Source organism: Segatella baroniae B14, from assembly GCF_022024235.1.
Classification (GTDB): Bacteria; Bacteroidota; Bacteroidia; order Bacteroidales; family Bacteroidaceae; genus Prevotella; species Prevotella bryantii.
The window spans coordinates 207,844-265,514 of record NZ_CP091800.1; the positions used below are offsets into that span (position 1 = coordinate 207,844).

Consider the following 57,671-nt stretch of genomic DNA (forward strand, 5'->3'; position numbering starts at 1 on the left):
CAAGACTTGTCTTCACTATTCAGCAATGGTGCGATGAAAAAGAACGTCATCCTATAGCTTTACTTTGTGATGAAGCTCACCTCTATGTCCAGCAAAATGATGCAGGAGATTCTGTCGCAGAGATAGGACTAAAGAGTTTTGAACGTATAGCCAAGGAGGGACGCAAATATGGTGTAGGGCTTGTTATCATAAGTCAGCGTCCTTCAGAGGTCAATCGTACAGAGCTTAGTCAGTGCAACAATTTTGTGAGTTTAAGGTTGACTAATGTTGAAGATTAGAACGTGATAAGACGTATGCTGCCGGATAATCTTAGTAATATTGCTGATAATCTGTCCCTATTGGACGTAGGAGAGGCAATTGTTGTTGGCGATGCGATTCTCCTTCCTTCCAGAATAAAGATAGATGAGCCCAGTATATACCCATCGAGTACAACATTACCTTTCTGGGAAATTTGGAGCAATAAGAGCACCAAACAAAATTTAAATATTGCCATTGATAACATGATTAAACAGTGCAAAATATGATATTTCAGTTAATAGCATTCATAATAATTCTATATAGTTTTAAGAATTTTAAAAAGGCTTTTTTGTTGTTCTTGCTGTATGATTTGTTTCTGAATACCAACATTAACTTCCTGTCCATACCAGGTGTTCCTATCCTTACTGTCGAGGATGTCCTTATCATGGTATTTGCAGCAGAGTTCTTTATAAAGTATGGTACGAACAAGGGGGGACCTTACGCCCTGACAGGAAATAATTTTCCATTTAAGACACCATTCATAATATTGACTATTTCGTGGACGATTTCTACAGTCTTTGCATTAGTTGGATTTGCTGGAGCTGTATCTGCATATGTAAAGCAAATCTTAGAATATGTCATAATGACGTACCTAATGTGGAGAATCATCAATGATAAAAAAGATTTGATCTTCCTGTTGCGCGGGTTTACAATCCTGTTTTTATTTTGTGGAGTGTATGAGTTATATGAAATTGCCACTCAATCCAACCCCCTAGCAGACTACGAGACAAGTTTAGTCCAAGATGAGACGAGAGCGATTGACTTTGGTAACTATGAAGAAGATGAGGGAAGAGGATTCAGAGCAAAATCTGTCTTTGATCACCCTATCGGATCCGGCATCAATTTTGGACTTTATATTATAATCTCCTTGTTCTTTTTGATGAAAGCTAAGATAAATATTAAGATAAACAAGTTGCTTGTAATGGCAACATGTCTTTTGTCACTGGCGTGCATCATCATGACAAAGTCCCGTGGACCGTATCTCTTCCTCATGATAGGAGTCTTTTCTTTTATCAATTTGAAAAGTGGTAAGTTCTATCGGTATGTTTTTTTAATGGTATTGGCATTGATTGCCATATTACCCTATTTTAGCGACCAGTTGGACATCTTTAAGAGTTTGTTTTCTGCCGACGCGCAAGAGAAAGTGGGTGGTAGCGACGCTAACATGCGCTTTGAACAGTTGGTGGTGGCCATGAGCATTATGTCCATGTCGCCATTTTATGGATTAGGTTTTAAGTTCCTTAATGAGATGTCAACGGCTATTACGATGGGATTACTTGGCGGTGAAAGCATATGGTTCCAGGTGCTGCCACAATTCGGTATTCTAGGTATATTGGCATACCTTTTTATGATCTATTGGACTGTTGTCAAACTGCCGAAAAGATACAAGAGTGCTTCTATCTTTTTCATAGGTATGGCATATTGGCTTGTAGCTTCCATGACCAGTGTTCCTGGAATGCAAATCTATCTATATTATCTCGCACTCATCCTTGTTATGAAGTATCAGATGGGATGTTTTAATGAATCAGGTCGCGCTAAGTCTGTAGAAATAAAGTAATGAGGAACTTCCTTGTTTTTGTGTTCTGTGCTTTTATCCTTTCGTCACAAGCAAAGTCTATGATTAGCGTTGATGATCTCTATCCAAAGAATGGAGATTTGGGTACTGCCATCTCAACAGCAATAGACAATGCGAGTAAAAAGGATGACGAGGTTGAAGTTGTATTTTCAAAAGGTAAAACATATACGTTCTATCGTTCCATAGTCGTGAGGAACCATACTACGATTAACGGTAATGGATGCACCATCAGGTTCAATACTCAACCACAAACACACGCTATGTATATATACAACTCCTTCATCACTAACAGGAAATGCGTGTCGACAGATGGAACTATCAATCACTTCACGCGTACGTTGTATGCGACAAAGGATATAACAGTCAAAAATATCAACTTTGAATGCGAAGGGGACAACGAGTTCTGGTTTAATGTAAACAGTGAGCGGGGAATTATTGGCTTATATGGTGTTGATGGTTTAAAGATTGAGAATTGTTCGTTCAATCAGCTTCAACGCAACACTCCGTTATGGATTGGGAATATAAAGAATGCAGAAATCAGTAAGTGCAAGTTTATCGAGAACTTCTCAAATAAAGGGCAAGAATCGTCATGTGGCGCAATTTGGACAAACATAGGATCTTATCTTGATACCGTCAGTATTCACGACAATGAGTTTACCAATTATAGGGATGAGTCAATTTCTATCTTTAGCGACGGCAACGAATCAAACAGATATGTTGACAAGGTAGATATATACAAGAATGTATTCAACTCAAGATATTATGCGATAACGGTCTATTCAGGTGGTGTATCAGGTTCCGTAAGCATTCATGACAACACTTTCAATGATTTCGACTGTAAAACGAATCCTTTGGCCATAGAAGGAGAAGGTGGCATCCGTAAGTTGGAAGTAAGGAGCAATAGATTCTTAAGAGCAAACGAGAGTTCTGTTATGGATTTCGTAGCCAAGCCAACGATAGACTCACTATTGTTCGATAGTAACGAAGTTAAAAATGGTAATATTGCTTATAGCTATCTTCCAACTATTACTAAGTATTGTTCAATTCAAAGCAACTATTTGGCTAATGCTTCAACTATATTAAGTATATCCTGTAAGATGCCAATATATGTTGAGAAGAATATCTTTGCTGTCATCAGTGCGAAGAACAAATGTCTATTCAATATTAACAATGGACAGGAGCAGGACTATATACGCAACAATACATTTGATATTCGGAAATCAGATGGTGTGATGTTACTATCACAATATGGATATAGCGAATGTCAAAACAGACTAACATTTACGAGTAACATCGTAAAATTCAGACAAACCTCTACTCCGTTCTTTCACAATGATGAAAAAGGAAAGAAGATTACTGTTAATATCAGCAACAACAAGATTACAGGTATAAAGGGGAAACTATTAACAAGCAGAATAATATCAAAGCAATGAACCCATACCTTTACGATTATCTAGCCAGTATGAAGAAGATACTTCTTTTAGTGCCTCACTACAATATAGGGCTTATCATCAAAATGGTGGTAGTATGGATAATGTCTATTCGTCCGAACTTCAAGGAAGCAGCCCGAATTTACGGAGAGAGAAAGAATGAAATCATTCTCCAATGGTTGGAGAAACGATATGGGTATCTAGTACCAGAAGCCATTACCCCCTACATTCAGATGAGCCTGAACGTATCTTCGTCTTTTGGTGGCAGGGTACAGATGGCTTACCCGACATAGTGAGGTTATGTATCAACAGCATTAAGCAAAATTCCAATGGTCGAGAAGTTGTGATGATAACGAAAGACAACATTAGACAGTGGGCTGACGTTCCTCATTATATATTTGACCAGGTGTCTTCCGGAGCTATTACCATAACACACCTCAGTGATATTCTTAGGGTATGCTTGCTTTATCAACATGGAGGGTACTGGATTGATGCTACAGTGTTTATGAATGCGCCATTAAATGATATAGACTTCAACCCCTATTTCGGTAGCATCAAAATTCATGATAGACACACGGGGACCATATCTGCATACCGATTCAAAGTTAATGAAGAAGAACTTCACATTAGGTGCAGGCGAATCTAAGTATTTCTATCTTTCACCTATTTATAGTCATCATGTGGATTCTTATACTATAGGTAAAGAATATTATCATTCAAGTCATGTTAATAAATGGCTTGATGGTTTTAGACATAAACTCATAGTAATTGATGCCCATTATAATGACAAAGAATATGTCCACTACGAAACGACTTTAGACGATTACTTATTATCAAGTCTTGTCGTAAAAGATGATATTACTCAACATCTAATGGCATTAGTAAAAGGTATAGTTAGGAATAATGATCAGTATTATCCTATTCAGAAGAGTTTGGACACAATAGCTAGATATATAGAAAAAAAGTAATAAAGAAAATGGAAGATAATAATCCCATCGTCAGCATCGTGATTGTTTGCATGAACAATCTGAAAAACTTGTATCCGTGTCTGGAAAGCATAAGGAAGTACACGCACGTTAGCTATGAATGTTTCGTAGTGGCTTATCTTTTTTCCAAAGAAAACTTGGAGAAGGTTCGCAACGACTTCCCTTGGGTCAAATTTATCGAGAGTAATGAGATTCGCGGATTCTCAGAGAACAACAATCTAGCTTTGCGTCAGGCTAGAGGAAAGTATTGTTTTGTGCAGAATGATGATACTGAGTTTCGAATGCCATGTATTGACAAGCTTGTAGAAACAATAGAGAAACTTCCTAAAAAGGTGGCGATAGTAAGCCCAAAAGGTTTACTTGGTAATGGTGATATACAATATTGCGGTAGAGCTAACCATAGTCGATGGCATTACTTTCTCGAAGCGTTTGGCCTCTGGAGTGAGAAGCGAGCAAATAAACATAACCCCACACATGGTGTATTTAAGAGCTATGATATCATCGGTGCATACTTCCTTATCAAAACCCATTTGTTCCGAGAAATAGGATGGTTTGATGAACGTTATTTCTTCACCCCAGAGGATTTAGCTGTAAGCGCAGAACTCCGTAAACGAGGCTATGAGTGCTGGGTAGATGCTGATGCCGAGATAATCCACTACGAAGGTATGACTGGTAAAAGCATGAGTCCTATACAAACAGCTGCAGGGCCTGCTGGCTTTGTCGGTGCAATGATGTGGAGTGGCGGCAACACATACCTTGGCTATTGTCTCTTCACTTTACTCAATCTCCCATACACAATCGGACAATTCGTCTATCACTCACTCCGCTCCAATCATCACGGAACCCCAAATCGCTATAACCTTTTAGCAAAGAAAGAACGTAATATCCTTTCCATTTGTTTCACGAGAAAGACACCGAAAGAAGTGTTTTTGAAGTTTTATAATAAAGTAAAGACGCAGAATTAGATTTTTTAAATGAGCAGTCTTGACAAATTAGCATCAATACACCCTAAAGAGAATGCTGGTGCGTCTTCTTCCAATAGGTTTGAATATCAGATTAATTGGGGACTTCATAGACTTCTTCAATTAGAAGAAGAGGAAGAATTGATGAAAGACAAGAATGATGAAGTCTATGTGATGATTCTGGACTATCATGATGATATTGTTGTTTGCAATTCTGATTCGGACAAAGAATATATAGATTTCTATCAAATAAAGACAAGGAAGAATAGTAATTGGACAAGAACAAATTTATGTGTCAAGGAAGGGGAAAGAAATAATGGCAGTGATGAGTCGGATTTACCAGTTTAGTAAAAAGAGCACAATGAACAAATCGAAGATATCCAAAATAATATAACATCGAAAATCAGTATAGTAGCCAAGCTTCTACAACATACGATGAATTTTGATAACACCCGCAAATTGTATTTTGTTACAGCTGCGCATATTAGGTTTAACGACAATAAACCAGTTTGCAAGTTTTCTGAAATACATACTTCAATTTGTAGTGTTAAGTGTAAATAAAATAATTAGATTCTTTTCGTTTAAAAAATGATATGAAAATATTGATAGTTAATCCGATATTATATTCGGGTAATAACAACTTTATTCCAAAAGTTGAAACAATTAAGGATACAATGATTTATTCAATGTGTCTCGGTTTTAAGAGTCTTGGGCATCAGGTCACACTTTTGGCTTTGGAATGTAATAAACCAACCAAAGAAGAATCGTATGATTTTGAAATACTATTCTTTAAAAAGAATTTTGATAGATTTTTGAATGCAGCACTTCCTCTATCTTTTTCTCTGAATAATTATATTCGCAAGAATGCTAAAAATTTTGATTTAATTATTTCGAGTGAGATTTTTGCTTTCCATTCTTTGTGTGCTGCTAGATATGCACCAAAGAAAACTGTAATCTGGCAAGAATTGACGGATCATCAGCGGAAATTATTCAGACTGCCTTCTCTCTTTTGGCACAATATCATTGTTAAGAGTTTTATGCGTGATGTTTTCGCTGTAGTTCCACGTTCAACGAAAGCTTACGATTTTATTCATCACTATCTGCCGCAGACTTCGAAGATAATAGTTGACCATGGTATTGATGTCTGTAAATTCAAATTTTCAAAGGAGAAGAAACGGCAAATAATCAGTTCTTCTCAACTTATTTATAGAAAAAATGTTGATGGCATAATTCAAAAATTTGCGAAGTTACATGCTCTTAAAGGTTTTGAAGATATAGAATTGATCATCGCTGGCAGGGGCGATGAAGAAGAATCTCTTAAGGCTCTTGTTCAAAAGTTGAAGTTAAATAAATATGTTAGTTTTGTAGGATTTTTATCACAAGATAAACTTAATGAGTACATTAGATGTTCTTTATGCTTCTTAGTTAATACTCGCCAAGACCTGAATATGGTTTCTATTCCTGAGAGTATAGTTTCTGGAACTCCTATTTTGACCAATTTGATACCTGCTTCGGCTGGTTATATTCAGCAAGCGAAATTGGGTATAGCTAAAAATCAATGGAATGAATATGATATGAAGGAAATTATTGAAAATAATTCATTCTACGTTGACAACTGTTTAAAATATAGGAATAATCTGTCTTCACAGCATTCTGCACAATTATTGATTGATATATTTAAGCAAAGTAGATATGGTACAAAGTTATAATAATATAAAACGTATTTTTCATCGTGTTATGGAAGAGTTGAAAGCTTCTATTGATATAGCTAAGGACATTTCCATCAAGGCTGCTTTGATAACTTTTCGCTCTAAGATAGATATTCAGATAATGAATAGGAATGGTTATAAAGAGTCTGAGGCTGTAAAGAATCGTCTGATGAAAAAACATCAAATCATGATTGATTTCCTAGAGGATAAGTTCAAAGACTATTGGAAGAATTATAAGGTGCAGGAGTCAATGCCTGATTGCGATGAAAAACTGAGAAACAAAATTTGGATTTGTTGGTGGCAAGGAATAGAGAACGCTCCTGAAATTGTCAAAGCCTGTGTCAACTCTATCAAGAGGAACGCTGGCGAATATGGAGTAATAGTAATAACTGATGAGAATTGCAAAGACTATATACAGTTTCCAGATTGGTTAGTGCAGAAGTATAAGGCTGGTGTGTTCTCAAGAACACATTTTTCAGATCTGCTCCGCATGAGTATACTCGCCAAATATGGCGGCATTTGGATCGATTCCACTTTCTTCTGTACCGGAAGAAGTTTTGAGGACTACATGAAGCTACCGCTCTGGTCCATCAAACGTCCCGATTATCTACACGCTTCTATTGCGAGCGGCTATTTTGCAGGTTACTCGTTGGGATGTGGATATGAGAACAGATGGATGTTTGCTGTAATTAGAGACTTCCTATTCAATTATTGGAAAGAGTGTGATAAACTCATCGATTACCTGTTGGTGGATTATGCTGTTGCGCTAGCGCAGAAGCATAATGTGAAAATAGCTGATGCTTTTTCAAAGATTCTTCCCAATAACAAGTATTGTGATGAGTTGTATAAGGTTCTAGGACAGCCATATGATGAAAATCTCTGGAAACATATTTGCAAGGACACCGTGCTTTATAAGCTAACATGGAAGCAGAGCTTTGCAAAGGAGATAGACGGCAAGCCTACATTCTATGGAATGATGATGGATGGTAAACTAAATCGGATCGATTGAAGGTATGGATATTATGATGAAATATGAAACTGTTTTATCTAAAGACTATTCCAACATGGTAAAGGGTATGGCAATTCTTATGATGATTATGCATCATATATAGGGATTTCCAGAGAAAATACCTGGACTTCTTTTGTCGAATATAGAAGTACAGATTGGCTCAGCAGCTAAAATCTGTGTTTCTATATTTATGTTCCTTAGTGGCTATGGGTTGTATTATACTTTTGAGAAGAAGGGAACCATTCGGGTTTGGTATAGGGTCTGGAATGTATATAAGCGCTTTTGGCAGGTGTTCTTGATTTTTGTGCCTGTCGGCTTTCTGTTTCTTTCCAAGCCGTTTGCCGTACAAGAGTTCCTGGCTAATCTGTTTTGCTTAAAATTTAGCTATAACCAGAAATGGTGGTTTCTTGGCACATATATTGAATTTTTGCTGTTCTTGTCAGTCATACTGATGGCTAATCAAAAGAAATATTTTCCTTATCTGATAGTTGGGTTATCGGTCTTGCTGCGTGGATTGTCAGGGCTTATTAACCTCAATACGGGGGGGTAAGTTTGCACATTTATTACTTCTGCTACTATTTTCCATCGTTCTTTTTAGGTTTGCTTTTTTGCAAGTATTCTCTGTATGAGAGATTTCGAGCTGTTGTGGCTAAAGAGTCTATATGCTTGGTGATATGCTTGGTGCTTACGGGGACGGCGTTCGTTGTTCGCTCAAAATGGGGCATTACGGAAATGACCATCGTACTGACTCCCTTGTTCATTTACCTCTTCGTGTTTTTCTTTAAAAAAATAGGTCGGGCTAACCAAGTGTTCTTGTTCTTAAGCAAACATTCTATGAACATGTGGTTAATCCACTCTTTCTTTTGTTATTACTACTTTCAGAAAGAGATGCTCATGGTGAGTAATAATGCTATTGTAGATTATGTGCACCTTATAGTGGTGTCGCTGGTGAGTTCGGTGATGGTGGGTTGGATTTGGAGAGGAATATATAAAGGTGTAATGTTCATTTCCAATAAATAAAATGTTGAATGACGATGAATATAATTCTCTTTATTAATTTTTGAGAACATAATTGTTAACTGAAATGAAGATTTTACTAGCAAATAAGTTTTATTACCGTCGTGGCGGTGACTGCATCTATATGCTCAACCTGGAGCAGTTGCTCAAAGCACATGGGCATGAGGTAGCAGTATTTGCGATGGATTATCCGGAGAATGTGGAGAGTCCATGGCAGAAATACTTCCCGTCGAACATGTCGAAACTGAAAGCGTTTACAAGACCTTTCGGAGATGGAGAAACAAAGAAAAAGTTTACGCAACTGCTGAATGACTTCAAGCCAGATGTGGTGCATCTGAACAATATCCATACGCAATTGTCACCAGTCGTTGCGGAGATTGCCCATCAGAAAGGTATCAGAGTCATATGGACGCTGCATGATTATAAACTGCTGTGTCCCCGGTATGACTGCATGAGGGCTGGCGACAACTGTGAGCTGTGCTTTCAGGATGGAAACAAATGGAACTGCGTGAAGTATTCCTGCATGAAAGGTGGGAAAATAGGATCATTCATTGGCTATCGCGAGGCAGTGAAATGGAACAGAGTACGGTTAGAGAATGATACCGATGCCTTTGTGTGCCCGAGCCAGTTTATGGCAGACAAAATGGTGCAAGGAGGATTCGATAAGTCGAAGATCACGACTCTGTGCAACTTCATCGACATAGAGAAATGCAAGCGGACGGACAGCTATCATAAGGGTGACTACTATGCTTATGTAGGCCGGTTAAGCCACGAGAAAGGTGTGAAGACACTGATAGAGGCGGCAAACCTGCTCCCCTACCGCCTTGTGGTCATCGGGGGTGGTCCACTGATGGCAGAGTTGAAGACTGTCGCTCATGGCAACGTTGAATTTGTGGGCTTCAAACAGTGGGACGACATCAAGCGATTGGTCGGGGGTGCCCGTTTCTCTGTCATCCCGTCAGAGTGGTACGAGAACAACCCGCTGTCGGTCATTGAGGCTGAATGTCTTGGTACTCCTGTGCTGGGTGCAAGAATCGGTGGTATACCTGAACTGATCCGTGAGGGTAAGACGGGCATGACATTCACAAGTAAGGATGCCAAAAACCTGAAAGACAAGATACAGCAGATTTGGGATGCCACATTTAATTATCAGCAGATTGCCGAAGAGTCCATGCAGCGGTATAATGCGGAGGAGTACTACAAGAATATCATGGGGATATATCAAGGTTAATAGCCACAGACGGCACGGACGACACGGACTTTCTTGAGAATATAGTCTGTGTAGTCCGTGGCAAATAGATAAAAAAGAAGAATAATCATTAATTATGAGTAACAATAGAATTCCGCGTCCAACAGACGCAAGTATAATTTTGACGTACCGCTGCCCGATGCGGTGCGTGATGTGCAACATTTGGAAGAACCCAACAAATCGTAAAGAGGAGTTGAAGGCAGAGGATCTGAAGTGTCTGCCTGACCTGAAGTTCATCAACCTGACGGGTGGTGAGCCTTTCATCCGTGAAGACTTAGCGGATATCGTGGAGGAGTGCTATAAGCACACCAATCGTATCGTCATCTCTACTTCGGGCTGGTTCGAAGATCGTGTGGTAGCGCTCGCTAAGAAGTTCCCAAACATCGGTATCCGTATCTCCATTGAGGGTCTAAGCCAGAAGAATGACGAGTTGCGTGGACATGCCGGGGGTTTCGACAAGGGACTACGCACGTTGCTGACCCTTAAACACATGGGATTGAAGGACATCGGTTTCGGATGTACTGTGAGCAACAACAACTCCAAGGATATGCTGTCGCTCTATCAATTGTCGCTGTCAATGGGCATGGAGTTCGCTACAGCTGCATTCCACAATTCTTTCTATTTCCATAAGTACGACAATCTGATTACCAATAAGGATGAGGTTTGCAACAACTTCAAACAGCTCATTGAGTGGCAGTTGAAGGAGAAGCACCCGAAGAGCTGGTTCCGTGCTTGGTTCAACATGGGACTCATCAACTACATTGAGGGAGGCAAGCGCATGTTGCCTTGCGAGGCAGGTTCTGCCAACTTCTTCATCGATCCATGGGGTGAGGTGCTGCCTTGCAATGGTATGGAGACGAAGTATTTCGAAGGCTCCATGGGTAATATCCATGAGAAACCGTTCATGGAGATCTGGGAGAGTGAGCAGGCTCAGAAAGTACGTGAGGCTGTGCGCAGTTGCCCGAAAAACTGCTGGATGGTCGGTACTGCCAGCCCGGTGATGCACAAGTATGTGAAATATCCGGCTAAGTGGGCATTGAAGAACAAGTGGCGCTCCATCTGTGGCAAGGAGGCATGCCTCGACTTCTCACAGTGTCCAGTAGGACAGGATCCACGGCAGGGTGACTTGAGAGTGCTGCACCCAAATGTCGAAGAGATACAGCCTGCGGGAGAGCCGATGAAAGGTGCAGGGCACACTGAGGAAAATAAATAATCAAACAGTAGTCTGTGGTTTAGCCACGGACGAGACAATGATTTTTAGCCACAGACGACACGGACGATAGCATAATAATAGTCTGTGAAGTCTGTGTTTTCCGTGGCTTAATAAAGATAATTATGACAAAGATAGTTGTTACAGGTACACGTGGCATCCCTAATGTGATGGGTGGTGTGGAGACACATTGTGAGGAGCTCTTTCCACGCATTGCGAAGATGGGATTCGACGTGACGGTCATCCGGCGGTCCACTTATGTGCATGACGGACTGACGGAATGGAAGGGTGTGAAGCTCGTGGATGTCGACACACCGAAGAAGAAAGCTTTTGAGGCCATCATCCATACATGGCGCGCCATCTGGAAGGCGAAGCGTCTGCATGCCGGCATTGTACATATCCAGGCCATCGGTCCGGCGATGCTCACACCGCTGGCACGTCTGCTCGGCATGAAAGTAGTGTTCACCCACCATGGTCCTGACTACGACCGTGACAAATGGGGCTTCGCCGCCAAGACGATGCTGAAATTCGGAGAGCGCATGGGCTGCATGTTTGCCAATGATGTAGTGGTGATATCAGACGTCATCCGTAACATCGTCAAGGACAAGTATGGCAGAACGAAGGGTGTACACCTTATCTATAATGGTGTGCCGGTGCCGGAGATCTGCGACTATCCCGAATATTTCGATAATTTAGGCATTGAGAAAGGTAAGTATGTCCTTGGCATGTGCCGTTTTGTTCCGGAGAAGCACCTGCACGATTTAGTGCATGCTTTTGTGAAATGGCAGGAGAAGCACCCTGAGCGGAAAGACATCAAACTGGTACTTGCCGGTGATACCGACTTCGAGGATGATTATTCGCGCGGTTTGAAAAAAACGGCGAAGGAGAATGGTGTCGTGCTGACGGGATTCATCAAAGGTCGCAAACTGCACGCTCTGCTCACCAACTGCCTCTGTTACAGTCTGCCGTCGTCGCACGAGGGTCTTCCGATTTCTCTGTTGGAGGCCATGAGCTATCGTGTACCGGTTATTGTCAGTGACATCCCTGCCAACTTAGAAGTGGGACTGCCTGAGAAAGACTATTTCCCCATGGGGGATGTGGAAGCCCTCACCGCCAAGCTCGATGCTGTCCTCGCTGAGCCCGCCCATCATGTGGAATATGACATGAGCAAATACGACTGGGATAAGATCGCGGAACAGTTTGCAGAGATCTATCGCTTGCTGGAGAAATGATTTTTTTGCCACGGACGACACGGACGAATGATAAATAATTTTTTTGATAAAACAGAAGAATATCAAACGTTCCTGTATCAAATCAAAGCAATAGTAGGTCCATTAATTAGTAATTTAAAAGGCTCCATGATTTTCTACGTGAGCAAGTTCTACGTAATAGGAAAGGTTAATTGACTAAAATGGTTAAACAAAATAAATAACACATAGTGAACAATAAAACAAAGAACAGATTAATCAATTTTGATATAGCAAAGGCTATATGTATGATCTTAGTTGTTATAGGTCATTACATTCCTGAAAACGCTCCAAGTTGGTATGTGATGAACAGAGAATTCATATATACATTTCATATGCCCTTGTTTATGTTTGCAAGTGGGTTCATATATATTGCCTTCAAGAAAGATGAAAGTTATGGCCACTTTCTAATGAAGAAGGTGAAGCGTTTGATGATACCTTATATTGTTACATCACTTATAATTGTAACCATCAAATTGCTAACTGAAAAGAACGCATATGTAGAGAATCCTGTAACAGTATTGTCATATATCAAGGTCTTATACAGTCCAGTGGCAGGTTATTTCTTGTGGTTCATATGGGCACTATGGTGGATGTTTGTCATTGCGCCTATATTCAGATCGAAACGATTACGAATTACAGGCTTCGCCATTGCCTTATTACTTCATTACATGCCTATATCTATTACAACTTTATTCTGCTTGGAACAAGCACGAATAATGATGGTATATTTTTTTCTTGGTATCGTTGCATATGATTATAGAGAAGTATATATCGGCTACACAAAGAAATTGGCCATTCCTGTAATTTTACTATTTGCAGGAGGAGAGTATGTTTTTCTTGAACATCTATCCGTATTGGGGGGGGCAATAGAGAACATGATACCATACTTAGGAATTGCAACAGTAATGTATATTTCAACGTTGTTGGAACATCATCAAACATTGGTCTTTAGTAAAGTGCTCTGTTCAATTGCTCCTTCTACTTACATTATTTATCTATTCCATACAACTTTTGAAGGATTTACCAAAGCAGTTATTCATAAGATACCTGCATTTTGTGATACTTCAAGCGAGGTAATGTTTACTTTAGGAGCAGTTGTTGTTGTTTTTATCGGTATAGTCGGTCCTATCGCCTTACATAAATATGTTTTATCTCGATTCAAAATCACACGATTCATGTTTGGGCTAAAATGATACTAATTTTGTATCTAAAAAATCAAAGAGATTATTAATTAATAAAATGAACCTTGTTTTTTTGTCTGATAACACAAAATCCTTACCTTTGTAGAGAAATAATAAGAAAAGAAGATGAGTGAGTCTATCCAGATACGTAATTTCGGTCCAATCATGTCAGCAGATTTGCAAGATATTAAGAAGTTCACGATTATTATAGGTTCTTCTGGATCGAGTAAGAGCACAATCATTAAGTTACTCTCATTATTTCGTTGGCTATATAAAAGACTCAATATCCGTGCATATCATACGTTCCATTATTAAGAATAGACATTAAGGAACAGAAATGACATACGAAGAAATCTGGCAGAAGATAAAGAGGATGGGGCAGCGTGACCGTAAGCTGCTGGCTTACGAGATGACACTCAAGGGTCTCAGCGTGGGATATGTTCATCCCCACTACTACTTTGATGCCAAAGGCGTGCATACAATCCTCTTCTATCCCAAGGGTAGCCAGCATGAGACAGATGATAAGGACGGAAAGTATTTCAGCGCATTGAAGGAGATTATCGAGAACGACAAAGAGATACATGTGCGTGTAAAAAGGTATGCATGGTTGCCACGTTTTATCAATGATTGGCGAGAAGGTGAAATTGTAAAATCTTATATCTGTTCACGCTATAATGGTGAATGGGTTAACAGATGGTATAGGATACTGCCCGGCAAGAGCCTTGCGGGTGAACGCCCCCGCTCTCTGTTTTTGTCGAGTCAGAATGGATATCAGCTTGTATACAAGATGACGGCTTGCCACACGGATAATAATGTGCAGGAGATGACGTTCTTAAAGATGGAGACCAGCAAATAATCTCCAAAATCTCTGGCAAACAGTACAGATATTGCCTGCTAAAAAAGTGAGAGCCTTAGTCGAGGAAAGGAATGCCCGACTACGAGAGATTGGGCACGGGCCATCGAAGAACTAAGGCGTAAAGGAATGAGCCCGGTACAATACCGAGCTCACTACTATAGAGAGTTGAATAATTAATGTTTAATTTAATGTCCAACTTTTCGGGGTCACATCACACATAAGTATCCTCCCCTTTCTCGTTTTTAAGTGCCCATACACCTTGGATATGTGTACATGCACTAACTTTCGTCGATGCAAAGATAGCTTAATTTCTCGAATGAAACAAGCAAATCGAGGGTAAAGTTATTTTAGAATATTTAAATTGCCAGAGGTGATATTATGATATTACAAAGACCTAGGCACCATGCTCAACAAGCTTATTGGAGTATGTTAGGTCTGCGTTTTAGGCAGAATATAACTCAAAGACGTGGAGTAACACTTTTTGATTGAGGGGGGCTTATTTTTTCAAAAAAAGTCCGCAATACCTGTTTATCGGCACTGCGAACATATGATTTATCGCTTTTCAGATTTTAGCGGACAGCAATAATATATAATACGCTTTTCTGGTCATTGTATTACGCTTGTTCGTATCTATTTAAATAATCACGTAATCTCATAGCCTGTTGCTGAGTAATATTTACAAAACTAACATATTGCTTTAAGGTATTTACACCATCTTCGTCTATAATACGCCCAATTGATACATTTAGCAAAATAGAAGGTAACGATGTAACACCCTCCATATCAATAGATAGCTTATCATTTTTTTGGATAGCTTCTTTAATAGAACTATAGAGAACTTCACCTGCAGCAGGAAGATTCTGCCTAGATTCTAAAATATCAATCATTTTTATCATACACATAAGCACTTTTTTTACCAATCAAATTCTTCTATTATCACTTCATCCTCAGATTTACTCAAATCTACTTCGAAGTAAATCAAAGTTCCAGGATAATTAATGTCGGTATCATAAAACTGAATACCGGTATTTTCTTCTTTTAGCAATGAAGCCATACCACTAAATATTCTAGCGGTATCTGCTCCATTCAAAATATTAGCTAAACCAAATCCCCTATTTCTTTGTGTTGAGCCAACCGTAAATTTATCTTTAACGGCTATCTTTAAGGCTTCTTTATCATTTTTGATAGAAGGTAAGAATGATCTAACTGATTTTGTAATGCCAATTCCGAAATCGGAAATGGCCACATGAAGTTTATAGTCTTCTTCAATATACTTTATGATTGAAAATGCATTATTACCAGCTTTAGCATGATCAAAGACATTATAAAAAGCCTCTGTCATTATTGTACTTATAAAACTTAAATCCTTCTTTTTGAAGTATGTATTTCTAAAGTAATCTTCTACTTTTTTTGCATAAAGATCCATCTCTTTTTCTACAATTCTCCATAGATTAAAAATATCTTTAGAAGTCTTAGCTTCTACGTGATTTTTTCCACCTTTCCAATACTCAGAGAAATTAAGGTCCTTGTAAATATATTCATAAACAGGACGGTTTTGATCTATATTAATACAAGTCAAATACCCGTTAGTCGATAAATAATGTATGAGATTTGCTAATGTTACAAGATGAAAAGGTAAAATGTTTTCAACATTAATAGAATTGGCAAAAAAGAATGTTACTTTTGTACCATTACCATTTTTGCTTAACTGTCCATAATAAGTACAGATTTCATGACGCCAATAGCTTTCATCTGTATTATTAAATTCTATTTTTATTTCTTTTGACATTCTATAACCTATAGATATAAAATCTAGTTTGCAAATTTAATGCTATTTTTTTAATTTAAGTCATTAATAATCTTGTTTTTTAACTCATATATCAAAATTGAGACACTTTTATATGACCATTCTTGCAAAGCACTATTACTCCATCTTAATAAAGCCCTTAAAGTCTTCGGCTGCAGCGATAGCTCTATCTTGAGCTTGCAGACCGAGATATTTCCTGAAATTCCTTTCGGAGCTATGGCCCGTTACGGTCATAATCGAACTAATCGGAATACCTGCTGTGTAAGAATTTGTCGCAAAACTCCTTCGGGCGGTATGCGATGATAACATATCACAAAATCGTATTGGTGTTTTTTTAGAAGTCTTCGTACAGGGCTGATGATCAAAATGCGGATACCAGGTCCAGCCCATTATTTCACCTAGTTTCCGCAGATTTTTATTGAAAGTTATTTTACTTGTTTGAGGTAAACTACCACCATATTTATCCAATATCGCCTTCACTCGCACATCAAGAGGTATATAGACGATAGTTCCTGTTTTCACTTGTCTGAGCTTGATAAAATTATGCCCATTCAGATTAAATATCATATCACGGCTGATGCGCATAAAGTCGGATATACGTTGACCTGTCAAGCACCCTACAATGAAGACATCCCGAGTTTGCTCTAAACTTGTATGACTCCGTTCGCTCGAAGAGTCAATAGAATTTAAGTCTACCATTCGAAGACTTTCTATCTGTTCCGGAGTCAGAAAGATTTTATCCACCTCCTCTTGAGCCGGGATAAAATCAGGATGTTGCCAATCTATCTTTTTCGTTTTCTTATCGAAATAAGCTGATTTCATGATGACATGAAGTGAAGCCATTCTCGTGCTAATCGTGTTAGGCTTAAGACCTCTATCCTGGAGATATTTCACAAAGTTGCGTTGAAATGTCATATCTACCTGTTCTATCGTAACTTTATGATGAAAGAGGTGTTGATAATCGTACAGACACTTTAATGTGGCCTGCATATTATCGATATACCCCTGAGATACAGGTACGGCCCGATGTCGCTTAAGTCGCTTACCCGATTTCAAATCAGCAATATACTCTTGCATATACTGCATGAGCAAGGTTTGCTTACGATAATGTATACCCAGGCTTTTCGCCTTCTCTTCACCAAGGATAGAAATCTTAATTTCTTGTATCTTGTTAGCAGCCGTATTTGCATCGAAATGCTGTTCTAATTCTATTTTTATCAGAGAGAGAATCGTCGAGAACTGGCCATAAGTGATGCCGATACTAGACATAAAAGCCGAGGAAGAATAGTTGAGTTGTCGAATATTCTCCCATTCAGTAACCTTAATCTTGAAACCTAAAGCATATTTCCGGTTAACTCCAGGCTCTCGTACATGTGCGTAAATGCTACCACAGTCTTCAAATCCACGCTTTTGCGATTTAACAAAGATATAGTCCAAATCCAGATTTTATTTAGAAATAGTTGAATGTGGTGAAAAGTTATGTTTTTCATCTACTATTAGTGCAAATATAACAAAAAAATCCGAATAGGAAGTATTCCTTGGGCTATCTAAAATAATTATTTAGCAGGCTTCATCTATTACTGGCTATATCTAAGCAGCTATGTTCTATGATAAATGTAGACAATTCTTTTCTAGGTGCAATATATTTATCAAATGCCTCTTGCGCATAAGGAGCTATCCAACTCTGACTGCCATCGGGCGGATTAATGCCGCAGTCTATACTATCTTCTAAATCTCTAATCGTTAATTGGGATTGACGATAACAGCAAATACGGGTCAGGCATATCCCTGACCCGTATTTTATTTTACCCATTATCGCAAAAAAGTATGAGATTTGTGTCAACGTAGCATTCTGGGATGATGTTAGTATAATTCCTAGCCATTATGTTATTAGAATTTATTTAAGTTTTCAATATTAAAGAATGCATCAACACCATCATCGTATATGGCCTGTAAATCATCCTCTGTAGCAGTACAAACCTCTGCATATTTGCCTTTTTCCAATGTAAAGAAAAGGGCGAACTCATCGATGTTTCTTTCTAGAAAATGATTCAATACATATGGACTGTGTGTGGCAATCATCAAAGAATTACTACGGCCATTCAAAGTCTTTTCAATCAACCAATCTGACACTTGTGCTTGAGTTGGTGGAAATAAATTATTTTCAGGTTCCTCTAAATATACAACATTATGGTCTGTAAGCAGGTAATGGCCATAAATATCATCAAATTCATTTGCTGTCTTCTTGTCATCAAATTTTAATAAGTTACCAGCAACAATCTTGTTATATGGTAATCTGACTGTAATCTTAGACTTTTCACTCTCATCTGTAAATGAGGTTTCTCGTCCTATTGTACGTCCTTTCTCTTTAAATAATTTTTTATAAATGTTTTTAAGGAGATCAACATCTTCCCAATCGCCAGCTATACGTTTTGCTTTTTCAGATTCATATTGAGTAGTATATTCATAATTAAGCAAAACGAAAAGAGGAATAAGCGACTGAAGACCACTTGAAGTATTAGTAAAATCCATAGGCAACCCTTCTTTACCAACTATTACCTCATCTTTCTTCTTATCAGGATTAAAACGATAAGAAACGCTTAAATTAAGAATTTGAAGATCTGCAATGGAACTTTTGCGTGCATTCTCCCAATCTGTCATAAAATTACGGATATTATTACGTTCCATACTTACTTCAAACCAATTAGGAATTGCACCTACAAGGTTGCGTTCGGAAGGAATGTAACTAATCTTTGGGCGACGATATTCCCATTGTTTTTTACCCCATGAAAAATCAAATTTATTAGAATTAAAATCATATGAAAACTTCATAAACTCCGATTCATACGAAATGTAGGCATCCTTACGAAGATATCCTTGCATTTTATGAAAAACTATCAAGTCATTTACGAAATGATCGTCAGAAGAGAAATAAGAAGAAGACTGGGTAAGTTCTATTCGCTTTTCAACCCATGAACAGTAACTCGCAATCTTCAGAAGAGTACTTTTTCCCTGAGACTGTGGACCAATAATTACATTAATGCGCTTTAAATGTACATCTGCATTAGATAATGGACCTATATTTTTAATTAAAAGATGAATCATTGGGATAATTGTTTTGTTTATGCAAAGATAGCAAAAAAAGTACTAAGTTAGTCGCTATTATATTAAAAATGATACATAACTAGCTTAAGCATCCAAGAAACTTCATACAAACTATAAAAGTATGGTGCAAAATTACTCCTTGTTGATTTATTAAATACCAGGTCAAAACCATAATGCTCCAGATAAAATCGGAAGATATTCCACGAATCTGTGGCATGGGCATCCGATTGAGCTGCATCATTCCAACCTAATTCGTCGAGATACAAATGAGTATCATCATCCCATTGGGTAGGATGCCAGAAATTGCTCTTCAGTTTTGTTCGTATCATTTTCCTCTTCCTTTCGAATATTCTTGTTTATCTGGCTTAGTCATATCTCCCGTTTTTTATATTGGCTCGCACTCATCCAACTTATCAATCATCTTAATAAGCGGCTTACCATCAATCAAGAAATGTTCAAGCACGTCATTACCACTTTCGAATCGGGTAATCTTTGCAGTAAACGCATCGTCGGATAACCACACACCATCATCATCTACCATAAAGTAATAAAACTTATCTTGATAACTAATCATGAGGTCATATCCTTGTACAGCAAAATCATAAAACAAGGTTTCCTCCTTGTCTGTCTTGTATCCATGATGAGCATCTCCATTATACTTATATTCAGGAGGATACACGCCATTGTAGCGATTTCCGTAAAGATCGGTCATAATGTAATTTTTGTCCATAAACTTACTTTTATGATCAGCGGTATGAATTTTCATTTGGACAAAGATAGTAGAATAAATTGGGAAATACAAACGACAAATGCTGAAAAATGTAACATTAACTTTCACAATTCACCTTGCGCGTGATCAAACCAATCTTATAAAAAGCAAAGGCCACCTGAAAAATCAGACGACCTCGTAACTCTTTCAACATCTTGGTTGATGAGCGAAACAAAGGAATATCTCCAAAATACCCACTTACCGCCAGGTAAAATCCAAAATTACTCGGCGGTAAGTGGGTATTTTTCGCAAGTTCACAATAGAAGTGCAATTTTCTAAGGTGTAGTGGTATGAAAACTTAATACCTGAAAACACCGAGGGGTTTGGGGGCGAGCAGCCCCCATGATAGCATGAACTTGGAATTTCAACAAGCAATGCATAAAAAAGAAAAAAGGGAGACCGAAATCTCCCCAAGAATAACTAATTTTGCATTGCTATGTACAAACAGTTAAACTCGAAGCAAAGATTCACAATTTTTATCTTACTACAAAACGGAATGAATAAAAAGCAGATTGCAACTGCAATAAAAGTTACTCAAGTTAGATATAACTATGAAACAGCTCAAAAGAATGCAGAATACCACAAACGGCGTACCCCTGGCAATCGCGCAATCAAAGCCGAAATAAAGACTGAAGCCATCAGACTCCTCAAAGAAGAGCTATGGTCTTCCGAGCAGATTTCAGGACATCTTGCTAAATATGAGATATTTATCTCTCATGAAAGCATTTACCGTATCATTCGGAATGACAAACGGAATGGTGGAAGATTGTACAAGAATTGCCGTCATAGGCTGAAGCATCGAACTAGACCAGTTGGAGGTAAGAGACAAACTATTCCAAATAGAGTAAGCATTAGTGAAAGGCCTGTAGAAACTGACGGGAAATGCTTCGGAGACTTTGAAATGGATACTATTGTGGGAAAAGGTAATCATGGAGCGATTGTTACTCTTACAGAACGCAGTACCAATCTGCTGCTTATGCGAAAATAGAAGCATGGCAAGAACGCTGATAAACTGGCTGAAGCTGTCATACATTTACTTTGGCCATATAAGGATGTAATCAAAACTATCACTACCGACAATGGTTTGGAATTTGCTTCACATGAGAAGCTAACCAAGAGTATTGGAGCGCCTGTCTATTTTACTGATCCATACTCCTCATGGCAGAAGGGAGCTATTGAAAATATAAATGGATTAATCAGACAGTACATACCAAAATCAACAACGTTTGAACGCATAAGCCAACAGCAAATTACAAAGATTATGGAAAAAATTAACAATAGACCAAGAGCAAAACTCAACTTTTCAACACCAAAAGAGTGCTTTATGAAGAATATAAACTAAATTTGCACTTGCTTGTTGAATTCGCGATATTACTTATTGAAACCGTCACTTTAAAAGTCTTTAAATAATTGCCCATAATAACTAAATGGCTTACCCATATAAAAAAGAGCTTTGTTACGAGAGTTAATATCATCGGATGTACTCTTCGTTTTTTGGGGTGTATTCATGTGGTCAAGAAAATGCGATGCTTTACGTAATTCTAACATCTTGTGTCTATCCAGACCTTTAAGTTGCTTCTCTGACCATGGATTCTTATCTAATATTTTATACGCGGATGCCCAACTATGTATATTGGGACATGTCTTGTAATTCCATAAATTTACCCTACCGACACTCATTCCAATCAATCTATTCTCAATCGATGAGTAAATAGTGTTAGAAGAATAATTCGCATCATGTTTTTTGTAATAGTTAAGTAGTTCCCACACAATTTGATGTTGTTTGTCTAACTGCTTCTCGTATGACTTATGGCGAATTCGTAATTGTCCTTTCCAATTAATATCAAAGCCAACAAAAGTTATCCATGGGTGAACTTCTTTTTCTGGAGCCCCCCATTTATAAGGACCACGTGATTTCCCATTCCAAAAGTCTTTGTAATCTTCATACTTAATAACCTCGCTCTTATGAGGGTATAACTTCGCCATTCTAATAGCTTCGTTATAGCTATTTAATGTTTTGGCAACTTGAGATTCGGAAGTACCTATTAAGACCATATCATCACAGAATCTCAGATATTGTACATTCGAATTTCCAATAGATCTTACGACATGTTGATCGACATAGTGCATAACTATATTTGCTATGACACCTGATAATGCACCACCTTGAGGAACACCACACTTGGCATTTTTTCGTTTTTCCAATTCAGTAACCCACTTTATCACTACAGGATAGCCAGGATATTTCTTTTTTATCTTATTCCATACATGTGAGTCTTGCTTTCTATTTAGCAGAAACACATCTTTACGAAAGTCAAAGCATCCAATATAAGAAAACATCCATGCTTTAATGATTCTATATTCTGACATACTAATTTTCCCATCTTCCCTAACTTTTGTCATTAGCATCAGGAAACGATCCTTAATTACACTATGGTTAATGGTATCATAGAACTTTTGCATGTCACATTCAGCAACAAACAAGATTCTATCAATATGTTTTTTTCGGTAATCTACGATCTGACATATAGAATTCATATGTTGAAACATATACCTATCACCATTTTTGGGAGGTCTGAACGCATAGGAACATGGAAGAAAATATTCATCTAACAGACGTGTGATTATACCATTATAAAGGGATAAACAAATCTTCCATTTTAATTTAAACTTGCAAATAGGTCTACATTCCACAATTCCTTTTGGATCTATTTTTTTGAATAATACAGAAACTATAGGCGATGGAATTTTTTGAATAGGATTAAGAGCTAATGACCGTATTTCCACGACATATTTCATTAATCTCTTGTACCAATCAGGATGGTTAAGTTTTCCTTTCTCTTTATTATAAGTAGCTGTTAACTTAAATGTATTTCTATAAACGGAATCCTTATTAAGTCTATTCTTCTTGCCAATATGACACCACTCTTTTCTTGGAGGGAAAAGACTATAAATAAAAGCCTCGTCGACTGTAAACTCTGATTGCCTTCTTTCGAGTTTATCAAATGAGACGAAGTCTTCCTGTTGCATGATATCAGCTCTTTTGTCAGCTAATCTACATCTTAGTCTAATTAGTTTGCTTACGATAATATCGTTTTCAAAATATGAACTTAGCATAGGGATAGGAGAATATAAGATAGACGTAAAAAAATATTCAGAAGATTAGGGTTCTTCGGTACAACACGTCAGCGAAGTGCCTCTTTATTTCCCGTGTCAAAACTTACTGCCAGAAGAATCTGGTAGTCTTATCTATCCGACTTAACCCCTTTTTCCCTTGCTAAGTATATGATTGTTTGAAAACCAACTTTACCACTGTTTTTAAGGTAAGCATCAAAAATGAGACGCTCACTCTTTTGCTCGTCATGATATACTCCATCAAGCCTGCAGAACTTAAGAAACAGTTCTCGTCCTTTCACTGGATGAATACTAGAGGATATAGCAAATGCAACTTTTACCCAATTTTCATAACTATCTGTTATTGAAATATTTTTCTTTAACAGTTTCTTGTATAATTCCATCAGCTTGTGACGGTAATAACTATTTTCTGGATATTTTCTATTTTCTCCAATTAGATTATTCCAGCCAAGTGGCTTGATTGGAACCTGTTTATGTTCGCTTACAGGCTTTGTATGTTTATCTTGACCATCTACTATTATATCACCATCTGAAACAAAGAAAGCTTCAGCCACTTCTTTTATAATAAGATGAGGATCCCAACTCATAAAACATAACCTAGATATGTCTGAACCACTCTTGTCTAATTCAATACCATATTGCGCCAATAAATACATATATAGCTTTTTGAATGCAATTCTGTGCTTGTATTGTATATCAGCACTATCAAGAGAACCACCAAACTCCAATCTAACAAGCCCCTTGTACCCATCGCCAGAAGGTGATTTCCAAAAAGATGCTATGTAAGTATCAGACAATAAATTTGAATATATCCTAGCTGTTTCCAAATTATCTATGTGATCAATATCTATAACAAGAAGTTCCGTGTAATTAGTACATCCCTCAATATTCCGCTTGTTTTGAAATGTTCCACAGAAAGTTACTGCAGGAAGTGAACTCTTCAGACTTTTTGCAGCTAAAGAATCTGTAGCTTTTAGCATTCTAATTCTTAAAATTTCCGATTTAAACGCATCAGATGATATACCATTTAACACCCTCTCTACATTTACTATGTGGGTGGGATTTCCTTTCATAGACTGAAAGTAAGATATATCTACTTGGGCAAAATATTCTAAGGGAGAATATGTCATATTATAAATTACTGAATGTATTTCTTATATAGTCTGATAAAAACATCGTCCAAAACAACGAGCATCACAAATCGATAGAAATAATTATGCTTATAGTAATTTTTATCAGCCAAATCACTAAGGTCTGGTAAATTCTGTTGGTATGACAATGTGTTATGTGCTATACGATTTCTTTGCTTATAGACTACTTGTTCGTACATGTCTACAAGAGAACCTTTCAATAACTCTGTCTCTGATGGTGTAACATTAATACTTTGAAAATCATTAATATAGTTATTTTGAAAATTGAGATAATCTCTAACTCTCCATTTGGTAAAAATGGATTGGGCCAAAGTAATATGTATTTCCTTTAGTCGATCTCTAAATGCCCAAGTACCTTTAGATTCTTCAATATGCCGAAGAAATTTTGACTCCGAATATGGTTTGTTAAGGATACCTGCACGCATTTTCTCTTTTTCTTCTAGTGATAAAATCTTACCCCTATTTTTTTCAGACTTAAGAATATTATTGATTTTGTCTAATCGTTTCTTTTTCTCATCTTCTTGCCAAGTCTCTCGTTCCGAATTCATCTTTTTTTCGGGGATATCATAATCATCCCAGATAGCTTTTAGTGAGAATGTTCTTTTCTTTCTTTTAATAGCATCAATTAAATCCTTATATACATTATTTTTATCAGTATAGGACGAACACTCTCCATAATTCTTGGAACGAAGAAATTCATACCGATACTGATAGTCATCCGTAGCTATCTGCCAACAGATACATTTCATTTTCTGCTCCAAAGCGCCTGTCATATTTATAAAGACAGACTGAAGGTAATACTCGCTCATAGGGTAACTACCAATACCGAAAGGGAGCGAATTACAAGCATTAATTCCCTTTATCAATATAGTATAAATGGGTTCCAATATGAAATCTGTATGAATATCAGTATACATATTTTGAATATATTTCAATGGATTCTTTTAATCGATCTCTGACATTACCTAATCTGTTAGGACTCTTACTATATCCAGTATCTTCTTTTTTCCTTTGGATAGCTTTAGAAATTTCACGAGTTAAAGAAGTAACATTTTCATTTAAAGCCTTTCCTTTAAATACGACCTGATATATTAATCCAAAGAACCAATAGTCTACATCAATCCAAGATTTGAATGAGTTATTTTTATCCAGTTCAAAATCTTTTTTTAATTTTTTTACCTCACTATTCAATTTCACATAACGCTCTTTCCAACATGAATTAGGGAATACTTTAGTAAACTTGAAGCCGTCAAATTTCTCGATATGCTCTTCTTGTTCGAGTCCTAATATAAAGGATACGTAATCAGCATAGTATGCTTCACGTGATGAATAAGCAGAATACCATTTCAAAACTTGTTTTATGTCACCATCACAGATAACGTACTGAGATAATATGGCTAAATATCTAACAAAGTCTATTCTCGTATTAACCATCTTCTCCTGAATAGTCAATCCACATAAAACATCTACTTCAGGATTTATCAGTCCTTCAAAGAAATATTTGAAATCCACATTTGTATAATACAATGATCTTCTACTCTCTAGCACAGATAATCTCTTACCAAAGAAATTCATGTTTCGAAATAGTCTAGTATAACCGTTTTGAATTTCTTTTCCTACTTGAGAGTTAGGTACTATGTAGGAGAATCCTAAAAAGGTATTAGTCAGAAAATTGCTCATGGAATCTTCTTCATCTGTTGAGTCTAAACCATCTATCTTGATTTTTACATAACGTTCATCAGATGACACTCTTTCTCGGATCTTCTCAATAGTATTATTGTGAATATTATCCACTAACAGATTCTCGAAAGTCCATTTTACAGGCCCTCTTGATTCTGAATCTGAATCTACACTATCATCATCAGAAGCTAAGCTTGCTGCTGCTTCAAACTTATTCAAATCAGGTGCATAGCCTATATTAGCTAAAATAAGTGATGTTAATCTCTGCTGACCGTCTAATATTAGGTTTGTATCGTTATCATCACCATTTGAATAAAGACCTATTGTTACTGGTTGAACGAATTGACCTTTTTGAAAGGACTTTATTAATCGTTTGATATCTCTTACATCCCAAACAAAACTTCTTTGATACTCTGGAAGCACTATCTTTTTTGAAAGCATCATGCTAATCCAGTGCTTTAGGGAATATTCCCCATAATATGTTCTTGATTTCATTTTAATCTAATCATTATAATGTATTTGTAGGCACAAGATTCTTGTAGGCATAATTCCTTTTTATAAATTTATACATACTTCTCAAATCTAAGTTTAAAACGGCAACTCAGTATTGTCTAGATTAAACTCATTAAAGTCTCCACTCTTCAGGACCAGATTATCGAAGATGCCAGCCTGCTTCGCAGTTGCGCTATCACTCTTACTTTTGTAAATAGGGACTTCATCTGGAATATACTCAATTCCAATCTTCTTAGTTTCTTGATTGACCAATGCATCATGATTAAAAGAATAGATTTCCAACCTGTCTTCATATACGAGATGTAGGTGATTCAAATAATTCTTTGAGCGAGGATATACTCTCCAACGGACTACTTCGCCAGGAATTACGGTTACATTTCCGTCTTCGTAACCTTTTTTTAATGCAGACTTGAATAGAGAAACTTCTATAGGCATTTTTATAGACCAATTACTCTTATTCTTATTGTTTCCTCGATGTTTACTCGATATAGTGTATATCACCTCCCTTTCTTCAGTGATTTTAATTGTGTTTTGGTAATCAAGTTTATAATTAATCATGAATTCTTCGTAAATATCTATTTTTTTCGAAATACGTGTTTCTACGCAATCATAATCGTTCCTAGAAACAGTCATACCTAAATGGCTGTGATTTCTCTCATTTTGCTGTAATGATTTTCAGCATAAACATAACATCATTCTTCTGTTGACAACTTCAACACATCTTTTGTATGGTAAACCTTCATTTATAACTTAAAATCAAGCCACTCGATACAACGGTCAATAGTATCGTCAACATCTATACAAATTATTCTCGTATGATTTATTCTTCGAATGGTATCTGTAGTTCATTCAGTCTTTCAGCACACACTTGTTTACTGAACTCTATCTGATGATAAGATATTCGTTTTAGAATATCCTTGAAAACTGGGGAAGCTGAAATATGCTCAATAGCAAAATTGACCATATCTTTATCAAGTTTTTCTATTTTATCTAATGTACTTTTCTTTATTATGCCATCAGACAAATCTTTCTCTACATCAGCAACGTCCTTACTATGCAGTAAATATTTGAATAGCTCTATAGCTTGTTTGTCGGGATCAGTAGCCTCTGGCAGTAGTTTCATCGAATCAACAAAAGAGCAAATCTTTGCAGTGTAATTAACAAAATTATCATGCCATTCTGCTATATATTGTTTCTGAACAGTATTCATCTTATTTTCTTAAGTCTAGAAATTACAAAATCACGGTATTAAATAGCAAGTATATTACAAGATTCAATATCCTCGCTTCATCATTTTTAACTGCCTACGACAGCTTATCTTTATCCATAAGGGCAAATAAGCACAGTTTGCTGATAGGAAGGTCTTTGGACTTATCTAGAATGTTCAGAATTTCAGACTCAGAGAGTTTCGAGAACTGCTCGAAAGAAATCTGGTTGCTCCTATACAGGGCAGACCAATGACATCATAGTGCCGTCATAACTTTTCTAGTTTTCATGAAACAAGTCCCTGGTATACACCTTTTCTTTTGAATCATCCAAGCAAGCATCATATCGGTTAGCGATAATAGCATTACTCTGTGCCTTAAACTCTTCTAAGTTATTCACCACCTTACTGCCAAAGAATAAAGATCCTTCCTCCAGTGTTGGCTCATAGATGATAACTAGCACCTTTGGCCTTGACACGCTTCATGATGCCCTGAATAGCAATCTGACGGAAATTATCACTAAACATCTTAATAATAGAATCCCAAGGTAGACCATGAAACATTAAATTATTATAAATAGCAAATCCTACAGGCTGATACTTAGACAAAGAAAAAATCTTATTAGCATGATAAGTTATTTTCTGTCCTTGCTGCGATGTTACAGTAGCTGCACTGTCTGCGGCAAAAGCTATACCTGTTCTATTTAATACTCATACAATTGCGGTCATACAGATTGTTTTGATATAAATTTTAAAATGGTATATTTTAATCGTCTCTACTTTGTATTAAACCCTAGAAAAGCATTTACGCGTTCCCGGAAAAAATCTCTGACTCACACCTTTGTATTTATGCTATGTAAAATACGTTTTTAGCAAAGTATTGTTCTGATTGCATTAAGTAATCCATTGTCCTCGTTACTTTCAATCTTAATCGATGACTTGCATCCAGCATTAATACCTGCTTCTACATCCCGATCACTGTCACCTATCATAATAGACTGTGACAAATCTATATTGAAGTCTTTTGCTGCATTCAATAATAGACCAGGCTTAGGCTTTCTGCAGTCACAGTCAATCTTATATTCGGGGCGTTCACCTTCAAATCCCTTATCTGGATGGTGAGGACAAATATAGATGCCATCAACATATGCACCTTTTTTACCCAAAAGCGTGGCCATCTTTTTATGAATCTCATTGAGTTCCTCCCATGATACTTCGCCACGAGCTATCACTGGCTGATTTGTAACAACTATAGCCAAATAACCACTTTCGTTAATTTGACGGATAGCTTCAGCAACGCCATCGATTAATTCAAAGTCGTCAATATTACGTAAGAATCCAACATACTTATTGATGGTACCATCTCTATCCAAGAAGATAGCTTTTTGCTTGTTTTTTAGATTCTTGGCTTCTACAACACCATTTTGATAGTCTGCTTCTACCTGGTGGAAACGCTCTGGTGTACCCATATCCTTCACATATTCAGGACTATCATAACAGTACATTTCGCCTGTTCCACAGAGAGGCTTCAAGATTTGACGGTCAAGATCTACTTTATCTTCCAAATCAACCTTCTCAGCAAACTGATCAAGGATTTTTGGATCCATGATATGTAATCCAGCATTTACACGGTTATCATACCATTGTGGATGCTCATCCTCTTTGGCCAACCACTTTTCCACCTTGCCATCAGCATCTGCAATAATCAAGCCACTATCATACGGATGTGAGTTAGGATGCGTGAAAAGGGTAACCAAACCACCATGCTTCTTATGAAAATCAAGCATACGATTGAAGTCGACATGGAAGGCAGCATCAGCATTCAACAATAAGAAGGGTTCCTCACCAATCTTGTCTCGTAAACGAAATAATGCTCCCGCGTTACCTAAAGGTTGTTCTTCCACGAAATAATCAATTTGAACCCCCAGTTGACTACCGTCACCGAAATATTTAATAATTTGATCAGCTAAATAACCTACCGTCAGAATAATATCCTTAAAACCCTGTGCAGCGAGCATACGTATCTCTCGCTCCAAGATAGGCATACCATCTATGGGAATCAAAGGTTTAGGTATGCCAGGTAACAACTGAGCAATACGTGTACCACGGCCACCTGCCATTAATATCGTCTTCATCTTATCTTGTTTTCTAATACTAAATTATGCACCAAAGAAATGATCTTCCAACATCAAGCATAATGCATGATAAACTGGAAGATGCAACTCTTGGATCATATACGTTTCAGTCTCTGGTACATGGATACATGCATCAGCAAACTTCTCCAATTTATTTTCTTTCTGACCAGTAAGGCCAATTACCTTCATACCTTTTGCCTTAGCCACAGTAGCCGCAAAGAGTACATTCTTGCTATTACCAGAAGTCGAAATGCCAAGAAGAACATCTTCTGCATTACCAAAACCGTTAACTTGCTGTGCAAAGCAAAGAAGCGGCTCACAGTCATTCATATAAGCTGTAGTTAAACCAGGATGTCCATCTAAAGCGATGGCAGGCATAGCTCCCTGCAAATTTTCAGCAAGGATAGTACCTAGTTCTTTATCAACTTCTTTTAGAGCTTCAGCTTGTTTGTCTGAAAGTTTTCGAGGATTTTTAAATCCCTTCATCAACTCACCAACGATGTGCTCTGCATCTGCAGCAGAACCACCATTGCCACACACCAACAGTTTACCACGATTCGCATACGATTCTTCCATGATATCGTATGCTTTGATAATATCTTCCTTGCAAGCTGCAAGAACAGGATAGCGTTCGATTAATAAATCGACATGTTTATTGAGTCTTTGTTCCATGAATATAATGATGTTTGTGTTATTTTTTATAGCTCAAGCTCTGCACATTATCTGTTGGATAAATCTTCCAACCATGTGCACCGCCATCAGTAAAAGAGAAAGGCATGGTGAAACCTTCCAATTCTCCTAATGCTTCAACAACTTCTTTCTTCTTGGTTGGCTCTACTATAAACATAATGAAGCCACCGCCACCAGCACCACTAACTTTACCAGCTTTAGCACCATGTTCAAAGGCAACTTTCATTGCTTTGTCAATCATACTGTTGGTAATATGAGCACTTTGTTTCTTCTTGTTTTCCCAAGCATCGCGTAGAATATCAGCCAAGGCATCGATATCGCCTTTCAACAAGGCCATCTTCATATCGTTGGCACTCTGCTTGATTTTGTGCATCGCTTCGATAGCATCCTCATTTTTCTCTTTGGTATTTTTCATCTGCTCACTGATAATAGCATCAGAAGAACGAGACTTACCTGTAAAGTAGAGAACCATTGATGCTTCCAACTCATCGATAATCCAACGCTTTACCTTCAATGGGTTAACAATAACCATGTCATCCTTTAAGAACTCCATGAAGTTAAAGCCACCAAAAGCTGCAGCGTACTGATCCTGTTTACCACCACGGAAGCCAAGATCGATACGTTCAATTTCATACGCTAAACGAGCGATTTCGTAATCACCCAAAGGTAATGACAGCCACTCTACGAATGCTTTCAGAATACATACTACCATACCTGATGATGTTCCAAGGCCAGAGCCTGCAGGCGCATCATTGTAAGTTGTAATCTTAAAAGCACGAGGCTCCATATTGAAGTCTTTGACAATGCGGTTATAGACACCCTTGATGAGAGGTGCTTTGTCATCAATTTCAAGATGTCCGGATACAGCATGGCTTTCATGTGTATCGGCATCATAAGCCTCAATGGTAATTTTGTCATCCTGTGTTTCCTCTATTGTACAGAAACAATAGAGATTAATTGTAGCGTTTAATACAAGTCCTCCATACAAGTCACTATATGGGGATACATCACTACCGCCTCCGGCTAGGCCAAGACGGAGAGGGGTTTTACTTCTTATAATCATACTAATAATAAATTTTCTCTTGTAGTTATCTCGTACAGATAGTTGAAATTTAAATTATCGAGATATATCTCAATAATACTAAGTTATATTAGTAGTTAGTACTTCGTATCATATCCATTCGGATTCTTCTTCTGCCAGTTCCAGCTATCACGGCACATATCCTCGATACCATGCTTGGCTTCCCAACCTAATTCCGCCTTTGCTTTGGCTGGATTACAATAGCAGGTCGCGATATCACCAGGTCTTCTTTCTTTAAAAACATAAGGAACTTTTACACCATTCACCTTCATAAAAGCATTCACAACATCAAGGACAGAATAACCATGACCTGTACCAAGATTATAAATAGCTAAGCCTTTATTCTCCGTAATTGCTTTTAAGGCTGCAACATGGCCTGATGCCAAGTCACATACATGAATATAATCACGAACACCAGTGCCATCAGGCGTATCATAGTCATTACCGAAGATACCCAATTCCTTACGCATGCCTACTGCTGTCTGGGTAATATATGGCATCAAGTTGTTTGGTATACCATTAGGATTTTCTCCTATAGTTCCACTTTCGTGAGCACCGATAGGGTTGAAGTAACGAAGAAGAACAACATTCCATTCTGGATCTGCTTTCTGAACATCCATCAGCACCTGTTCCAACATCGACTTGGTCCAGCCGTAAGGATTAGTACATACTCCCTTAGGGCATTCCTCTGTAATAGGGATAATAGCAGGATCACCATAAACAGTAGCAGAACTTGAAAAAATGATATTCTTACAACCATGCTTACGCATTACATCTACAAGTACGAATACGCCATTCATGTTATTTTCATAATACTCCAATGGTTTAGCTACAGATTCACCAACAGCCTTCAAACCTGCAAAGTTAATAACGGCATCAATCTTGTTTTCGGAGAACACTTTATCCATAGCCTCGCGATCCCGAACGTCTGCTTCCACAAATGGAATTTCCTTACCAATAATTTTAGCTACACGACGCAATGCCTCTGGCTGTGAATTTACAAAGTTATCTACAACCACAACTGAGTGCCCAGCTTTATCCAATTCGATAATCGTGTGTGAACCAATATAGCCCGCACCACCAGTTAGCAAAATATTCATACGCAATGATTTAAATTTAGTTGAAGTCAATCTTTTTATTCTACCGTCACACTCTTTGCCAAGTTTCGAGGCATATCCACGTTTAGACCTTTCTTCACTGCTACGTGATAAGATAGCAACTGCAAAGGAATAACGCTAAGCAACGGAGCAAAAGGACCAATTGTCTGTGGAATCTCTATTACCTCATCAGCAATCTCCCTTACATCCATATCACCTTCTGTAACCACAGCGAGGATTCTACCATTACGAGCTTTTACCTCTTTCATATTAGAGATTATCTTCTGATAGAGCTGGTGATGAGTTGCTATAAAAACGATAGGCATATCTTCGTCTACCAATGCAATAGGTCCATGTTTCATTTCTGCTGCTGGGTAACCTTCTGCATGGATATATGAGATTTCCTTCAATTTTAATGCACCTTCTAGAGCAACAGGATAATTGAATCCACGGCCTAAGTACAAGAAATTCTTGGCATAGGTATAACGATTTGAAAGTTTGTCTATCTTATCATTCTGCTCCAAAACTTTCTGTATCTTCTCAGGGATAGTAGCCAATTCTGCTATATACTCTGAATATTCCTTATCCGTTACTGTGCCTAGTGCATGGCCAAGCGCAATTGAAAGCATTGATAATACAACCACCTGACCAGTAAATGCCTTTGTAGAAGCTACACCAATCTCAGGACCTACATGAATATAAACACCCGTATCGCTTTCACGTGCAATAGAAGACCCTACACCATTGACAATACCAAATACAAGAGCTCCGTTCTCTTTAGCCAATTGAATAGCAGCTAAAGTATCAGCCGTTTCACCACTTTGACTGATAGCAATAATGACATCATCCTTATCAATCACCGGTTCACGATAGCGGAACTCACTGGCATATTCCACCTCAACACGGATACGACACATTTTTTCAATCAACTGCTTACCAATAAGGCCAGCATGCCATGAAGTACCACAGGCGACAATGATGACATGACGAGCACGAATAAGTTGAGATTTAAAGTTATTAAGAGCTGATAAATTAATCTTGTTATTCTCAGGATGCTCTTGGTCTACGAATAAGCGGCCACGAATACAGTTCCTAATACATTCTGGCTGGTCATAAATCTCTTTCAGCATAAAATGAGGGAAACCACCTTTAGTCAATTGAGATATATCGAGATCTACTTTCTTAATATCAAAGTCAACACTATGATTATTCAAGTCGATAATCTTAATATCTTCTCCTGGACGAATACAAGCTATTTGTTCGTCATCGAGATAGATGACTTTATCAGTATATTCTACAATAGGAGAGGCATCACTACCCACGAAGAATTCAGAGTTATTCTCACCAACACCAACAACCAATGGGCTTGACTTGCGAGCAGCTATTAATGTATCAGGATGATTCTTGTCGATTACAGCTATAGCGTATGCACCGATTACCTTATTTAGGGCTGCACATACAGCATCCAAAAGGCTATCTGTCTGACGATACGAATAATCTATCAGTTGAACAAGAACCTCCGTGTCAGTCTCGCTCTTAAACTCATAACCTTTCTCGATGAGTTGCTGCTTCAACTCGATATAATTCTCTATGATACCATTATGCACCAAAGCTAAATCACCACTCATCGATACATGAGGATGAGCATTCGTTGCATTAGGCTGCCCATGCGTAGCCCAACGAGTATGAGCTATACCTATAGAACCTTCTATATCTTTATCGGAAGCAACATGCTCCAATTCTGATACTTTGCCTTTTGCTTTATATACATTAAGGGAATCATTATGCACCATAGCAACACCAGCAGAGTCATATCCACGGTATTCCAAACGGTGTAATCCCTTAATCAGAACTGGGTAAGCCTGTTTTGTGCCTATATATCCTACTATTCCACACATAAATTAATTATTATTTAAATGATTCTTCATTAACGATACTTCATTTTGTAAACGTTCTATTGTCAGATCACCCATATTTACTGGGCATCTTTACATTTAGCGAAAAAAAGATTTTTGGTTTTTAACTTCATTTATTATAGTAGCAAGGTAATAAGGCATGTATCCTTTTCAAAAGTTGCATCGATTTTCGCTTACGTCGGTCCTCTATTTCAAAAGGTTTCAGACCTAAGGCCCTAAATGATATTTCGTTTTGGAAGAGTTCGCTTATCATATTGATTATCTCCTAGACTCTTGTATCTGAAGGTAACGCTTCTATCCATTTTCTTCGGGCATGTACCCAACAGCCAATGTGAACAATACAATAGTATATGACATCTACCTTACCGTTCAGCATTCTTGCCATAGAGATGTTTGCGGCCATTTTGTATCTGGTCATTCTGATTCGCAATCTTATTTTTAAGGCCTCTATCAGCTCCTCCTTGGCTGCAAGCAAACTACTTTGGTATATAATGGTATCCGTTGAGCTTTATCATCTGCCCATTGCTTTCTTTGAGTCTTGCAGAAAGTTCATTGATAGTAGTTTTTAGCTCCGTAGTATTTTTAGTTGAGGATTTCTGAAGCAATTTGATCTCCGTAAGCAAGGCATTTACCTGCTTTCGAAGACTTGCTTTTTCCTCGTTGGCAAGAGCCAATTGGCTTTGTAAACATAGAAGCTAGGTTCATAGTGAAGAAGACGTACAATCTTTCTGCTTTTGGCCATAAAAATATAAAACTTGTTGGAGATACTATCTTGTATAACATGTCGATAAAAATGACTGAGTTAAAACACCACATTAAAATCCCAAGTTGGAACAGGAGCTTGAGTATCTGACGGTTCAAATCAACTTTTTCCCTAGGAAAACTTGTATTGAAGTTTATGTCTAAATATGCTAGACTCAATCCAAGAACTTCAGAAGTCTTGCATTCACTCGGTTTATACCATTGAGGACGTTCTTCTTCCTTATTAAGCCACTTTCTTACATTTCCGTCTTTATCCGCTATAATCAATACACTATCGTAAGGATGTGAATAAGGATGAGTGAATAGCGTAACGAAACATCCATGTTTCTTATGATAGTCAAACATCCTGTTTAAATCCACATCAAATGCAGCAGCATTAAACAGGAAGAAAGGCTCATTACCTATCTTATCTCTTAACTGGATCAATGCGCCAGCATTATCGAGCGGAATTTTTTCTATGAAATATTCTATCTTCCCCCCCAATTGGCTACTATCTCCGAAAAATTCTATTATTTTGTCAGCGAGATAACCAACTGTCAATCTCAAGGTCTGTAAAAACTTGAGAAGCAAGTAAACCTTATTTTTCTTTCAAGAATAGACATTCCGTCAATAGGAATCAAAGGTTTTGGGATATTGGGGAAAGCTCAGCGATACGAGTTCCTCGTCCGCCTGCCATAAGTATAGTCTTCATTATAATATTATTTAGTGGCAAAGAAATGGTCTTCAAGCATCAAACAAAGGCAATGTTATACAGGCAAGTGTAATTCCTGGATTTTGTAAGTCTCTGTTTCTGGCACACGGATGCATACATCAGAGAGCTCCATTAACTTACTTTCTTTAGCACCAGTCAAACCTATAACCTTAAGACCTCTTGCCTTAGCTGTAATTGCGGCATAAATAACATTTTTGCTGTTACCAGATGTTGAGATACCCATGAACACATCACCCTGTTTACCATATCCATTTACCTGCTGAGCAAAGACTAAAAGAGGCTCACTATATTCATATAGGCAGTTGTTAAGGAAGAGTGCGCTGTAAGGGTAATTGCAGGAAGGGCACCTTGGAGATTTTCTGCCAAAGTTGTACCCATTTCTAGATCAATAGCTTTCATCGCTTCGCATTGTTCTGCATACACTTTGCGCTTTAGCTTGAATTCTTTCATCAGCTCGCCTACGATATGCTCTGCGTCTGATGCCGAACCACCATTACCGTACACAAGTAATTTACCTTCATTACTATAGGTAGTTTCCAATACTTCATATGCATTCGCTATATCATCAGCACATGCAGAAAGGATTGGATAACGTCTAACAAGTAAGTCAATATGCTTCTTAATATTGGCCTCCATAGAAACTTTATAATATTTATTTTGTATAACTCATTGATGCAACATTGTCTGTCGGATAGATCTTCCACCCATGTACTCCCCCATCTGTGAACGAAAATGGCATAGTTCTTCCATCCAATTTATTCAATGCATCAATAACTTCCTTCTTCTTTGTTGGTTCAACTATGAACATGATAAAACCGCCGCCACCAGCACCGCTTACCTTACCGGCCTTAGCGCCATGCTCAAATGCAACCTTCATTGCATCATCAATCATAGGGTTAGTGATATGACTACTTTGTTTCTTCTTATTTTCCCATGAAATACGTAGAATATCTGCCAAAGAGTCTATGTCACCTTTAAGCAGTGCCATTTTCATATCCACCGCTGTCTGTTTAACGATATGCATAGCTTCTATGGCATCTTCCTTCTTTTCTTTTGTATTCTTCATTTGCTCACTAATAATAGCATCAGAAGAACGAGATTTGCCAGTGAAGTATAGAACCATAGATACCTCAAGTTCATCAATTATCCAACGTTTAACCTTAAGAGGATTAACGATAACCATGTCATCCTTCAGGAATTCCATATAGTTGAATCCACCAAAAGCAGCTGCGTATTGATCTTGCTTACCCCCACGGAATCCGAGGTCAATACGCTCTATCTCATAAGCAAGTCGCGCTAACTCATAATCGCCCAAAGGAAGATTTAACCACTCAACAAATGCTTTTAGGATACATACCACCATACCAGATGACGTCCCCAAACCACTACCAGCAGGAGCATCATTGTAAGTTGTAATCTTGAAAGAGCATGGTTTCAATCCAAAGTCTTTAACGATACGATTGTATACGCCTTTAACCAATGGCGCATGTTCATCTATTTCAAGTCTTTCGCTCAATGGTAGATTTTCATGTGTATTGGCATCGTAAGCATCAATACAAATCAGATTATCATCCGTTTCCTCTATCGTACAGAAACAATACAGATTGATTGTTGCGTTTAATACAAGACCTCCATAAATGTCACTATACGGCGAGACATCACTACCTCCTCCTGCCAAACCTAAGCGAAGAGGAGCTTTACTGCGTATAATCATTTATTATTTTTTTTGTTTTCTTATTTTATAAGATTATCTACACTTATACATAGAATCATAGTACTTCTCGTAATCTCCGCTGGTAATGTTATTCAACCATTCTTCATTGTCGAGATACCAGCGAACGGTCTTCTCAATACCCTCTTCGAACTGCAGCGATGGCTCCCAACCCAGTTCCTTCTGGAGTTTTGAGCTGTCGATAGCATAACGCAAATCGTGCCCGGCACGGTCGGTAACGTAGGTAATCAGGTCCATATCCTCGCCTTCCTTACGACCCAGCAAGCGGTCGACGGTCTTAATCACCACCTTGATGATGTCGATGTTCTTCCACTCGTTAAAGCCACCGATATTATAGGTATCGGCAATCTTACCCTCGTGGAAAATCACGTCGATGGCACGAGCATGGTCCTCAACATACAGCCAGTCGCGTACGTTCTCGCCCTTACCGTAAACAGGCAGTGGCTTGCGATGACGAATATTGTTGATGAACAGAGGAATCAGCTTCTCGGGGAACTGGTAAGGACCGTAGTTGTTAGAGCAGTTAGTTACTACTACAGGCATGCCGTAGGTATCGTGGAATGCGCGAACAAAATGGTCAGATGATGCTTTCGAAGCCGAGTATGGTGAGTGAGGATTATACTTGGTAGTCTCCAAGAAGAACTTATCGCCATAAGCCAGATGATGCTCTGAGCTTGATGCGGTAGTTGTGAATGGAGGCTCGATACCCTCTGGGTGTGTCAGCTCCAGTGCGCCATAAACCTCATCGGTTGAGATATGGTAGAAGCGGCAAGGAACATTGACCATTGAACATTGACCATTGACCATTACTTCATGCCTCACCTCATAAGGAGTTGGTTGTGACTCCCAATACAGCTTAGCTGCCTGGAGAAGACTCAAAGTACCCATTACGTTGGTCTTGGCAAATGTAAACGGATCCTTAATCGAGCGGTCTACATGACTCTCAGCGGCCAGGTGGATGATACCGTCAACCTTCTTGTCCTGCATCAGTTTGTAGAATGCATCAAAGTCGCAAATGTCCATCTTCACAAACTCATAGTTGGGTTTGTTCTCGATGTCCTTCAGGTTAGCCAAGTTACCAGCATAAGTCAACTTGTCGAGGTTGATAATGTGATACTCGGGATACTTGTTCACAAACAAGCGCACTACATGGCTTCCAATAAAGCCTGCGCCACCAGTAATAACGATATTTCGCTTCATCTTTAGCAACCTATTTAGAGTTACAAATTAGCCTGACCAGTTTCTTTCACCTCGTCAATTACCTTCAGCAGGTACTGGCCATACTGATTCTTCAGCATGGGCTGAGCCAATTCGCGCATGCGCTCCTCAGTAATCCAACCCTGGCGGTAAGCGATGCCCTCAAGGCATCCAATCTTCAGACCCTGACGCTTCTCAAGCACCTCTACGTAAGTACTTGCTTCTGAAAGCGAGTCGTGCGTACCAGTATCCAGCCATGCAAATCCACGCCCTAATGTCTGCACCTTTAATTCGCCATCACTCAGGAACTGCTGATTTACGGTAGTAATCTCATATTCTCCACGAGCCGAAGGCTTGATATTCTTAGCCACCTCTACTACCTTATTTGGATAAAAGTAAAGACCAACAACGGCATAGTTGCTCTTTGGCTGCTTGGGTTTCTCCTCGATACTCAGGCAGTTACCTTCCTTGTCAAATTCTGCCACTCCATAACGCTCAGGATCGTTTACCCAATAGCCAAATACTGTTGCTTTCTTATCCTCATCGGCTGTACGTACAGCCTCTTTCAGCATCTTGGTAAAGCCAGGGCCTTGGAAGATGTTATCGCCAAGCACAAGGCATGCGCTATCATCGCCAATAAAGTCGGCACCAATAGTAAAAGCCTGGGCAAGTCCATCTGGCGAAGGCTGCTCTGCGTATGTAAAGTTCACACCATAGTCGCTACCATCACCAAGCAATCGCTTAAAGCCTGGCAAATCGTATGGTGTAGAGATAATCAAAATGTCACGAATACCAGCCAGCATCAGCACACTGATGGGGTAATATACCATGGGCTTGTCATATATTGGCATCAACTGTTTGCTAATGCCTTTTGTTATTGGATAAAGGCGAGTACCTGAGCCGCCTGCTAATACAATACCTTTCATAAAGATTAATATTATTTGTTTTGTAAGTTAGCAATACATTTTTCTAACGAATCAACCCAATAAGGCACCTTTACGCCGAAGGTTTCCTTAATGGTTCGTTTATCGAGCACCGAATATGATGGGCGAGTAACTGGTGATGGATATTCAGAGCTATAGCAAGGTTGGATATCGCAATCTGTATTACCCGCAATCTTGGCTATCATCTGTGTAAAATCATACCACGAGCAAACGCCCTCATTGCTAAAGTGGAATACACCTACCTGTGGGTTTTGCAGGATGGTTACGATGGCATTGGCCAAATCGAGTGCATAAGTAGGTGTTCCTGCCTGATCGAATACCACCTTCAGTGCAGGTTTGGTGGCAGTGAGATTCAACATCGTCTTGCAGAAGTTCTTACCAAACTCCGAATACAGCCATGCAGTACGAATAATCACGTACTTACAACCAGTAGCGATTATTTTCTGCTCGCCATGCAGCTTGGTTGTGCCATATACGCCTGTTGGTGTACCTTTCTGGTCAGGACCGCATGGCACGTTGTATGGCTCTTTACCGAATACATAATCAGTAGAAATCTGTATCAACCAACCATCTACCTCCTTCATCACCTTGGCAAGATTCTCTGGGGCATCTGCATTCAGTTTCTCTGCAAGAGTTGCCAACTTCTCGTCAGTCTCGCAAGCATCCACATTGGTCCATGCCGCACAGTTAACAATGGCATTTACATCATGCTCCTTTACCATCTTGCGGATGGCATCAATATCAGTAATGTCAAGGTAGGTGGTTTCAAGCCCTTCTACCTCGTTTACATCCGTAAAAATATAATTATCGTTTGTGTTCTTAGCAACAATACACATCTCGTTGCCCAACTGTCCGTTGGCACCTGTTACAAGTATGTTCATCTTACTTAAACTCTGGATATAAATCTACGTTAATATCAAATGGACTATCGAAATCCTCCAACAGCACGTGCTTAGTGTCTTTTTCTGACAGCAGTGCCTTTTCGGCATCTATCTTCCAATCTATGCCTAAGCTGTCGTCAACAATTGAGATGCCACCATCTGCCTCGGGGTGATAAAAGTTATCGCACTTATACTGGAATACAGCTGTTTCAGAGAGCACTGCAAAACCATGAGCAAAACCACGAGGCACAAAGAACTGGCGATGATTATCCTCGGTAAGCTCTACTGCCACATGCTGTCCATAAGTAGGACTACCCTTACGGATATCCACAGCTACATCGAGCACAGCACCCTTTACGCAACGCACCAACTTACTCTGTGTGAATGGTGGGCGCTAGAAATGCAAACCACGCATCACGCCATAGCTCGACATACTCTCGTTGTCCTGAACAAAATTAATCTTACGCACCTTCTCCTCGAATTCTCTCTGCGAGAATGATTCAAAGAAATATCCACGCGCATCTTTAAACACTTTAGGTTCGATGATTACAACACCATCGATTTTTGTCTTTATTACTTCCATCGTTTGTGATTATATAAATTCCTTCATCTATCGTTTTTTTAATTGTAACTTTCTGAGATAAGCAAGTAATTGCAATCCTCTAAACAATTTATGCTCAATCAAAAAAAGAACAACCTTTCTCTGACCATTCAAACCTACACGATCAGCTTCGATAAAAGCTTTTTTAATGAGATCATTATTTAAATAATCCGAATACCATTGAACTTGCTCCTTATACGTCATCGTATTGGCAGGATTAAAACAACCTTGTATTGCAGCTGTAATAACTAAATACAATATTCTATTTAATAGATTTCTTCTATATGAAGGAGTAACAGGATGAGTATTGGCATAACTTTCTAAGTATTCCATACCTTTAATAAGTAACCTATTGTTTTCAATATTAGGTGTATGGGTTATACTTGTATCATTATAAACATAGTTATAATAAGGTTGATGAATATAGAATGCCGATTCCGCATGTTCAAATAAAACAATATTTGAGATAAATCCTTCCACTCCTTGTCTAAGTCCGAAATCTGTTTTAAAACCAATTTTCTTCAGGTAATCCATTCTGACAAGTTTACTTGTAGATGTTCCAACCCAACCATTAAAATCAAGAATACGTGCCTGCAAATCTCTGCACTCAAGATTTGAACTAAACATCTCTGAGTCTTTGTAGCATACTGGCGACGGTTTAACTGACTTCTGATAAACCAATTGTTGATCAAATAATACAATCTGCACATTCTTTTCAATAAGTAGATTGTATGTAATTTTACAGCAATCTTTATCCAAAAAATCATCTCCATCAAGGAACATCATGGTTTCACCACTCACCGCATTAAGCCCAGAATTTCTAGCAGCAGCTAAACCACCATTCTGTTTATGAATCACTTTAACGCGTTTGTCTTTTGCAGCATACTCATCACAAATCTTACCGCAATCATCTGGTGATCCATCATCAACTAGTATAATCTCTATTTCTTTAAGAGTCTGATTGATACAACTTTCTATACATTGACGAAGATAACACTCCGGTACCTTATATATTGGCACAACAATAGATACTAAATAATTTTCCATTCTTACATTTCTTTATTAATAATAGTCAGATTTCTATCTCGCAACATTCAGACGATGCTATCACACCCATCCAGTAAAGCATTCTCCTTATTTGTTTCTATCAAGATTGAGTCTTTACAACTTGCTGCCTTTCCTGCTTCAACATCTCTTTCGCTATCGCCAATCATATAGCTTTCGCTAAGGTTGATGTTGTAATCCTTGGCTGCTTGCAACAACAAACCTGGTTTGGGTTTTCTACAGTCACAATCAAACTTATATTCTGGGCGTTCACCATCAAAGCCTTTGTCTGGGTGATGAGGACAAATATATAGACCATCAATGTAAGCACCATCCATACCAAGTAGTGTTTCCATCTTCTTGTGGATTTCCTGCAGTTCATCCCAAGTTACTTCACCTCGAGCGATAACAGGCTGATTGGTTACGACAATAGCCAGAAAGCCGCTTTGATTTATCTTCTTTATGGCGTCCGATACACCCTCAATCAATTCGAAATCGTCAATATTGCGAAGGAACCCCACATACTTATTGATAGTTCCATCACGATCCAGAAAAATGGCTTTCTGTTTGTTATGAAGATTCTTTGCCTGAACAACGCCGTTCTTATAGTCCGCTTCAACCTGAAGGAAACGTTCTGGCGTTCCCATATCCTTTACGTATTCAGGACTATCATAACAAAACATCTTCCCAGTTCCGCACAAAGGTTTGAGAATCTGTCGGTCCAAATCTACCTTGCCTTTAGGAAAGCCCGTCGCCGGGTCTATCTCCAGATTTTCAAGACTAAGCTCAAGTACCTTAGGATCTATTACATGAAGTCCGGCATTTACTCGATTATTGTACCATTGTGGGCGTTCGTCTTCCTTACTAAGCCATTTTTCAACTTTACCGTCTTTGTCGGCAATAATCAGCCCGCTATCATAAGGATGCGAATTAGGATGAGTGAAAAGGGTTACGACCCCACCATGCTGCTGATGAAATGCTAGCATTCGGTTAAAATCCACGTCAAAGGCTGCATCGGCATTAAGAAGGAAAAATGGTTCATTACCAATCTTATCTTTTAACTGGAATAAAGCACCCGCGTTGCCAAGTGGCGTTTCCTCTACAAAATAATCAATCTTAACTCCCAACTGACTGCCATCACCGAAATAGTTCATTATCTTTTCTGCGAGATAGCCTACAGTCAAAATCAGATCTTTGAAACCTTGTGAGGCTAACGACCTAATCTCTCTTTCGAGAATTGGCATACCATCAACAGGTATCAAAGGCTTTGGAATATCAGGGAAAAGTTCGGCGATGCGAGTACCTCGTCCGCCTGCCATAATTACAACTTTCATATGTTTTCGTTTTTTATTTACCGAAGAATCTATCTTCTAACATCAAACATAGGCAATGGTAAACAGGCAAATGCAACTCCTGAATCTTATAAGTCTCAGTTTCAGGTACTCGGATACACACATCAGCATACTTCATCAATTTATTCTCTTTTGCGCCGGTTAATCCTATTACCTTTAATCCTTTTGCCTTGGCATTTACAGCTGCATACAACACGTTCTTACTGTTACCAGATGTTGAGATTCCCAAATACACATCACCAGGCTTACCATAGCCATTAACCTGCTGGGCAAATACCAGTTCTGGCATAGCATCATTCATAAACGCTGTGGTAAGCGAAGAGTGACCTGTCAAAGAGATTGCAGGTAATGCACCTTGCAGGTGCTCAGCCAATGTCTGTCCTAATTCAGCATCAACCCTTTTTAAAGCCTCCGCCTGTTCACTAAAAACTTTACGCTTCAGTTTAAACTCTTTCATCAACTCGCCAACGATATGCTCACTGTCAGAAGCTGAGCCGCCATTACCTGACACCAACAACTTGCGACCACTGCTATAGGCAATCTCAAGTAACTCATATGCTTTTACAATTTCTTCTCTGCATACAATCAATTTTGGATACCTGTCAATCAGATGGTCTATATGCTGCTCTAATCTTAAATCCATAATTACTTTAATAAGAATTCTTTTCTTGGCGAATAACTCTGTGGCGCATAGTAAAGCACCTGTGCACCGTCGTTTTCAAAGTTAAAAGGCACAATCATCAATTTATCCAAAGCCTTCTTTAGATGCTCCTGCTTTTCCTTCTCGCAATAGAACAATAGGAATCCTCCTCCACCAGCTCCTAATAATTTGCCACCAAGAGCGCCTGCCTTAATGGCTATGTCATAGAGTTCATCAATACTTCCGTTGCTAATCTTAGACCCTGTACCTCGCTTCAATTTCCAAGTGGTATCCAGCAGTTTTCCAAACTCATTTAAACTAGTATCTTTATTAGTCAGAACTTTTTCTGCTTCATCTACCAATGCTAACATATCTTTCAGTTGCTGTGTTTTGTCAACAGGTTTTCCGAAAGTATCAGCCTGAATTTCCGAAGAGAAGCGTTGCACGCCTGTATAAAACAGAAGGAGATTTTCATCCAGTTCCTTTTTGCGCTCAGGACTGATGATGATGGGATGAACGGAGAAATCATTACTCTTAAAATCTATACGGTTCAAACCTCCATAGGCGGCGGCCACCTGATCTTGCCATCCTCCATTCTCTTTCAAAATATCACGCTCTACACGGATTGCTTCCTCTGCCAGTTGGCGATGGCTCATCATCTTACCTTTTAAGGCACAGAAAGCATTCAGCATACCTACTGCAAAAGTCGAGCTGGTCCCCAAACCAGTACGTGCTGGCAAATCTCCCTCGTAAGTCAGGCGAATTTCATGGATATCATGGAGCCGCATACACTCACGTATCAGCGGATGCTCAATGTCTTCAATGTCATTAACTCGCTCGAAGCGATTATGTACCAACTCTGAGATATAGGGATGGAATGGAGGCATATGTCTCACATTCACATAACAATATTTGTCGAATGTTGTGGAGATAACAGCACCTCCATGCTCGTTGAAGAACGAAGGCATGTCTGTACCGCCTCCAAAGAACGACATTCTAAATGGGGTTTTTGTAATTATCATTTTTCCTCATCCAAATTATTATAAACTATTCTATCTATACCAGTATCTATATCACAAGTATTTCTTTATGTTTGATGTTGCTATGATATAGCAAGGTCTAAGATAAGCGTGTATTAAGCCAAGCAGCCTATAAGCTAATGGCTTGGGTAACATTAATATCTTTCGGATTATCTTATACTCATTGGCGGAGAAATTTGATTTGCCCTTTTGCCTAGCTGCCCAAGGGCTCATAGCTTGATATTTCTCAAACATCCAGGCATAAGAGTGTTTTGAGCCCTCGCACCATGGTCGAATATTCAACATCGCTGTTGTAAAATGTATTATCAGGGGATTCTTCTTTGAGAACTCAATTTCTTCTGCGCTATAATAATTATGCGGGTGGCGTATCTGCTGTAGTTCCTTATATGTATAGGTATTAATCATCGTCATCAAATCATACTGAGGCGGCAATATGCCAAACTCTCCCTTGAAAATGCCATTTAATATATCTTGGTCGGCATAACTGATAGCAGACTCATAATTATCTACAAACTCTGCAATCATCTTACGTATATCAAATTCGCGCAGTTTCTTAATATTCATTGCCAACACACCTGCATTAATATAGCTACCATCTTTACCAATGCCAATTTTTGCTTTATAGGGTCGGCTCACACAGTCCTTAACGCCACAAATTGCCACATCTTCTTTGATATAAGCCTCCATTCCCTGTATATCACCACTAATAATTGTGTCGCAATCAAGATAGATTGCCTTTGTTACCTCTATAGGCAGCAACTCGCCCGCAAACATTCTGGTAAAAGCGCTCTTGGGCCATCTGTTACTACTCAACTTCTCTGGGATATTCAAGTCTGGTACATCTATCAAAGCAAAATGTCGTTGAAACTTCAAGGCTATACTATCCAAGATGTTCTTACTATCCTCGGATACATGATCGCCTAGAAGATACACATTAATATCCTTACATCCTTTATTGTTTTCAAAAAGGGATATCATCGATATCCCCATTATCCATACAAAGTTATTGTCACAAGTATAGACTATGTTCATACAATCTTTATTATCTATAATCACTAATTATCCTTATCATATCATCGAAACTGCCCCAATTCTTGTCTTTTTCTGCAAGAATCGGTTCCGATTCGCAATCCAACGGCCAATCAATTCCGATAGATTCATCATCCCAATTAAAACCAATCTCATCGCCGGGGGTATAGTGAGTGGTTACCTTCATTAAGATTGTGGCTTCTGACAGAGTATAATAACCGTGAGCCACCCCCTGAGGTACGTATAACTGCTTGTGATTATCTGCAGTTAAAAATTCCCCATACCAGTTACCAAATGTAGGTGAGTCTATCCGGCAATCTACAATTACATCCCAAATGATTCCTTTCAAGCATGACACGATTTTAGCTTGAGGATACTTTAACTGGGTATGCACTCCCCTTAACACGCCTTTTATGGAAGATGAGATATTGTCCTGAACAAATACATCCTTAATACCCTCTTTATTAAGCGTATTCTCATTATAGAATTCCATAAAGTCTCCTCTTGTGTCGGTGAACAATTGAGGAATCAAGATTTTTGCATCTTTAATATTGACAGGAAAGATGTCCATATTAAAACAATCCTTTTGCTTTGTTATACTCTACACACCTGCGTATGCCTTCTTCCATCGTAACACTACTAACAAAACCAATATCGCGTTTATTTGCTGTAAAATCGTAGATTCTATCTGTAGTAGCAGCAATCACATTCCTGCGTGTTACAGGCGCCTTTTTACCCATCCATCCGAATACGACCTCTATGCAATAAGCCATAGATGCCATCAGCCATCTTGGGATGGGAATCATCTTAACCTTTTTGCCCATCAGTTTTGCAACCAGTTCTACACTCTCGTAAAAGCCGATGCCTTTCTCGGTTGCACAGATATATATTTCGCCAATCTTGCCTTTTTCGGTAAGCAATGATAAGGTGGTTATCAAATCATCAACATAGCAATGGCTTACTTGGGTATCTTTTAGTCCCACCTTGGGGAATATACCTTTCTTACACATCTTGATGATAGATTGATAAGAATCTTCACCGCCTACACCATATACTTTTGCTGGTCGGATGATGATTCCTGGAAAGTTCTTTTCTTTCACCTCTTTTAATACCAGCAATTCTCCCTCACGTTTACTAACCTGATAGGGCAGATATGGTTCACATTTACTCTCCGCATTAATTGGCATCTGCTTCACAATACCCATAGCAGCAATCGAGCTTACCTGTATGAATCGCTTTACATGAGCACGTTCTGCTTCCATCACAATATTGTGGAGACCTTCAACATTCACTTTACGAAACCGTGCGAATTGATGCTCCGAAGGTAGTTCGTTGCCTGAAAGACCAACCAACTGATATACCATATCGATACCATCACAACAACCCTTTAGTGATTCTGCGTCAGTGATATCGCCTATAATAATCTTACAATCATTTGGCAATATGCTTAATGCTTTTTCCTTATTTCTGCACAACACACTTATGTTGTGTCCTTGCTTTTTCAATTCAGGAATCAGTTTTCTGCCGATGAAACCTGTTCCACCAGTAATTAAGATGTTCATAACAAATCAAATTATTATGCTAATTAGGCATTCTATTTTGATACTTCGCAGTAGCTTTTATCGCCTTCTTAAAATAAATCAAGGAACCGATTAAAGCTGAGCCACCATAATAGAATAAACAATAAATGACAATTATATCCAATGCATGGAAAATTGTTGCAATAAGAATCGCACAGGGTAATAAACCACCAAGACCCAATTCATTCTCTATACGAGAACGAAAACTACCTACTTGAGAATGATCCGTGTGCTTATCTGGCTCCGGGTCAATAATATTACGAGTTATCATATCAGTTTCTACATTTTTATATTTCTGATATACTAATCGCATTAAAGCATCTGAAGAAGAAGCAATTGCACCCATTAATATAACCCATGGGCATCCAGATTCTATAAATAAGCCTCCATCAAAATATGCAGCGAATCCCCATGCGGTACACATATAGCCAACAAGAATATAGCTACTTGTACCATCTGCAAATTCTCCAAAAGGTTGACGCATATAACCACGTGCAAGATTGCCATCTATACAATCCATAACAATCCATACATTAACAAGTATTGCTCCTAACAATTGTGCTTCAAAATTATTCGGAAATAAAAATAGTGCACAAGAGATTATACCAACAATTGTTGAAATATAAGAAATGGTGTTAGGTCTGACACCATTATTAGCACATATACTAGCAAACCAAAATGAGACTGGACGATAAAATACCTTAGTTAAAACTGGATCCTTCTTGCGTTTCCATGCAGGCATGGATTCCTTCATTGACGTAAATGAATATTTCTTTTGCATATTTCTTATTTTAATCTTCCCGAATTTATTTTATAATCATATGAATGAGAACCTTCTTTCCTGAAATCATTATGATATCTTTCTAGCACAGCCTTAAATACTTCTTCGTATTGAGGGATGAACAAATCGTCTTTATTACGCAAATGATAAACGATTTCATTAGCCAATGGTGCTGTTAATGAGAGGTCTGTCGTTCCCTGATTAAAACTAGTTCCTTTTATTGAACCAGGTGATACATTTAATATTCTGTTTGTGGTTCCAGATTTCTCTAACTCGACATTTACACTCTCTATGAATATTTTCAGTGCTGCTTTCGTTGCACCATAGAGCGAGAAAAATGGAGATGACATAAAGCCGGCAATGCTAACCATGACTCCGCAATAGAAATTTTCTTTTGAAAGGAGGCGATTATAGAAATGCTTTATTAATCTGATAATTGCAATGGTATTGACATTAAAATATGTTGATATCATTTCATCCGGTATATCCTCAAATAAAGCCAATTTTCCAAAACCTGCAGTTATCACCAAGCTATCGATATCTGTAAATTTGTTAAAGATGCTATAATCATCACTTGTTAAGTCGAATTGAAAGCTTTCAATTTTATCCTCTTTATAGTTATCTGACAAAACTGCCTTGTCAACAATGTAGATTTTTTCTGTATCATTTTTGGAGGCTAATACTTTTGCAATGGATAAACCTATACCATTTGCGCCCCCCACAATCAATATTCTCTTCATATCATCATCATATTTTTACGTTCTGTGAATTGTTGCATAATCTCAGCCATCGCAATGCTTTCACGTCTACGGAGTCTTGCCGTACTTTGTCTGTGATTAACTATACAGGATATAAACTCTTGTATTTCATATCGTAACCCCGCACCATCCCATTTGTAGAAAAATTTCTTATTTTGATTTTGATCTTCATAACGCAACTCAAAATAATCAGTCTTCCACCATGGGGCAGGTACATAGGCATACCCCTTTGTTCCTGAAATAATTAGATTGCCTTCGGTCTTTACACCAAGGCCCACTTTAAATGAACAAACAGCATTCTGGTATCGGAATACCCCTTTGGTATACATATCTACACCATTCTTCATACGTGAATAGAGATTCAGATTCTCGTAATGAATACCACAAAGTTTCATAATTGGAAGTAGCGGGTAACTGCCTAACTCATACATGGAGCCGCCTGCCTGGTTAGGGTCAAACTCTCGTAGTGTTTTGTCGTCGTCCCATAATTTAGAGAGCGATGCTTCGACATCTACCACCTCACCAATCACTCCGGACTTAATCATTACCATAAGGTGGTTAAATGCAGGACAGTGTGCCGTTTTGTTTGCCTCCATAAGAAACACCCCTTTTTCTTTGGCAAGCGAATAAACTTCTTTTGCTCTATCTGATTTAAGAACAAGAGGGGTTTCACATAATACATGCTTGCCAGCAGCTATGCACTGTTTAATATAATCATAATGCGTAAGGTGAGGGGTGGCTATATAAACTGCATCAACTGCATTATAGAAGTCTGTGAGATTATCGTATGCTGTTATTCCGTCAGACTTATCAGTCAAAGAGTGGGTTGCCTGGCTGTTGATATCATAAGCAGCTACCACCTTGACGCCACTAACGACATCCGCTTCTGAAGGAAAGCGTTTTGCAACGCGTCCACAACCAATTATGCCAATGCGGACATCAACTGTTGACTCATCACGAAGCATCGTAGAGCTAATACCTTCTGTTCGCGGAAGATATACAACCTTGCAAAATTCATTAAGATAATCGAACTTACCCTCCCAATCTGAACCAATCGCAAAAATATCTACATCATATTTCTGAATATCATCTATTTTCTGGCCCACATAATCCTCAATAATTATCTGATCAGCAAAACCGGTAGCCTTGACAGCCTCGACGCGTTCAAGCACGTTGTTACGTACATTTAGTTTTCCTCGTTCCCTATCAAAACTATCATTAGTGACTCCCACAATCAAGTAGTCTCCAAGTTCTTTTGCCCTACGAAGCAAATTTATATGACCTTGATGCAGAAGGTCGTATGTCCCATATGTAATTACTTTCTTCATTTATTAGCAATTTATTTACTTTGATATAAAATCTTTCAAAAAATCATAGCGTAGTTTTTCTAATCGTTCCTTGCAATAATGTTTCGAGTGCTCGATTTTTCTTTTTGCTTCTTCCGCACAATTATGTGTCATCTTCTGGCTTAATGAAGCCAAAGTCTTATAATCGTCACAAGAAAAGATGGTTTCTCTACTAATTAATTCGAAATTATCATCGGAAAAAATCATAGCAAACTATTAAAATAGTTTATATAATTCTGAGAAATATTTTCTTCGCTAAATATTTGGCGCCTTTTTCTACAATTAGCTACCAATTCCAAATAATCAGAAGCAGACATTTTTGATGCCTTACATAAAGCTTCAATCAATTGTCCCTGAGAATATAAAAAACCAGATTTATCATCATACGTCTCAGCAAAACAACCAAAATTAGGAGCAATGATTGGAAGGCCATAGTATAATGCTGTCAGAAGAGGTCCTGACTGAGTAGCATCACGATATGGCAACACCAATAAATGGTGTGTTGAGAACAAATCAGGAATTTCACTATTGTCAACAAAACGAATATTCAGGTTATACAAATCTTTATGACGGATATATTTAGAGCAAAGATCCCAATCTGGTCCTTTACCTGCTATTGTTAAAGTTAAGTTACGACAACCTCTATCATATAGAGTCTCAATATTCTGTATGAGCAAGTCTAAGCCTTTATATAAATGAATGCTACCAAAGAATAGAAGTTTTACTCCTTCTGAAATATCAGCAACTTTGAGATTAGATGAGCCAAAATTTTTATAACTCATCCCTAAATTAGCAACAGTTTTACCATATAGTTCCTGATACAATCTAGCTTGGTTAGACGAAAAAACACAATTATGCTTATACAGTTTTTTTGTTATGTTTTTAATTTTAAAATTTAAATCTCTAATGAAGGACTTACTATAGGTGTGATGCTTGACATCATGTATACCATAAATTATATTATCACACTTTAGAAACGGAACTTGCATCATCCATCCCCACTCTGAGATACATGTAAAAATCAAATCAGGATCGATTTGATTCATTCTTCGCCTTATCTTAGAAAAGAAAGAGACATTCTTATAACTTCTTTGTTTGAAACATCGAGTACAAACATGAAGCTTTATATTATTCTCTCTTGCATACTGTTCAGCTTGTTCCTTTGTTAGATTTACATTTTTCAAAGGTTCATCTAAAAAGAACCAAGTTAAATCATATTCCTTATTAAGATGTTTTAGCACTGTGACATCAGTGTCACCAAAGCCTCCTAGATTAAAATATACTAACTTTATCATCTTGTTAGCTTTTTAAAACGTTTTACTTGTTTAAGAAGAACTCCCTTTTTGTCTCCAATTGTAGGAGTCATATATCCACCTTCACCATATTCATTCCAAGCATAAATCATGATAACTTTCGGTGCATTCTTTCTTGCGTTCAAAAAAAAACTGGCACTATTTAATTGCTTATAAAACTCCTTACTAGAAGGTCTTTTGTAATATATAAAATTTTCGTTCTGAAACCAAGGTCTTTTATCCCATCCTGTCATACACAAGGGGAAAACAGAAATGGAACTAGGAATAGAATACCATTTTTTAATCACATACTGGTTTAATGAACTGTATGGACGATATTCACCTACTGTACCTCCCTCAGCAATATTATACCAAGAAACAGCATCATAGTTTTCGTTGATAACACCCTTTGAAATGATATATAAATCAGTAGAACAATTATCAATTGTTTTTTTTCTAATTTGGGGAATATAAGGAATCGGAGACTCCGAATCAAAAAATTCGATTACTGGTTTATTGTTAAGTAGGAGATAATTGGGCTTGGAAAAAAACTTTTCGCTAAGATAGCTTATACATTTCTCGAAATTACTACCATTAATGCGATATCCATTATGATTAGCAACTAAAATAGAAAATTTCAACTTCTTACTATTTTTTGCCTTTAAGAACAACTCTATGCATTGATTTAAAGGTGATTCTTCTATTTTTCTTATATTAATCGAATCATTGTCATCATACCAATACCAACAAAATGTAAAAAAATCAATTCCGCTATTGGAAGCTAAATCAATTTGTTTCTCCATTAATTTAACATCGTCGTCTCTCCACCCCCATATTGGTTTCCGATTAGAAAAATCAGAAAACAATTTGTAGGTTAAATGCATTGGGGCTTTAATATCTCTGAGTCTTTTATCCGTATTTTCACCACTCCAACCACCGAAATAATAAGTTCCGACCAAAATATCCTCTTTAGCGAAACAATTGATACTGAAAAATATAATTAGTATAAACACCAATATATTATTCTTCATATTCATCAACAGCTTTTCGTAATGCATTAATGAATCCACGTCCATACGTTAAATCCGGCTCCATCATATTTCCCTCACCCCATTCGTTCCAAGATTTAAGAAAGATGATTTTATTTTGTTTGTTCTTTACGATGTTCAGTGCTTCTTTAGAATGTTCATAGAAATACTCCGGTTTACAATTTATCAAGAGAGTACCATTCCATCCACTCCTAGGAGTGTGATCCCACTGTGGTAAAAGTTGCGGAATAACAAACTCATCTTTTTCCTTTGATGTAATCAACTTATGATAATTTTTGGAATAATCACCAATAAAAGGAGGCCTATGCAGTATAAAACCTTTAACTTGATCTTTTATCCTTATTAGTCTCCTCTTAATTTTATCTTTTACCAAAACACTCGGTTCTGAATTGAAAGATAACCTCTGAAAGACCATAGCATTAAACCCCTTGTTTTTCAACACTTCTTTGGTAGCCTTAGAATGGTTTACATTGGCCACTAAAAATAAATCCGGATATCCGGCTTCTTTTGTCCACTTCCTAAAATTGACGAGATACTCTTCAGGTACATCCATAGGAGCAAATATGAATAATAATGGAGCCCCGTCAATCTTAACGTATCTTTTATCATTAAAGGCTTTTAACAAGAACTGAAAATGTAACTTTTCGTCATCTTGTCCTGGATATGTTTGCTCCATTAACAATTTTTCGGTAGTGGTTCCATCAGAATTCCAATTCTTAGCCATCCAAGAGTGATTTGCCCATCCTAAACAAAATGGGAAATCTGGAGAACCTGATGCTAAGACTTCATCGAAGACTTCAGGAATAAGCCGCTTACCATTTCCAAACCAGTAATGCCAATAACAAAATGCTGTAACACCAGCTTCACGAGCCATCTCAGCTTGTTGTTCTCGAACAATTGGCAAACGAAGATCATAATACCCTAGCTCTGTAGGAACGCGAGGCTGGTTATGACCTTTAAAAAGTGGTTTTGCTTTTCCCACATTTGTCCATTCAGTAAAACCCTTACCCCACCATTCATCATTTTCCTTGAAAGGATGAAACTGAGGTAGATAGAAAGCTATTATTTCTGGTTTATCCATTTATTTTTAAAAGTTTTAATAATAAATAAAATAAAAAACAATATATTGCGGGAGCCCAACTCATCATGTAACAACAATAAAACAGGCCATTTGCAACAGCATAGAGATAAATAGAGAATAATAAAAGGACTTCGAGATTGATAGAAGTTCCTGATAAAGTGTTACGATAAATAAGGCTTACAACTACTATAAACAGAAGAGCCCCTATGAGTCCAAAATCGATATAGAAATCGCCAATTATACTATAAAAAATCCAAGACGGACTCCTCATATGAACATTTAAATAGTCACGAAAATCCCCAAGTGTACTAGCTGTACCATTTGCCTTATCAATAAAATAATTAAAAGCTTGATGACCATACAATGGAGTTGGCTCGTGAAACGCGTTTGTATTAAAGTTATACATACTTTCAGCTGTATACTGAATCAAAAAACTAGAAGCAGAATCTTCGCCATAGCCAATAAGATAGCGACCTAGTGTAATAGCTATAAAAAAAGTCAGAAAAACACTAAAGATCGTAATTAAAATGACTTTAAAATATTTAGTCTTACTAGGGTGTATGGTATTTTTTAACAAAAGGTATAAAGTAGAGAAATAAAGTAAAAACCAAATTAATTCAGTTCTGTTGCCAATAGTAAGATTATTGAGCGACGGTGAAATAGACACACACAACAATCCAATTAACAAAAAAGCATTAGTTTTTTCCTGTTGAAGGTAATAGAAAAACAAAACAGGAGTAATAATCTTAAAATTGCGGGAATAAACAGCTAAGGACTTGCCAAGTACACTTAATTGCACAAGGGCTTCAGCATTATCATTTGATACATCATCGTAACTTGCTCCGAGCAACATTATTCTACCAGATGTAATTAAATCATAGAAAAGATATAATAATTCACAAAAAGGTTCTATACATATAAGGACTATAATCCATGAGATTATATCTATATAGATTCTTTTTTTATATATAACATGATGAATTTCTTTCTTTTGTTTTATTAGAGGAATTAACAAAATAACAAATCCAACAAAAAGGAAAACAAATGGTCCTAAAGTAATGTCATAAAGTCCCCCCCTATAAGAATCTGAACTATAATAATAAATTCCCATTAAGGCAGAAAAACTCCATAGTAAAGAAATGAATAACACCACTTTACATCTTTTTTTCCACAAAATATACGATAAGAAAGCGTATAATAAAAAATTTATTGTCGGCATCGATATTTATTTATGAATTGAAAGATAACAGGTAGAATAATGTCATCTTTAAATACAAAAAGAACTAACAAATAAGCTAATAGTCCCACTGTTGACTTGAAAACAAGTGAAAGAACAATATTTATTTCGAAAATTGGAATACACCAAATTGAAAGAAACATCACACCACCTGCCAGAAGATATTTTACTAAAGTTTTACTAAACAAATTTTGAGGAAGGTAATAATATCCAATTACTAACATACTTCCCAATACTGCAATCTCAGATATTGTACTAGCAATAGCTGCTCCATTATAGGAAAGGAAATAGATTAATGCTCCATTCAACAAAATATTTGTTATTGCTCCGATTGAAGTACACTTCAACACAGTAATATCAAGCTTCTGACAAATTAATAGTCTTGAAATCAAATTAGAACATACTCCCAGCACGATAACCGGTGCTAATAAATACAAAGCCCATGATGAAGGTAAAAAATCATCGCCGGCAAATAATTGAATAACGTCCTTACCCTCCGAATACACTCCCGCTATAATAGGAACTCCAATCGCAAAAATAGCTTTTATTCCTCTCCGTGAAAGTTTGTTGAATTCCTCTTTATTATCCAATGACAACTTAGAAAGTCTTGGATACAACACTGTACTTACTGACAATACAAGTCCCATTAATAGTCTTTGAATTTTCAAAGCTGGGGCATAATATCCTACAGCCTCAGTATCTTTAATAAAACCAATCATGATATTATCAGTATTGAAATAAATCAAGGTAGAGACAGAAAAAAGAAACAAATAAGAAATTTCTTTCATATGTCTTTTAAAAATTGAATATGACGGTTTTAATCCCTTAAAAGATACAATAGACCTCAGTTTAAACAAATTACAGATGTTGTTACCAGCTTCAGCAATAACTAATATAAACACATAAATATCAACATCAGAAGAGTCCTTGACAAACGTAAATAAAAGAATCGCTGATATTACTCGAAATACACATCCACGTATTGCTATATACCTAAACTCTTCGATACCTTGAAAAAACCAAGTAAAACCTACAAGGTTTAGAATGATATGCAAAGATGCTATCAAATAGATACTAGCCACATTTGATATTACTGGTACAAACAACAATAATAATGCAAACGCATACGCTAAAATAGAAAATGCAGCATGAATAAAGACTATATCATATGTGAATTGAGATAACTTAACTTTATCATCCTTAATTTTTGATACTTCACGTGTGCCATATGTAGGAATGCCAAGCGCAGCTATCATCACAATATAAGCAATAGTAGACTGACAAAAACTTGCAATACCTATACCATCTGGAGATAAAACTCTAGAAATATACGGAAACGTAATAAGAGGAAATAGTAGGTTTGTAACTGTATTGAGGATGTCAAAAATAAAATTTGACTTAATTCCTGATTTCATATAACAAACTTCGATTTCGAGTTTATAACCATAACCACATTTTGTATGCTTCAATCTACAATACGTGGGTAATATTTCATTTTAACGTTCAGACTTGAACAATTCTAAAACAGGATTACCTGAATTATTCTTGCTCGGCAAGCATCTTATAGCCTCACCGAGCGGGACCTTGTTTATGAGAAC

General features: G+C 37.7%; 55 protein-coding genes and 4 pseudogenes (1 of these 59 running past the window's edge). 18 read left to right on the plus strand and 41 right to left on the minus strand.

Going from position 1 to position 57,671, the window contains the following annotated elements; all coding sequences use genetic code 11:
- The 17 genes from L6469_RS11075 to L6469_RS11150 all read left to right on the plus strand — a co-directional run.
- Nucleotides 1-278, plus strand: partial view of an ATP-binding protein gene (locus tag L6469_RS11075; protein ID WP_006282023.1) — the end only. 778 nt of this gene lie to the left of the window's left edge; only the last 278 of its 1,056 coding nucleotides appear in the window; its start codon lies off the left edge, out of view; the stop codon is at nt 276-278.
- 311 nt (nt 279-589) lie between these two features.
- Nucleotides 590-1,855: an O-antigen ligase family protein gene (locus L6469_RS11080; protein ID WP_162091551.1), complete on the plus strand. Its 1,266-nt coding sequence runs from the start codon at nt 590-592 to the stop codon at nt 1,853-1,855.
- 59 nt (nt 1,856-1,914) lie between these two features.
- On the plus strand, nt 1,915-3,306 hold the full coding sequence (locus L6469_RS11085) for a hypothetical protein (protein ID WP_074803219.1): 1,392 nt from the start codon (nt 1,915-1,917) through the stop codon (nt 3,304-3,306).
- The gene (locus L6469_RS11090) at nt 3,303-3,596 is read left to right on the plus strand and encodes a hypothetical protein (protein WP_039870163.1); all 294 of its coding nucleotides are present in this window, start codon (nt 3,303-3,305) and stop codon (nt 3,594-3,596) included. Before L6469_RS11085 ends, L6469_RS11090 begins: the two co-directional genes overlap by 4 nt.
- A complete protein-coding gene (locus tag L6469_RS14825; protein WP_074803221.1) occupies nt 3,479-3,949 on the plus strand; it encodes a capsular polysaccharide synthesis protein in 471 nt (156 codons plus the stop codon). Before L6469_RS11090 ends, L6469_RS14825 begins: the two co-directional genes overlap by 118 nt.
- Nucleotides 3,867-4,271 carry a hypothetical protein gene (locus L6469_RS11095; RefSeq protein WP_155815424.1) on the plus strand — a complete coding sequence of 135 codons (405 nt, stop codon included), beginning with the start codon at nt 3,867-3,869 and terminating at the stop codon, nt 4,269-4,271. Before L6469_RS14825 ends, L6469_RS11095 begins: the two co-directional genes overlap by 83 nt.
- 8 nt (nt 4,272-4,279) lie before the next feature.
- Nucleotides 4,280-5,254, plus strand: a complete 975-nt coding sequence (locus L6469_RS11100; RefSeq protein ID WP_006282019.1) for a glycosyltransferase — start codon at nt 4,280-4,282, stop codon at nt 5,252-5,254.
- 9 nt (nt 5,255-5,263) lie between these two features.
- Nucleotides 5,264-5,599: a dsDNA nuclease domain-containing protein gene (locus L6469_RS11105; protein WP_006282018.1), complete on the plus strand. Its 336-nt coding sequence runs from the start codon at nt 5,264-5,266 to the stop codon at nt 5,597-5,599.
- A 245-nt stretch (nt 5,600-5,844) separates the two neighbouring features.
- On the plus strand, nt 5,845-6,960 hold the full coding sequence (locus tag L6469_RS11110) for a glycosyltransferase family 4 protein (protein ID WP_177181311.1): 1,116 nt from the start codon (nt 5,845-5,847) through the stop codon (nt 6,958-6,960).
- Nucleotides 6,944-7,969 carry a capsular polysaccharide synthesis protein gene (locus tag L6469_RS11115; RefSeq protein ID WP_006282016.1) on the plus strand — a complete coding sequence of 342 codons (1,026 nt, stop codon included), beginning with the start codon at nt 6,944-6,946 and terminating at the stop codon, nt 7,967-7,969. Before L6469_RS11110 ends, L6469_RS11115 begins: the two co-directional genes overlap by 17 nt.
- A 133-nt stretch (nt 7,970-8,102) precedes the next feature.
- Nucleotides 8,103-8,519, plus strand: a complete 417-nt coding sequence (locus L6469_RS11120) for an acyltransferase family protein (RefSeq protein WP_155815423.1) — start codon at nt 8,103-8,105, stop codon at nt 8,517-8,519.
- A gap of 534 nt (nt 8,520-9,053) precedes the next feature.
- Nucleotides 9,054-10,217 (plus strand): glycosyltransferase, encoded by a 1,164-nt coding sequence (locus L6469_RS11125; RefSeq protein ID WP_006282013.1) that lies wholly within the window; start codon nt 9,054-9,056, stop codon nt 10,215-10,217.
- A gap of 94 nt (nt 10,218-10,311) precedes the next feature.
- Nucleotides 10,312-11,448, plus strand: a complete 1,137-nt coding sequence (locus L6469_RS11130; protein WP_050787917.1) for a radical SAM protein — start codon at nt 10,312-10,314, stop codon at nt 11,446-11,448.
- Nucleotides 11,449-11,570: 122 nt separating this feature from the next.
- Nucleotides 11,571-12,677 (plus strand): glycosyltransferase family 4 protein, encoded by a 1,107-nt coding sequence (locus L6469_RS11135; protein ID WP_006282011.1) that lies wholly within the window; start codon nt 11,571-11,573, stop codon nt 12,675-12,677.
- A 206-nt stretch (nt 12,678-12,883) separates the two neighbouring features.
- Complete coding sequence (locus L6469_RS11140) at nt 12,884-13,888, plus strand: acyltransferase family protein (RefSeq protein WP_006282010.1); 1,005 nt, start codon at nt 12,884-12,886, stop codon at nt 13,886-13,888.
- A 114-nt stretch (nt 13,889-14,002) separates the two neighbouring features.
- Entirely contained in the window at nt 14,003-14,191 is a 189-nt protein-coding gene (locus L6469_RS11145) for a hypothetical protein (protein ID WP_039870155.1), read from the plus strand.
- A gap of 22 nt (nt 14,192-14,213) precedes the next feature.
- Nucleotides 14,214-14,732 (plus strand): hypothetical protein, encoded by a 519-nt coding sequence (locus tag L6469_RS11150; protein WP_006282009.1) that lies wholly within the window; start codon nt 14,214-14,216, stop codon nt 14,730-14,732.
- Between the two features lie 614 nt (nt 14,733-15,346).
- Here the strand turns inward: L6469_RS11150 and L6469_RS11155 are convergent.
- The 6 genes from L6469_RS11155 to L6469_RS11180 all read right to left on the minus strand — a co-directional run bounded on the left by L6469_RS11155 (nt 15,347) and on the right by L6469_RS11180 (nt 20,374).
- A complete protein-coding gene (locus L6469_RS11155) occupies nt 15,347-15,628 on the minus strand; it encodes an STAS-like domain-containing protein (protein WP_223918733.1) in 282 nt (93 codons plus the stop codon).
- Between the two features lie 17 nt (nt 15,629-15,645).
- Complete coding sequence (locus L6469_RS11160) at nt 15,646-16,521, minus strand: hypothetical protein (RefSeq protein ID WP_006282007.1); 876 nt, start codon at nt 16,519-16,521, stop codon at nt 15,646-15,648.
- 135 nt (nt 16,522-16,656) lie between these two features.
- Nucleotides 16,657-17,976, minus strand: coding sequence for a site-specific integrase (locus L6469_RS11165; RefSeq protein ID WP_006282006.1), 1,320 nt, complete (start codon nt 17,974-17,976; stop codon nt 16,657-16,659).
- A 453-nt stretch (nt 17,977-18,429) separates the two neighbouring features.
- On the minus strand, nt 18,430-19,644 hold the full coding sequence (locus L6469_RS11170; protein ID WP_006282005.1) for an ATP-binding protein: 1,215 nt from the start codon (nt 19,642-19,644) through the stop codon (nt 18,430-18,432).
- Between the two features lie 62 nt (nt 19,645-19,706).
- Nucleotides 19,707-19,973 (minus strand): hypothetical protein, encoded by a 267-nt coding sequence (locus tag L6469_RS11175; protein ID WP_006282004.1) that lies wholly within the window; start codon nt 19,971-19,973, stop codon nt 19,707-19,709.
- Nucleotides 19,974-20,029: 56 nt separating this feature from the next.
- Nucleotides 20,030-20,374 carry a hypothetical protein gene (locus L6469_RS11180; protein WP_006282003.1) on the minus strand — a complete coding sequence of 115 codons (345 nt, stop codon included), beginning with the start codon at nt 20,372-20,374 and terminating at the stop codon, nt 20,030-20,032.
- A 475-nt stretch (nt 20,375-20,849) separates the two neighbouring features.
- Here L6469_RS11180 and L6469_RS11185 point away from each other — a divergent pair.
- A pseudogene (locus tag L6469_RS11185) lies at nt 20,850-21,755 on the plus strand (IS30 family transposase).
- A gap of 50 nt (nt 21,756-21,805) precedes the next feature.
- Here L6469_RS11185 and L6469_RS11190 read toward each other — a convergent pair.
- The 35 genes and pseudogenes from L6469_RS11190 to L6469_RS11360 all read right to left on the minus strand — a co-directional run bounded on the left by L6469_RS11190 (nt 21,806) and on the right by L6469_RS11360 (nt 57,488).
- Nucleotides 21,806-23,530 carry a reverse transcriptase domain-containing protein gene (locus L6469_RS11190; RefSeq protein ID WP_006281480.1) on the minus strand — a complete coding sequence of 575 codons (1,725 nt, stop codon included), beginning with the start codon at nt 23,528-23,530 and terminating at the stop codon, nt 21,806-21,808.
- 128 nt (nt 23,531-23,658) lie between these two features.
- Nucleotides 23,659-24,678, minus strand: a complete 1,020-nt coding sequence (locus L6469_RS11195; protein ID WP_143067217.1) for a BT4734/BF3469 family protein — start codon at nt 24,676-24,678, stop codon at nt 23,659-23,661.
- A gap of 8 nt (nt 24,679-24,686) precedes the next feature.
- The gene (locus tag L6469_RS11200) at nt 24,687-25,472 is read right to left on the minus strand and encodes a hypothetical protein (RefSeq protein ID WP_177181316.1); all 786 of its coding nucleotides are present in this window, start codon (nt 25,470-25,472) and stop codon (nt 24,687-24,689) included.
- Nucleotides 25,473-25,605: 133 nt separating this feature from the next.
- The gene (locus L6469_RS11205; RefSeq protein WP_039869600.1) at nt 25,606-26,874 is read right to left on the minus strand and encodes a DUF262 domain-containing protein; all 1,269 of its coding nucleotides are present in this window, start codon (nt 26,872-26,874) and stop codon (nt 25,606-25,608) included.
- A gap of 93 nt (nt 26,875-26,967) precedes the next feature.
- Nucleotides 26,968-27,327, minus strand: coding sequence for a hypothetical protein (locus tag L6469_RS11210; protein ID WP_143067219.1), 360 nt, complete (start codon nt 27,325-27,327; stop codon nt 26,968-26,970).
- A 385-nt stretch (nt 27,328-27,712) separates the two neighbouring features.
- The gene (locus L6469_RS11215; RefSeq protein ID WP_039869604.1) at nt 27,713-28,102 is read right to left on the minus strand and encodes a hypothetical protein; all 390 of its coding nucleotides are present in this window, start codon (nt 28,100-28,102) and stop codon (nt 27,713-27,715) included.
- Nucleotides 28,103-28,377: 275 nt separating this feature from the next.
- A pseudogene (locus L6469_RS11220) lies at nt 28,378-28,627 on the minus strand (UDP-glucose 6-dehydrogenase); the annotation flags it as partial.
- Nucleotides 28,628-28,965: 338 nt separating this feature from the next.
- Entirely contained in the window at nt 28,966-30,231 is a 1,266-nt protein-coding gene (gene gmhB, locus L6469_RS11225) for a D-glycero-beta-D-manno-heptose 1,7-bisphosphate 7-phosphatase (protein WP_006281486.1), read from the minus strand.
- Nucleotides 30,232-30,255: 24 nt separating this feature from the next.
- Nucleotides 30,256-30,903, minus strand: coding sequence for an SIS domain-containing protein (locus L6469_RS11230; protein ID WP_006283766.1), 648 nt, complete (start codon nt 30,901-30,903; stop codon nt 30,256-30,258).
- A gap of 19 nt (nt 30,904-30,922) precedes the next feature.
- Complete coding sequence (locus L6469_RS11235) at nt 30,923-31,984, minus strand: dehydrogenase (protein ID WP_006283765.1); 1,062 nt, start codon at nt 31,982-31,984, stop codon at nt 30,923-30,925.
- 95 nt (nt 31,985-32,079) lie between these two features.
- Complete coding sequence (gene galE, locus L6469_RS11240) at nt 32,080-33,102, minus strand: UDP-glucose 4-epimerase GalE (RefSeq protein ID WP_006283764.1); 1,023 nt, start codon at nt 33,100-33,102, stop codon at nt 32,080-32,082.
- A gap of 35 nt (nt 33,103-33,137) precedes the next feature.
- Nucleotides 33,138-34,997 (minus strand): glutamine--fructose-6-phosphate transaminase (isomerizing), encoded by a 1,860-nt coding sequence (glmS, locus tag L6469_RS11245; protein WP_006283763.1) that lies wholly within the window; start codon nt 34,995-34,997, stop codon nt 33,138-33,140.
- 283 nt (nt 34,998-35,280) lie between these two features.
- Complete coding sequence (locus tag L6469_RS11250) at nt 35,281-35,433, minus strand: hypothetical protein (protein WP_155815440.1); 153 nt, start codon at nt 35,431-35,433, stop codon at nt 35,281-35,283.
- 164 nt (nt 35,434-35,597) lie between these two features.
- Nucleotides 35,598-36,317 carry a hypothetical protein gene (locus L6469_RS11255; protein ID WP_143067220.1) on the minus strand — a complete coding sequence of 240 codons (720 nt, stop codon included), beginning with the start codon at nt 36,315-36,317 and terminating at the stop codon, nt 35,598-35,600.
- A gap of 206 nt (nt 36,318-36,523) precedes the next feature.
- Nucleotides 36,524-37,125, minus strand: a pseudogene (locus L6469_RS11260) (SIS domain-containing protein).
- A gap of 16 nt (nt 37,126-37,141) precedes the next feature.
- Nucleotides 37,142-38,203 carry a dehydrogenase gene (locus tag L6469_RS11265; protein WP_006283759.1) on the minus strand — a complete coding sequence of 354 codons (1,062 nt, stop codon included), beginning with the start codon at nt 38,201-38,203 and terminating at the stop codon, nt 37,142-37,144.
- A 33-nt stretch (nt 38,204-38,236) separates the two neighbouring features.
- Nucleotides 38,237-39,421 carry a dTDP-glucose 4,6-dehydratase gene (locus tag L6469_RS11270; RefSeq protein WP_006283758.1) on the minus strand — a complete coding sequence of 395 codons (1,185 nt, stop codon included), beginning with the start codon at nt 39,419-39,421 and terminating at the stop codon, nt 38,237-38,239.
- Nucleotides 39,422-39,441: 20 nt separating this feature from the next.
- On the minus strand, nt 39,442-40,344 hold the full coding sequence (gene rfbA, locus L6469_RS11275; RefSeq protein WP_006283757.1) for a glucose-1-phosphate thymidylyltransferase RfbA: 903 nt from the start codon (nt 40,342-40,344) through the stop codon (nt 39,442-39,444).
- 11 nt (nt 40,345-40,355) lie between these two features.
- Nucleotides 40,356-41,243: a dTDP-4-dehydrorhamnose reductase gene (rfbD, locus tag L6469_RS11280; protein ID WP_006283756.1), complete on the minus strand. Its 888-nt coding sequence runs from the start codon at nt 41,241-41,243 to the stop codon at nt 40,356-40,358.
- Nucleotide 41,244: 1 nt separating this feature from the next.
- Nucleotides 41,245-41,826 (minus strand): annotated as a pseudogene (rfbC, locus tag L6469_RS11285) (dTDP-4-dehydrorhamnose 3,5-epimerase).
- A 27-nt stretch (nt 41,827-41,853) separates the two neighbouring features.
- A complete protein-coding gene (locus L6469_RS11290) occupies nt 41,854-42,891 on the minus strand; it encodes a glycosyltransferase family 2 protein (protein ID WP_006283753.1) in 1,038 nt (345 codons plus the stop codon).
- 47 nt (nt 42,892-42,938) lie between these two features.
- Nucleotides 42,939-44,222 (minus strand): D-glycero-beta-D-manno-heptose 1,7-bisphosphate 7-phosphatase, encoded by a 1,284-nt coding sequence (gene gmhB / locus L6469_RS11295; protein WP_006283752.1) that lies wholly within the window; start codon nt 44,220-44,222, stop codon nt 42,939-42,941.
- Nucleotides 44,223-44,235: 13 nt separating this feature from the next.
- Nucleotides 44,236-44,883: an SIS domain-containing protein gene (locus tag L6469_RS11300; RefSeq protein ID WP_006283751.1), complete on the minus strand. Its 648-nt coding sequence runs from the start codon at nt 44,881-44,883 to the stop codon at nt 44,236-44,238.
- A gap of 2 nt (nt 44,884-44,885) precedes the next feature.
- Entirely contained in the window at nt 44,886-45,902 is a 1,017-nt protein-coding gene (locus L6469_RS11305; RefSeq protein ID WP_006283750.1) for a kinase, read from the minus strand.
- A 51-nt stretch (nt 45,903-45,953) separates the two neighbouring features.
- Entirely contained in the window at nt 45,954-46,952 is a 999-nt protein-coding gene (locus tag L6469_RS11310; RefSeq protein WP_006283749.1) for a glycosyltransferase family 8 protein, read from the minus strand.
- 10 nt (nt 46,953-46,962) lie between these two features.
- A complete protein-coding gene (gene rfbC / locus L6469_RS11315) occupies nt 46,963-47,520 on the minus strand; it encodes a dTDP-4-dehydrorhamnose 3,5-epimerase (protein ID WP_006283748.1) in 558 nt (185 codons plus the stop codon).
- A 1-nt stretch (nt 47,521) separates the two neighbouring features.
- Nucleotides 47,522-48,511 (minus strand): NAD-dependent epimerase/dehydratase family protein, encoded by a 990-nt coding sequence (locus L6469_RS11320; RefSeq protein ID WP_006283747.1) that lies wholly within the window; start codon nt 48,509-48,511, stop codon nt 47,522-47,524.
- A 19-nt stretch (nt 48,512-48,530) separates the two neighbouring features.
- Nucleotides 48,531-49,310: a CDP-alcohol phosphatidyltransferase family protein gene (locus L6469_RS11325; RefSeq protein ID WP_081456357.1), complete on the minus strand. Its 780-nt coding sequence runs from the start codon at nt 49,308-49,310 to the stop codon at nt 48,531-48,533.
- A gap of 5 nt (nt 49,311-49,315) precedes the next feature.
- Nucleotides 49,316-50,050, minus strand: coding sequence for an SDR family NAD(P)-dependent oxidoreductase (locus tag L6469_RS11330; RefSeq protein ID WP_006283745.1), 735 nt, complete (start codon nt 50,048-50,050; stop codon nt 49,316-49,318).
- Nucleotides 50,047-51,396 carry a Gfo/Idh/MocA family oxidoreductase gene (locus tag L6469_RS11335; RefSeq protein ID WP_006283744.1) on the minus strand — a complete coding sequence of 450 codons (1,350 nt, stop codon included), beginning with the start codon at nt 51,394-51,396 and terminating at the stop codon, nt 50,047-50,049. Before L6469_RS11335 ends, L6469_RS11330 begins: the two co-directional genes overlap by 4 nt.
- Nucleotides 51,397-51,617: 221 nt before the next feature.
- Complete coding sequence (locus tag L6469_RS11340; RefSeq protein WP_006283742.1) at nt 51,618-52,709, minus strand: glycosyltransferase family 4 protein; 1,092 nt, start codon at nt 52,707-52,709, stop codon at nt 51,618-51,620.
- Nucleotides 52,706-53,737, minus strand: coding sequence for a glycoside hydrolase family 99-like domain-containing protein (locus tag L6469_RS11345; RefSeq protein ID WP_162091567.1), 1,032 nt, complete (start codon nt 53,735-53,737; stop codon nt 52,706-52,708). Before L6469_RS11345 ends, L6469_RS11340 begins: the two co-directional genes overlap by 4 nt.
- A complete protein-coding gene (locus L6469_RS11350) occupies nt 53,727-54,836 on the minus strand; it encodes a glycoside hydrolase family 99-like domain-containing protein (protein ID WP_006283740.1) in 1,110 nt (369 codons plus the stop codon). The genes L6469_RS11345 and L6469_RS11350 overlap by 11 nt, the downstream gene beginning before the upstream one ends.
- On the minus strand, nt 54,829-56,055 hold the full coding sequence (locus L6469_RS11355; protein ID WP_006283739.1) for an O-antigen polymerase: 1,227 nt from the start codon (nt 56,053-56,055) through the stop codon (nt 54,829-54,831). Before L6469_RS11355 ends, L6469_RS11350 begins: the two co-directional genes overlap by 8 nt.
- A complete protein-coding gene (locus L6469_RS11360; RefSeq protein WP_006283737.1) occupies nt 56,043-57,488 on the minus strand; it encodes a flippase in 1,446 nt (481 codons plus the stop codon). The genes L6469_RS11355 and L6469_RS11360 overlap by 13 nt, the downstream gene beginning before the upstream one ends.
- Nucleotides 57,489-57,671 lie beyond the last annotated feature (183 nt).

Excerpts from the sequence above, each read along its gene's own strand:
- L6469_RS11085 (WP_074803219.1), top strand. The coding sequence starts at position 1,915 with ATGATTAGCGTTGATGATCTCTATCCAAAGAATGGAGATTTGGGTACT.
- L6469_RS11090 (WP_039870163.1), top strand. The coding sequence starts at position 3,303 with ATGAACCCATACCTTTACGATTATCTAGCCAGTATGAAGAAGATACTT.
- L6469_RS14825 (WP_074803221.1), top strand. The coding sequence starts at position 3,479 with ATGGTTGGAGAAACGATATGGGTATCTAGTACCAGAAGCCATTACCCC.
- L6469_RS11095 (WP_155815424.1), top strand. The coding sequence starts at position 3,867 with ATGATAGACACACGGGGACCATATCTGCATACCGATTCAAAGTTAATG.
- L6469_RS11100 (WP_006282019.1), top strand. The coding sequence starts at position 4,280 with ATGGAAGATAATAATCCCATCGTCAGCATCGTGATTGTTTGCATGAAC.
- L6469_RS11105 (WP_006282018.1), top strand. The coding sequence starts at position 5,264 with ATGAGCAGTCTTGACAAATTAGCATCAATACACCCTAAAGAGAATGCT.
- L6469_RS11110 (WP_177181311.1), top strand. The coding sequence starts at position 5,845 with ATGAAAATATTGATAGTTAATCCGATATTATATTCGGGTAATAACAAC.
- L6469_RS11115 (WP_006282016.1), top strand. The coding sequence starts at position 6,944 with ATGGTACAAAGTTATAATAATATAAAACGTATTTTTCATCGTGTTATG.
- L6469_RS11125 (WP_006282013.1), top strand. The coding sequence starts at position 9,054 with ATGAAGATTTTACTAGCAAATAAGTTTTATTACCGTCGTGGCGGTGAC.
- L6469_RS11130 (WP_050787917.1), top strand. The coding sequence starts at position 10,312 with ATGAGTAACAATAGAATTCCGCGTCCAACAGACGCAAGTATAATTTTG.
- L6469_RS11135 (WP_006282011.1), top strand. The coding sequence starts at position 11,571 with ATGACAAAGATAGTTGTTACAGGTACACGTGGCATCCCTAATGTGATG.
- L6469_RS11145 (WP_039870155.1), top strand. The coding sequence starts at position 14,003 with ATGAGTGAGTCTATCCAGATACGTAATTTCGGTCCAATCATGTCAGCA.
- L6469_RS11150 (WP_006282009.1), top strand. The coding sequence starts at position 14,214 with ATGACATACGAAGAAATCTGGCAGAAGATAAAGAGGATGGGGCAGCGT.
- L6469_RS11155 (WP_223918733.1), bottom strand. The coding sequence starts at position 15,628 with ATGATAAAAATGATTGATATTTTAGAATCTAGGCAGAATCTTCCTGCT.
- L6469_RS11160 (WP_006282007.1), bottom strand. The coding sequence starts at position 16,521 with ATGTCAAAAGAAATAAAAATAGAATTTAATAATACAGATGAAAGCTAT.
- L6469_RS11170 (WP_006282005.1), bottom strand. The coding sequence starts at position 19,644 with ATGATTCATCTTTTAATTAAAAATATAGGTCCATTATCTAATGCAGAT.
- L6469_RS11175 (WP_006282004.1), bottom strand. The coding sequence starts at position 19,973 with ATGATACGAACAAAACTGAAGAGCAATTTCTGGCATCCTACCCAATGG.
- L6469_RS11180 (WP_006282003.1), bottom strand. The coding sequence starts at position 20,374 with ATGGACAAAAATTACATTATGACCGATCTTTACGGAAATCGCTACAAT.
- L6469_RS11190 (WP_006281480.1), bottom strand. The coding sequence starts at position 23,530 with ATGCTAAGTTCATATTTTGAAAACGATATTATCGTAAGCAAACTAATT.
- L6469_RS11195 (WP_143067217.1), bottom strand. The coding sequence starts at position 24,678 with ATGACATATTCTCCCTTAGAATATTTTGCCCAAGTAGATATATCTTAC.
- L6469_RS11200 (WP_177181316.1), bottom strand. The coding sequence starts at position 25,472 with ATGACAGGCGCTTTGGAGCAGAAAATGAAATGTATCTGTTGGCAGATA.
- L6469_RS11205 (WP_039869600.1), bottom strand. The coding sequence starts at position 26,874 with ATGAAATCAAGAACATATTATGGGGAATATTCCCTAAAGCACTGGATT.
- L6469_RS11210 (WP_143067219.1), bottom strand. The coding sequence starts at position 27,327 with ATGCCTATAGAAGTTTCTCTATTCAAGTCTGCATTAAAAAAAGGTTAC.
- L6469_RS11215 (WP_039869604.1), bottom strand. The coding sequence starts at position 28,102 with ATGAATACTGTTCAGAAACAATATATAGCAGAATGGCATGATAATTTT.
- gmhB (WP_006281486.1), bottom strand. The coding sequence starts at position 30,231 with ATGAAGACGATATTAATGGCAGGTGGCCGTGGTACACGTATTGCTCAG.
- L6469_RS11230 (WP_006283766.1), bottom strand. The coding sequence starts at position 30,903 with ATGGAACAAAGACTCAATAAACATGTCGATTTATTAATCGAACGCTAT.
- L6469_RS11235 (WP_006283765.1), bottom strand. The coding sequence starts at position 31,984 with ATGATTATAAGAAGTAAAACCCCTCTCCGTCTTGGCCTAGCCGGAGGC.
- galE (WP_006283764.1), bottom strand. The coding sequence starts at position 33,102 with ATGAATATTTTGCTAACTGGTGGTGCGGGCTATATTGGTTCACACACG.
- glmS (WP_006283763.1), bottom strand. The coding sequence starts at position 34,997 with ATGTGTGGAATAGTAGGATATATAGGCACAAAACAGGCTTACCCAGTT.
- L6469_RS11250 (WP_155815440.1), bottom strand. The coding sequence starts at position 35,433 with ATGACCAGATACAAAATGGCCGCAAACATCTCTATGGCAAGAATGCTG.
- L6469_RS11265 (WP_006283759.1), bottom strand. The coding sequence starts at position 38,203 with ATGATTATACGCAGTAAAGCTCCTCTTCGCTTAGGTTTGGCAGGAGGA.
- L6469_RS11270 (WP_006283758.1), bottom strand. The coding sequence starts at position 39,421 with ATGAAGCGAAATATCGTTATTACTGGTGGCGCAGGCTTTATTGGAAGC.
- rfbA (WP_006283757.1), bottom strand. The coding sequence starts at position 40,344 with ATGAAAGGTATTGTATTAGCAGGCGGCTCAGGTACTCGCCTTTATCCA.
- rfbD (WP_006283756.1), bottom strand. The coding sequence starts at position 41,243 with ATGAACATACTTGTAACAGGTGCCAACGGACAGTTGGGCAACGAGATG.
- L6469_RS11290 (WP_006283753.1), bottom strand. The coding sequence starts at position 42,891 with ATGGAAAATTATTTAGTATCTATTGTTGTGCCAATATATAAGGTACCG.
- gmhB (WP_006283752.1), bottom strand. The coding sequence starts at position 44,222 with ATGAAAGTTGTAATTATGGCAGGCGGACGAGGTACTCGCATCGCCGAA.
- L6469_RS11300 (WP_006283751.1), bottom strand. The coding sequence starts at position 44,883 with ATGGATTTAAGATTAGAGCAGCATATAGACCATCTGATTGACAGGTAT.
- L6469_RS11305 (WP_006283750.1), bottom strand. The coding sequence starts at position 45,902 with ATGATAATTACAAAAACCCCATTTAGAATGTCGTTCTTTGGAGGCGGT.
- L6469_RS11310 (WP_006283749.1), bottom strand. The coding sequence starts at position 46,952 with ATGAACATAGTCTATACTTGTGACAATAACTTTGTATGGATAATGGGG.
- rfbC (WP_006283748.1), bottom strand. The coding sequence starts at position 47,520 with ATGGACATCTTTCCTGTCAATATTAAAGATGCAAAAATCTTGATTCCT.
- L6469_RS11320 (WP_006283747.1), bottom strand. The coding sequence starts at position 48,511 with ATGAACATCTTAATTACTGGTGGAACAGGTTTCATCGGCAGAAAACTG.
- L6469_RS11325 (WP_081456357.1), bottom strand. The coding sequence starts at position 49,310 with ATGCAAAAGAAATATTCATTTACGTCAATGAAGGAATCCATGCCTGCA.
- L6469_RS11330 (WP_006283745.1), bottom strand. The coding sequence starts at position 50,050 with ATGAAGAGAATATTGATTGTGGGGGGCGCAAATGGTATAGGTTTATCC.
- L6469_RS11335 (WP_006283744.1), bottom strand. The coding sequence starts at position 51,396 with ATGAAGAAAGTAATTACATATGGGACATACGACCTTCTGCATCAAGGT.
- L6469_RS11340 (WP_006283742.1), bottom strand. The coding sequence starts at position 52,709 with ATGATAAAGTTAGTATATTTTAATCTAGGAGGCTTTGGTGACACTGAT.
- L6469_RS11345 (WP_162091567.1), bottom strand. The coding sequence starts at position 53,737 with ATGAAGAATAATATATTGGTGTTTATACTAATTATATTTTTCAGTATC.
- L6469_RS11350 (WP_006283740.1), bottom strand. The coding sequence starts at position 54,836 with ATGGATAAACCAGAAATAATAGCTTTCTATCTACCTCAGTTTCATCCT.
- L6469_RS11355 (WP_006283739.1), bottom strand. The coding sequence starts at position 56,055 with ATGCCGACAATAAATTTTTTATTATACGCTTTCTTATCGTATATTTTG.
- L6469_RS11360 (WP_006283737.1), bottom strand. The coding sequence starts at position 57,488 with ATGAAATCAGGAATTAAGTCAAATTTTATTTTTGACATCCTCAATACA.